Below are 55,404 nucleotides of genomic sequence, written 5' to 3' on the forward strand. Positions count from 1 at the left end.
AGATGGTTGTTTAACTCAGAATTCGGTCTTCTCAATCACATTTTTCACACAAAGATCAACTGGATCTCTGATCCGAAGATCGCAGTCTATGCGATCGCAGTGATCGGTGTATGGTCTATCATCGGCTACAATATGGTACTTTTCCTGTCAGGTCTGCAGGAAATTCCAAGAGATTATTATGAAGCAGCAAGCATTGACGGAGCAACCGGAATCAAACAGTTCTTCCACATTACAATCCCGCTGCTTTCACCGACCATCTTCTTTGTAATGGTTACCCGTGTCATCGGTGCCATGCAGGTATTCGACCTGATCTTCATGGTTATGGACAGAAACAGTCCTGCACTTTACAAAACACAGTCACTTGTTTACCTGTTCTACCAGAATTCTTTTGTACAGAATAACAAAGGTTATGGTTCAACAATCGTCGTACTTCTTCTGGTTGTAATTATGATCATGACAGTATTCCAGAATATTGCGCAGAAGAAGTGGGTTCATTATAACTAAGGAGGGATAATTATGTCAGCAAGAGATAAAGCAAACAGAGTTCTGATCCATGTTATCCTGATACTGGTATCTATTACCATGCTGGTTCCTTTCTTATGGATGATTCTGACAGCTTTCAAAACTATGACAGAGGCAACCTCTGTCAACCCGTTCGTAATCCTCCCGTCTACATGGAGATGGGACAGTTTTAGAGAAGTAAGCGCAAATATGGATTTCTTACATCTGTATATCAATACCTTACTTCTGATCCTGGGTCGTGTTGTATGTGCGGTTCTGACAGCAACACTGGCAGGCTATGCATTTGGACGTCTGAACTTCAGGGGGAAAAACCTGATGTTCTCTCTGGTCCTTTTCCAGATGATGGTTCCTGGACAGATTTTCATTATCCCACAGTACTTAATGGTAAGCAAAATGGGAATGCTCAATACCATTTTTGCCTTGGTATTTCCCGGTATTGTTACTGCATTTGGTACATTTCTCCTCAAACAGGCTTATATGGGACTTCCGAAAGATCTGGAAGAGGCAGCACGTCTTGACGGATGTAACATCGGTCAGACCTTCCTGTTCATCATGGCTCCTCTGACACGTTCTTCCATGGTGGCACTGGGAATCTTCACAGCAGTATTTGCATATAAAGACCTGATGTGGCCTCTGATCTGTAACAAGGATGTAATGCCTCTGTCAGCAGCACTTGCAAAAATGCAGGGACAGTACACCAACAATTATCCGCAGCTGATGGCAGCATCTCTGCTTGCATGTATCCCGATGATCGTACTGTATCTGATCTTCCAGAAGCAGTTCATCGAAGGTATTGCAACATCTGGTGGTAAGCTGTAATAAAATCTGAGCAGCACAGGCAGGCTTTGTTATAAAATCAGACCAGAGATTGTAGCAGGGCTTGCCTGAAACTGGATTTGATAATATTTAGAGTGTGTCTGAAAAATGCTTTCCCCAAGATGTGCGTCACAATTTGCGGGAATGATTTTTTAAACATGCTCTAGAGAAAGAAAACTGAAATATAAAATAAAAAAAGATAAATGAAAGGAAGAGGTAGATAGAAATGAAACCAGGAAGTCTCTTTGACAGAATATTTGGATTTTTAGGTCAGTTGATCGCATTAAATTTGCTGTGGATCGTGTGCTCTCTTCCGATTATCACAGCAGGGGCATCCACCACTGCATTATTTTACTGTACATTGAAGCTCCATAAAGATGGAGATATCAGAGTACTTCATGATTTTTTTAAGAGTTTTAAGCAGAATTTCAGGCAGTCCACACTGATCTGGATTCTGATGGTTGCAGCAGGAATATTTATTTATATGGAAAAAGAAGCTCTGGCAACAATGCCGGGATCCATGTCACAGATTTTTAATTATGTGATCTTTGCGGTATATATTCCTCTGGTGGCAGTTGCACTGTATGTATTTCCAACAGTTGCAGCATTTGAAAATAAAACAATGACTTTGATTACAAACGCATTTTATTTTGCGGTTAAACATATAGGTTATGCCTTAGCTGTGGCAGTGATCACAATCCTGCCAATGACAATGACACTTGTAGATGCAAAACTTTTCCCGGTATATCTGCTGATCTGGCTGATGTTTGGGTTCTCCCTGACTGCCTATGCAGATTCCTGGTTTATGTGGAAACTGTTCAAGCCCTACTTCAAAGAGGAGGAAGAGGAACATCACTACGTGGACACAGAACCTGATCAGTACGCGTTTTAACCGAAACAAACAGCGATACCTGGTTACATAAAAAATAGATAGAACATCTATAAAATAGAAAGAACAAAGAAATGAGAGGTACAGAGTATGGAATGGATCAAATATCACGAGGCAGAGAAAGTATTCGACCTGAGAACAGAGCACAGCACTTATCAGATGCAGGTAAGAGAGTATGATACTCTGGTTCATCTGTATTATGGAAGTCCGGTAGGCGATACACTGATCACAGACAGGATTGTATGTGTGGACAGAGGATTTTCAGGAAATCCTTATGAGGCAGAAAAGGACAGAACATTTTCATTAGATACCCTGCCACAGGAATATACTGCATATGGAAATGGTGATTATCGTATCAATGGCCTGGAGACAGAGCAGGCAGACGGCAGTGATACTGCAAATCTGAAATTTGAGTCCTATGAGATTACAAAAGGAAAGTACAGCCTGAAAGGGCTTCCTGCAATGTTTGCAAAGGAAGATGAGGCAGAGACACTGGAAATTGTTTTGACAGACCGTATCAGCGGACTGAAAGCACATCTTCTCTATGGTGTATTTCCTCATCTTGATGTGATCACCAGAGCGGTACGCCTGGAAAATACAGGTACAGCACCGGTTACAGTAAAAAAAGCAATGTCTATGGAAATGGACTATGAATACAGAGAACTGGATGCAGTTCATTTCTATGGCAGACACAATATGGAACGCCAGATGGAGAGAACTCACCTTGGTCATGGCAACTGGTCTGTGGGAAGTATCCGCGGCACCTCCAGCCATCATCACAATCCATTTGTGATCCTCTGTGACAGAAATACAGAGGAAACTTATGGAAACTGCTATGGATATGCACTTGCATACAGTGGAAACTTCTTATTTGAAACAGAGGTGGACCAGGTAGGACATACCCGTGTGGCAATGGGAATCCATCCATATCATTTCTCCTGGACACTGGAAAATGGAGAATGTTTTGAGACACCGGAAGTGATCATGGCATATTCAGCAGAAGGCTTCGGAAAGCTTTCCAGGATCTATCATGATGCATACAGAAGCAATCTGATCCGCAGTAAATACACAGAGCTGCCAAGACCGATCCTGGTAAATAACTGGGAAGCAACTTATTTTGATTTTGACGCAGATAAGATTTACCACATTACAGAAGAGGCAAAAAATATCGGACTGGATATGTTTGTTCTGGATGACGGATGGTTTGGAAAGAGAGACAATGACTGGTGTGCACTTGGTGACTGGGAAGTAAATGAAGAAAAGATTAAAGGCGGGCTTCCTGCACTTGCAGAGAAGATTCATGGACTTGGACTGAAATTCGGTCTGTGGGTAGAGCCGGAGATGATCTCTGAGGATAGTGATCTCTACAGAGAGCATCCAGACTGGGCACTGAAGATCCCGGGACGTGCCATGAACCGAAGCAGATATCAGTTAAATCTGGATATTACCAGAAAAGAAGTACGTGAACACATTATGAACCAGATCTTTAAGGTTCTGGATGCATGCAAGGCTGATTATGTGAAATGGGATATGAACCGAAGCGTAGATAACGTATTCTCAGCAGCTCTTCCAAAGGAACATCAGGGAGAGGTTTACCACAGATATGTGCTGGCTGTTTATGAAATGATGGAAAGCCTGGTACAGAGATATCCGGATCTTCTGTTTGAGTCCTGCTCAGGCGGAGGCGGAAGATTTGAGGCGGGAATGCTTTACTATTCTCCGCAGATCTGGTGCAGTGACAATACAGATGCTATTGACAGACTGAAAATCCAGTATGGTACCTCCTTCGGATATCCCATAAGTGCAATGGGCGCACATGTCAGCGTATGCCCGAACCATCAGTCTGGAAGAACGACTCCTTTTGAGACAAGAGGAATTGTTGCATCCGCAGGTACCTTTGGCTATGAGCTGGATCTGATGAAGATGTCCGAAGAAGAGAAAAAGACAGCCAGAGAGCAGATTCTGAAGTATAAAGAAATGGAGCATCTGGTACAGTCCGGAGACTACTATCGTCTGGTGAACCCATTCGAAAACAACAACCATGTACTTTGGCAGTTCGTATCCAAGGACAAAAAAGAGACAGTTGTATGTGGCGTAAGACTCCACAGCGAAGCTAATCCGTATATCTATCTTTTCTATCCTCAGGGACTGGATGCAGATCTGCATTACGAAGACATTGCAACCGGAAAAGTATACACAGGCGCAGCACTGATGAAAGCAGGACTGCCATTACCACTGACAACAGGTGATTACCAGCCAATCAGATTTACATTTAAGGCAGTGGAGAAATAATTACCGAATCAAATAAGTTATCTGATTCAATTGTAGGTGACTGTTTGAACATAATAAAAAGATGAAAACCAGTAATTAAGTTTATTAATAGCAGATAAGCTTAGTTACTGGCTTTTTTTGTCCTTTGCCATCTATAGATATCAATCAATAAATAATCACAAAATTTTATATGATATATCTTTATAAGATGTTGTAGAATGATGTAAAATAGTCGTAGAATTATAAAAAACGAGGCAGGTAAAGAAAAATGAAAGAGAAAATCAAAAAAATGCCGGGAAGAATCAGAAATTATTTTTGCTCACATATGAGTGCGCAGGTTACAGTAACAGTAGTATTACTTCTGATTCTGGCAGGTCTGGTCCTTCAGATTTACGTAAAAAATCAATATTTTAATTATCTGCTCAGGAATACCAGATCAATGGAAGAATCCATGATTGAAACATCGACGATTAATATTGATGCAAATCTGAAGGATATCATCAGTGCTGCATGCAATGTAGGAGTTAATGAGACATTAAGAGTTCTGGTAGAAAACACGGAAGCAGACGGAATACTTCTGGCAAAAGAAAAACTGACATTGGGCAGCAGAATGGATGATATTGCTCATCAGATTGGAAGTGTTGTATCTATTGCAATTGTATCAGATGAAGGTCTGTGGCAGGAGTATGGGGTTTATTGGTACCAGACATCTTCAAAAGGAGTATGGGAAGATGGCAATCTGGATAAACTTCAGGAAATATATGAAAAGACCATGGCACTTCAGAAAGAGAAAGCAAATGTCAGGTACTATGTAGAGACAGATCCTGCTGTTCACAGTCAGTGGCCGCAGATAAGAATGGTACATATTGCAGTTCCGCTGATTGGAAAAACTTACAGTTATTCTCATGTGAAAAATGTAGCGGTCGTATCTTTCGATATGGGAGATATTCTGGAAAAAAGTGCTTTTGACAGAGTAGCTGATAAACCTCTTTCGATTGGATATATTGCAGATGAAAATAACAGAATCATTTACCATCCAAATGAAGAGTACGATGGAATGACAGTGGAAAGTTACAGAAAAACGCTGGACAGTACCGAGAATATCAGCAGATCATTAAAATATTTTGGATGGACAGCATATATTACCACGGATCTTGGAAAAATGCGTGCACAGGTTAACCAGATGTATACCAGAAGCATTTATGTATATCTGTTTTTGTTGTGTATCTGTGGATTTTTATGGCAGTTTACAATACGAAGAGTATTAAAACCAATTGATATTATACGGGATTCTATGCGAAATATTAAACTTTCCAAGAATCTTCCGAAGATAGAAGTAAAGGGAACCAATGAGATATGGCAGTTGGCTGGTTATTATAACGAAATGGCGGAAACTCTGGAACGACAGTACAAGGAAATACGTAGATATTATCGTGAAAAGAATCTTTCTATCCGTCAGAAAAATAAGGCAGAGAAAGAAGCTCTGGAATCACAGATCAATGCACATTTTCTCTGCAATACACTGACTGCGATCAATTATAATGCGATAGATAATGAAGATTATGAGGTAGCAGATCTTCTGAAAAAGCTTTCTAATATGCTTTCATATACATTCTCAAGGAAGCTTGTGTCAGTAAGTCTGGGGCAGGAACTGAGATGGGTAGAGCAGTATCTATATCTGCAGAAGTTCAGGCTTATGGATGTGTTTGACTACGAGATTGAATTTCAGGAAGAATACGGCGAATGGCCATGCTGTAAACTGTTTATTCAGCCATTTGTGGAGAATTCTATCCTTCATGGTTTTGAAGGAAGAGAAAGCGGGGGAATGATCCGTATTACGGGTCACATTGATGGATCCAGATTCCGTCTTTGCATTGAAGATAATGGATGTGGAATGAATGAAGATACAGAGAAACTGATGCAGCAGATTCTTATGGAAAAGCATACTTTGGATTTGGCAGGAACAGGAATCGGGATTCAGAATGTAGTGACAAGACTGCGAATGTATTATGGAGAAGAACTTTCTGTAGTTTTGGAATCAGAACCTGAAAAGGGGACAAAATTTACTTTCTGGCTTCCAATACCAGAGAATCCGGAGAAAGATATAGAGTAAATAAATGTAGCAAAAAAAGTAACAGAGGAGGTCTTTATACATTGAGAATTTTAATTGCAGAAGATGAGCAGAGAACCAGACAGGGATTAGTAAGGGTTTTGCAGAGCCTGAGGGATGAGTATGAGATTGTGGCACAGGCATCTAATGGAAAAGCAGCGCTGGAAATGATTCTGGAACAGAAGCCGGATGTGGTTTTTATTGATATCAAGATGCCGTTTATGGACGGGCTTTCAGTAATAGAAGCTGCCAGAGCTCAGGGAATTAAGGCAGAATTTGTGATTGTAAGTGCATATGCAGATTTTGATTTTGCCAAGCAGTCAATTTCTCTTGGTGTAATAGAGTATCTTCTGAAACCTCTTACAAGAGATGAGGCAGAAGCAGTACTGAAGAAAATTGAGAATAAGATCAGTGGAAAAAATAGCTATTCCCGCAGAAAATCCAGAAATTTGAGAGATAAATATCCGGATGCCCACCCTATGATTCTGCAAGCTCTGGATATCATACAGAGTGGATATGCCGGAAAAATAAGCCAGAAGAAATTGGCAGAAGATCTTGGGCTGAGCCAGGAATATTTCAGTTATCTTTTTGGAAAAAATATCGGAGAAAATTTCAGCACTTTTCTAAGGGAGTATAGAATTGAACAGGCACAGTATATGTTGAGGGAAGAAATATGTGATCAGAGGGATGTTCCTTATCAGGTAGGATTTTCCGATTCTAAATACTTCAAAAAAGTCTTTCGCGAGGTGACAGGAAAGAGTCCATCTGAATATCTGTCAGAAATAAAAGAGTAAAAATATAAGAAATATATGGAAAATATCTTGAAAATCTTAAAATATTTCCTTAATCTTAAAATATTATCCGTACAAAATTCCTTTTTCCATAAAATCTTGGGTTATGCGGTGGAAATTTGAATGGTAAAATATATACAACAAAACAACAGAGAGACGACTTAAAATTGTGCAACTAACCAAAACAAAATTCAACTAAGAAGGAAAAAGGGAGGAAAAAACATGAAAAAAACATTATTTACAGCAACATTATTGGCGGCTTCGCTGATGGCGGCATCAACTGTACAGGCAGCTCCGCAGGAAGTTACAATGTGGCATTATTTTGATCAGAAGCCAGAGCAGGAAATGCTCGCAGACATGGTTGAAGAATATAATTCTTTACAGGATGACATTCACATCAATGCAACATTCGTATCCAGAACAGAGTTAATGAACCAGTACACAGTTGGAGCACTTTCAGGAGAACTTCCTGATATCGGACAGGTAGATTCACCGGATATGGAATCCTACATATCTCTCGGAGTATTCGAAGATATCACTGATGATCTAGAATCATGGGGAGAACTGGATCAGTTCTATGATGGACCATTAAGCTCCTGTAAAGACCCTGATGGAAAAGTTTACGGACTTCCACAGAATAGTAACTGTCTTGCACTTGCTTGCAATATGGATCTTCTGAAAGCAGCCGGATATGATCATATGCCGCAGAGTCTTGATGAGTTCAAGGAAATGGTTGCAGCAACAACAGATGCATCCAATGATGTATACGGATTCGCAATGTGTGCAGTATCTACAGAAGAAGGAACATTCCAGATCCTTCCATGGCTGAGATCTGTACAGAATGGAACTGGCGTTAATGTTGATAATATTACTGCTGATTCTGCTGTAAATGGATTACAGACACTTGGAGATTTTGTAGCAAACGGATACATGAGTAAAGAGTGTGTAAACTGGACACAGGCAGATGCATGGAATCAGTTCTGCGCAGGAAAAGCTGCATTTGCAGAATGTGGAACATGGCATCTGGCACAGACAGATGCAATCAACGGAGCATTTGAATATGACTTTACACTTCTTCCAACAGGCGACGAAGGAACCTCTACATCTACAATCGGTGGTGAGAACTTTGGTGTCTGCAAAGGATCAGAAAACAAAGAAGCATGTGCTAAATTCCTTGAGTGGCTCTGCTCACAGGAAAACGAAGCAAAATGGGCAGCTGTAGGCGGAAAGATTCCTACAAGACAGGATGCGACAGCTGAATACACATTTGAGCAGGATGGATTTAAGGTATTTACAGATGAAATGAATTATGCGCAGGCTCGTGGACCGCACGCTGAATGGCCATCTATTTCTGAAGCGGTTTATACAGCAACACAGTCTGTAATCGTAGACGGAACATCTGCAAAAGACGCTCTTGAAACAGCAGCAGCTAAAATTAATCCAATCGTAGAAGAAACTCCTCTTCCTGAAAGCAACTAAAACTAACAAATAGGGAAGGATGTGGCTTTAATGGCAGCAAAGTCTAGGACTATGGCGCAGCAAAAGACGAAAGAAGCATACTGTTTCATTGTACCTGCATTTATTTATATGATCCTTGTGCTGGGATACCCGATCGTTTATAACATTATTCTCAGTCTTAAGGATGTAAATGTAAAGAACCTGAAATCAGGAACTTCCGTATTTGTCGGATTACAGAACTATATTGATTTATTCCATGATCCGACATTTCTTCTGGTTCTGCGCAATACATTTATTTTTACAATAGCTTGTCTTATTTTCCAGTTTACCATCGGATTTGCATTTGCGATGTTTTTCAATCAGAAATTTAAACTCGCAGGTCCGATCAGAGGTCTGATTCTTGTCAGCTATATGATGCCAATGGCAGTAACTGGTCTTCTTGGTAAAAATATCTTTTCCAATGCAGGTCTTATCAATGACCTGCTTGGAAAAATCGGAATCAGCGGTCCGGAATGGCTGGTTAACACCAGCACAGCTCTGATTGCAGTAATTATTATGAACTGCTGGGTAGGTATTCCGTTTAATATGCTCCTTCTTGTATCAGGACTTACAAGTATTTCACCGGATGTATACGAGAGCGCATCCATGGATGGAGCAAATTGGGGACAACGTTTTCTTTTTATAACTCTTCCCCTGATGAAAGAGTCAATTCTTGCAGTACTGATGTTAGGATTTATCTATACATTCCGTGCATTTGACCTGATGTATATCATGACAGCCGGAGGTCCGTTGAATTCAACAGATGTGCTGGGAACATATTCTTATATGTTATCATTTACACAGTTTAACTTTTCAAAAGGTGCGGCAGTTGCAATGGTACTGTTTGCATGCCTGTTCCTTATTGGTCTGTTCTATCTGAAACTGTTATCAAAAGAAGAGGAGGAAGGCTGATATGGATAATATGACAGGTGCTGAAAAGGCAAAAGAGATCAGAAATTCGATATTTGCACTTCTTATTGCATTTATCTTCTTATTTCCGATTTACTGGCTGATACAGATTTCATTTAAGTCAGATGCAGAAACATTTGGAAAGGTTCTTACCTATTTTCCACATGATTTCACCTTTGAACCGTGGCTGGAAAACTTAACAGATAAAACGTTTCTGATATCTTTGAAAAACAGTTTTCTTAATGGACTTTTGACAATGGCAATTGCTCTGGTACTCGGTGTCCCGGCAGCATATGGAATGGGAAGATACAGAGTAAAAGGTGGAAATGTTTTCCTTCTTACATTTCTGATTTCACAGATGCTTCCTCCATCCCTGACATTGACCCCAATGTATCTGATTTTCAGTAAATTGGGCTTTCTTGGAAATCATCTGACAGCTCCGGTTGCGATTGCAGCCAGTTCTATACCGTTTGTAATCGTAACATTGAGACCTTATTTCAGAAGTATTCCGGTATCATTGGATGAGGCCGCAAGACTGGATGGATGCGGATCGGTAAAAGCATTTCTTATGGTTATGCTTCCGGCAGTAAAAACAGGAATTATTACTATCATGGTTATTTCATTCCTGAACGGCTGGAATGATCTGGTATATTCAATGACATTTAATGTTGCAGAGACAATGAGACCTTTGACAGCGAATATTTATAAATTCCAGAGTGCATATGGTACAAGATGGAACTGTATCATGGCTTATGGTGCAATACTGGTACTTCCGGTAATTCTGATGTTTATTTTCTTACAGAAATATATTGTAGGCGGTCTTGTCGCAGGTGCGGTAAAAGACTGATAAAATAAAGCTATTATTTATATTATAAACAAGTTCAGCGGATTAGAACAAAACAGATAAAACTGCAGTTCCAATTCGCTGAAACTCCATTAAGAATGAAAAGGAGAAGGCAGAAATGGCAAATCAGGAAGAAGTAAGAGACGTATATGGGTATTTTGAGCAAAAAGGAAATGCGCTGTGCTACCGTTATGAGGCTGAACGGGTAAGAATTGAGCCGTGGGGTGCTGACAGCCTTCGTGTACGTGCATGGAAAACCGCAGAGATGGATCAGGCAGACTGGGCATTGATCAAACCAGAGAAGGAAATCACACCGGAAATCGAAGTTCGCGAAGACGGAGCAACGATCCGTAATGGTAAGATCCGTGCAGAGATTAATCTGATCGGTAAAATTGCATTTTATAATCAGAAAGGAGAACTTTTACTGGATGAGTATGTCCGCAACAGAAAAGATATGTTCGGAAATACCTGCAGTTCTCTTGAAGTAGAAGCCAGAGAATTTAAGCCTATCACAGGTGGGGATTACAGACTGACAATGCGTTTTGTTTCCACACCGGAGGAGAAAATATATGGTATGGGCCAGTATCAGCAGCCATACCTTGATGTAAAGGGAGCTGATCTTGAACTGGCACACAGAAATTCACAGGCAAGTGTTCCGTTCATGCTTTCTAGTCTTGGATATGGATTCTTGTGGAATAATCCGGCTGTAGGACGTGTAAATTTTGGCAAAAATATTACAACATGGGAAGCATTTTCTTCCAAGAAACTGGATTATTGGATCACAGCAGGTGACACACCGGCCGAAATCGAAGAAGCTTATGCAAATGCAACAGGCAAAGTTCCGATGATGCCGGAATATGCAATGGGATTCTGGCAGTGCAAACTTCGTTATCAGACACAGGAAGAACTTCTTGAAGTAGCAAGAGAATATAAACGCCGTAACCTCCCGATTTCTGTAATAGTTGTTGACTTCTTTCACTGGCCAATGCAGGGCGAATGGAAATTTGACCCGACATACTGGCCGGATCCGGATGCAATGATCAAAGAACTGAAAGATATAGGAATTGAACTGATGGTTTCCATCTGGCCGACAGTAGATTACAGAAGCGAGAATTTCAATGAAATGAAGAGTAAAGGTCTTCTGATCCGCGTAGATTCCGGATATCCGATATCCATGGATTTTCAGGGAAATACACTTCATTACGATGCAACTAATCCGGAAGCACGTGAATATGTATGGGAAAAAGCAAAGAAGAATTATTATGATAAAGGTGTAAAAGTATTCTGGCTGGATGAAGCAGAACCGGAATATACAGTTTATGATTTCGAGAATTATCGTTATCATCTCGGACCGGATATTCAGGTTGGAAATATTTATCCTGTTATGTATGCAAAGACATTTTTTGATGGAATGAAAGCAGAAGGACAGGAGAACATTATCAATCTTCTCCGCTGCGCATGGGCCGGTTCACAGAAATATGGTGCACTGGTCTGGTCCGGAGACATCAAATCTTCCTTCCCGAGTATGAAAAATCAGGTTGCAGCAGGTCTTAATATGGGAATTGCAGGTATTCCGTGGTGGACAACAGATATCGGCGGATTTTTCGGAGCAAATATAAATGATCCGGAATTCCATGAACTTCTGGTCCGTTGGTTTGAATATGGATGCTTCTGTCCGGTTATGAGACTTCACGGATATCGCTGGCCGCTTCAGCCTCAGTATGGTACAACTGGTGGAGCTACATGTGTATCAGGAGCACCAAATGAGGTATGGAGTTACACAGATCAGGTTTGTGAGATTCTGTCAGATTATTTGAGATTAAGAGAGCGCATGCTTCCATATATTACAGAATTGATGGAGGAGGCTCATGAAAAAGGAACTCCTGTTATGCGTCCGCTGTTCTATGACTTCCCGGAAGACAAAGAAAGTTGGAATGTAGAGACAGAGTATATGTTTGGACCAAAAGTTCTGGTAAAACCGATCACAGATGCAGATGCACGTGAGACAGATGTATATCTTCCTGGTGGAGCCTCCTGGACAAATGCATGGACAGGTGAAACCTTTGAAGGTGGACAGAAAGTACATGTGGCAGCACCGATCGAGCAGATTCCATTGTTTACAAGAGATGGTTACAAACTGCCGATGAAATAAAGAAGTTTAAAGATCAGGAGGGTGTCGCAGAATTATCGAGGGATAATTTTCGACACCCTTTTAAAGAACATTTAACGGTGTCACCGCTGATCCAAATGGATGATAAAGGAGAAGAAAAAATGGGAAAAGCAGCAAATTCAAGTATTTCTCTTAAACAGATTCATGTTACAGATAATTTTTGGAATAAATATGTGCATCTGGTAAAGGATGTGATTATTCCTTATCAGTGGGATATTCTGAATGATAAACTGGAAGATGTAGAAACCAGTCATTGTATAGAAAATTTCAAAATTGCAGCAGGAGAAAAAGAGGGAGAATTTCAGGGCGCCGTATTTCAGGATACGGATGTTGCAAAATGGCTGGAAGCAGTTGGTTTTGTGTTAAATTATGAAAGAGATGAAAAGCTGGAAGAATTGGCTGATGAGACGATTGAACTGATCGGACGTGCACAGCAGCCGGATGGATATTTAAATACATATTTTACGATCAAAGAACCGGATGGACGATGGAGTAATCTTATGGAAGGTCATGAGCTTTATACAGCAGGGCATATGATCGAGGCAGCAGTAGCATACTATGAAGCAACCGGAAAACGTAGATTCCTGGAAATTGTATCAAAATTTGCAGATCTTGTCTGCCAGACTTTCGGACCGGAAGAGGGAAAAATCCATGGATATCCGGGACATCAGGAAATAGAACTGGCACTTGTAAAGCTTTACCGTGTAACACGTGAGAAAAAATATCTGGATCTGGCAAAATATTTCATAGATCTGAGAGGTACTGGCAAAAATTATTTTCTGGAGGAGGAAAAGAGACCGGGACATAAGCGTATTTTTCCGGATTTTGTAAATTATGATACCATGTATGCGCAGGCACATAAACCGGTAAGAAAACAGAGGACAGCAGAAGGACACGCTGTAAGAGCAAACTATATGTATTCTGCAATGGCAGACCTGGCATATGAATATCAGGATAAAGAATTACAGCAGGCATGCCGAAACTTGTGGGATAATATGGTGCACAAAAGAATGTATATTACAGGAAGTGTTGGATCTTCTGGATTCTTGGAACGATTTACAACAGATTATGATCTGCCAAATGACAGCAATTATTCTGAGACATGTGCTACGATTGCACTTGCTATGTTTGGAAAGAGAATTGCAGATATGGAGAAGGATGCTTCTTATATGGATGTAGTGGAACGGGCTTTATATAATACACTTTTATCAGGCATAGCTATGGATGGAAAAAGCTTTTTTTATGTAAATCCTCTGGAAGTATGGCCGGTAAGCTGTATGCCGAGAACTTCACGCGAACATGTGAAACCTGTCAGGCAGAAATGGTTTGGTGTTGCATGCTGCCCGCCAAACATTACCAGAACATTGGCATCTCTTGGACAATACATCTATTTCCAAGAAGAAAATGAAATTTACGTAAATCTGTATGTTGCAAATGAAACAGAAGTTACACTTAATGGAGTTCCGTTCAAAATTACGTTAAAAGGAAATTTCCCATGGGAAAACAAGATGACAGTTTCTGTAGATGGTGTGCAAGAAACTGAGGCGATGATCGCATTCAGGGTTCCGGCATATGCAGAGAATTTCAAAATTTTGAGAAACGGTAAAGAAGAGAATCTGACAGAAGACCATGGATATATTAAAATTTCCGGAAAAATGTATAAAGAAACATTTGAAATAAGTTTTGATGCAGAGCCAGTATTTGTTCATGCAAATCCACAGGTAAGAGTTGACAGTGCAAAAGTGGCAGTAGTAAAGGGACCTCTGGTTTACTGTGTGGAAGAAGCGGATAACGGGGAGAATCTTTCTTCTGTTATGGTTAATACTGATCAGAAGATTGAAGAAACATATGATGACGAACTTCTGGAAGGATGCAGTGTACTCCATATAACCGGCAAAAAAATTTCAGAGAAGGGTTGGAATGAAGGAATATTGTATCAGAACAGAAAAGTAGAACTGGAAGATGTTAAATTGACACTGGTACCATATTGTTATTGGGGAAATCGTGAAAATGGAGAAATGCTTGTGTGGATGAAGGAACTTTTTTATATGTAATTCGCTGATAAAATAAAGGAAAAATAAAAGGAGATCGCAGAAAAATATGTGGTCTCCTTTTGGTCTGTTCAGTATTTGCTTGATTATAGGCTGACAATTATTTTTTCTTTTTGGAATTATGCTCCGATTCCGGATTCATCCCGTCGATTATATGCTCGATCATCATCTTTTTTACATAAACATCAAAGCTTAACAGACAGATAAAGGAAAATCTTTTCAGATTCGCCTGATCTTCTTCATCTGCGTCCCCGAAAGTATCCTGTGCTGTTTTGTATTTGCGCAGAAGGTCTTTTTTCAGGGATTCAATCTGTTCCTTTTCCATGCTGAAAACTTCATTATAAATATAAGTCATATCTTTCTCAGTCATGGATTTAAAATATTTCTGCGCAATCGGTGTGAGCAGAGTCTGGATATCATTGATGGAAAGAATATTTTTGAAATAGTAAATAAAAATCAGCATCAGCACATGTTCTTTGGAATAACGTTTCTTCTCAGGCGGGGGAAGAAGTTTATTCTTTGCATAATTGTTGATCATAGTCTTGGTGAGAATCTTATCATCTGCGTAACGTTTGGAAGAAACGAGCTGCTCTTCCATAAAGGTTGTCACCTGGTCCATATATAAATCAATATTTGGGATGTCTTCCGGTTTAATATAGTCAATCCTGGATACACTTTCCAGAATGCTGTTTATCATATCTTTATCATCGATTGTCATCTTTCATCACCTCTGTTCCTTATTATATAGTTTTAAATACTACTTGTAAATGTTTTTTTCACTAATTACAAAATTTATATCCGCTTGAATTTACAGGAATCAGTTGTAGGCGAACAGATTTTTGTGTATAATCATAAAGATATATGCCTGTTCAGGCACAAAAAATATTTCGAGAGATGTAAACGGTAACCGGTACATATTTTGAATCTGAAAGATTGTTGCAGAAATCAACTTGTTGATCAGCATGGTTGTTTGTAAAATAATGTACCGTACAGGAAGAAGACAGGAGAAAATATGAGCGATATTTATAGTACATTAAATCCTCAGCAGCAGGAAGCGGTTTACCATACAGAAGGTCCACTGCTGATCCTTGCGGGAGCGGGTTCGGGAAAGACAAGAGTACTTACCCACCGCATTGCTTACCTGATAGATAAAAAGGGAATCAATCCCTGGAACATTCTGGCTATCACATTTACAAATAAAGCAGCCAGTGAGATGAGAGAACGTGTAGATAAAATAGTGGGATTTGGTTCTGAGAGCGTATGGGTTTCCACATTCCATTCTACCTGTGTGCGTATTCTGCGTCGTTATATTGACCGTCTTGGATATGATACCAGATTTGCTATTTATGACACAGAAGATCAGAAAACTCTGATGAAAGAAGTATGCAGAAAACTGAATATTGACACCAAGAAAACAAAGGAACGTTCTCTTCTGGCACAGATTTCCCATGCAAAAGATGAACTGATCACACCGGATGAGATGGAACTGAATGCAGGTGGGGACTTTGTTAAAAAGAAGGTTGCTGAGGTATATCGGGAATATCAGGCTGCTTTGCGCAGAAATAATGCGCTGGATTTTGATGATCTGATCGTAAAGACCGTAGAGCTTTTTCAGAACTGCGGAGATGTTCTGGAAAACTATCAGGAACGTTTCAGATATATCATGGTGGATGAGTATCAGGATACCAATACTGCACAGTTTAAATTTATAAGCCTGTTGGCCTCTAAATATGAAAACCTCTGTGTAGTCGGTGATGATGACCAGTCTATCTATAAATTCCGCGGTGCAAATATTGGAAATATTCTTGGATTTGAGCATGTTTTTCCAGATGCAAAAGTTATCCGTCTGGAACAGAATTACCGTTCCACAAAGAATATTCTGAATGCAGCCAATGCGGTGATTGCAAATAATACCTCACGTAAATCAAAAACACTCTGGACTGAGAATTCGGAGGGGGAACGAATCCATTTCCGCCAGTTCATGAACGGATATGAGGAAGCAGAGTATGTGGTAGGCGAGATTTCCAGAGCTCACAGAGAGAATGGTGCGAAGTATAAAGACTGTGCAGTTCTGTACAGGACCAATGCACAGTCACGACTCTTTGAAGAGAAGTGTCTTCTTGCGAATATCCCTTACAAGATTGTAGGCGGTGTGAATTTCTATGCGCGTAAAGAAATCAAAGACCTGTTATGTTATCTGAAGACAATTGACAATTCCAGAGATGATCTGGCAGTCCGCCGTATCATCAATGTACCGAAGCGTGGAATCGGAGCCACAACTCTTGGCAGAATACAGGATTATGCGGATAAAATGAGTGTGAGTTTCTATGATGCCTTGCGTGTGGCAGAGGAGGTCCCGTCTATTGGAAGAAGCCTTTCAAAGATTGATGGATTTGTAACCTTTATTCAGAGTTTAAAGAGTAAGGCAGAGTCTTATACAGTACGTGAACTTCTGGAAGAAGTGATTGAACTTACCGGATATGTGGCAGAGCTGCAGGCTGAAGATACAGATGAATCGAAGGCAAGAATCGAGAATATTGATGAACTTATTTCCAAGACAGAATCCTATCAGGAAGCAATGAAAGAACAGGGACAGACTGCCACACTTTCAGGTTTTCTCGAGGAGATTGCACTGATCGCAGACATTGACAGCGTGGATCCGGATCAGGATTATGTGCTTCTTATGACACTACATAGTGCCAAAGGTCTGGAGTTTCCGAGAGTATTTCTCGCAGGAATGGAAGATGGGATGTTTCCGTCTTATATGTCCATTATATCAGATGACAGATCTGATCTGGAAGAAGAGAGAAGGCTCTGTTATGTGGGTATCACAAGAGCTATGGAGGATCTGACGCTGACAAGTGCCAGACAGCGAATGCTCCGGGGAGAAGTACAGTATAATAAAGTATCCAGATTTGTACGTGAAATTCCGCGGGAGCTTGTGGATCTGGGACAGGAAGCTCAGGAAAAGAAGAAAAAGATTGAAGAGATGATTCAGGCAGACAGAAACCTTGCAAAAATGAAAATGGCTTTTGAGACGAAAACATTCAAGCCCAGAGAATTTAAGGTGACGAAGGCTGCTGAACTGGATTACGAAGTGGGAGACACTGTCCGCCACATTAAATTTGGTGTAGGAATTGTCAAAGACATTGTAGACGGCGGAAGAGATTATGAAGTCACTGTTGATTTTGACAAAGTGGGAATAAAGAAAATGTTCGCAGGATTTGCAAAGCTGAAAAAAATATAGTAATTTCAGAATCATGATGATGCAGGCAAGTCACGCCTGCCGTCTGTTAGCCGGGCGATTGGGGCAGGTGACTTAAGTCACCTGCGGAGGCTGCGAAAAGCAATAAGCAGTAAGGCGAACGATTTTATCCGCTTTATATATGAGACAGGAGTTCAGGAAGTTTCATAAGACTGTCAAATTCATGATCAGGGATGATTTCTGAAGTCTTCTCATGGCTGGGATTAAACCAAATCGTGCGGATTCCGGCATTGATGCCGCCCTGGATATCAGAGGTCAGGCTGTCCCCCACGATTACGGCTGTTTCCTTATGGAAATCAGGGATTCTGGAGAAGCAGCAGTCAAAGTATTCCCTGCCCGGTTTATTGTATCCCAGTTCTTCGGAGATAAAAATATCCTCAAAGTAACGGGAGATTCCGGAACTTTTAAGCCGTCCCTTCTGGACACTTAAGGTACCGTTTGTAACCAGATACATCCGGTATTGACCGTAAAGAGTTTCGAGCAATTCTTCTGCACCATCTATGAAATAGTGTCCCTGGGCCAGAAGAGTTTCATAGGTATGTGCAGCTTCTTTTGCAGGTACATCCACATTCAGCTCTGCAAAAAGAAGCCGGAATCTCCGAAGCTTTACCTGATCTCTGGTGATCTTGCCCTGTTCAAGGAGCTTCCACTGGGCGAGGTTGAGCTCACTGTAACGCTTCAGAACTGAAGGCTCGGGAGCAATGTGAAAATTTTTCAGAGTTTTTGCGATAGCTGCTCTTTCTGCCCGGTTAAAATCAAGTAATGTATTATCAAGATCAAAAAAAAGTGTTTCTACCATAAGTATTTATCCTCTCTTATCAGATCGTTGCTGTCGGCATATTTTTAAGTCAGGGGCAAAATTCATTCCAGATTGCCTGCGGCAATGGAATTTTGGTTTGTATGTCTCGGGATTTTGGCATATTCATGCCAAAACACATCGCGGGATAGTGGTGTGTAAACAGTAACCCCCTGATATCATTATAATAAAGAAATTAACAAAAGTATAGAATAAATGCAGATATCTTATGGTAAAATTACAGAAAAAGTGTTATAATAATTTCATTAAACAGCAGACGGCAGAAGTGTTAAGTGTCAGCTGATGAATTATTGAGAGGATGGTGCGATTATGAATATCAAAATTGAAGAATTATTATCAGCATTAAACAGAAAAGAAGAAGAGAAAGAAAAAAATACAGTCCTCTGGGTACTGGCAATCATTGGCGCAGTTGCAGCAGTAGCAGGTATCGCATTTGCTGTATATCATTTCTTTGCTCCGGATTATCTGGAAGATTTTGAAGAGGATTTTGACGATGACTTCGATGATTATTTCGAAGATGAAGAAGAATAATTACCTGTAATATGAAAATGAAAGAATAGCTCCGGCTTATACCGGGGCTATTTTTATGGAGGTTATTTATGAAAAAAGGCGAAATTTATGAAGGCGTGATTGAGAAAGTAGATTTTCCTAATAAGGGAATTGTGATAACAGACGGACAAAAAGTTACTGTAAAGAACGGAATGCCTGGACAGAAAGTCCGTTTTATGATCAATAAGAAGCGTTCCGGACGTGCAGAGGGAAGACTTCTGGAAGTGTTGGAGAAGTCTCCGCTTGAAACAAGAGAACCGGTCTGTAGCATTTTTCCGGAATGTGGAGGATGCATGTATCAGACCATGTCCTATGAAAACCAGCTCAAAATGAAAGAATGTCAGGTTCGCGAACTGTTGGATGGTGCATTGAACGGCACTGATTACCAGTGGGAGGGAATTCATGGAAGCCCCATTGAATTCAGATATCGAAATAAAATGGAATTCTCCTTTGGTGATGCATATAAGGATGGTCCGTTGACGCTGGGTCTGCACAAAAAAGGCAGTACCTATGATATTCTTACAGCAGATGACTGTCAACTGGTTCATGAAGATATGACGAAAATCCTGACTTGTGTGCATGAATACTTCCTGAAACGAAACGTTTCCTATTATAAAAAGATGCAGCATACAGGATATCTGCGCCATCTGCTTCTCCGCCGCGGTGTGACTACAGGAGAGATTCTGGTCCATGTGATTACCACCAGTCAGGAAGAACATGATCTGGAATCTCTGAAAGAAGAACTTCTTGCACTTCCGCTGGAGGGTAAAATTGTGGGAATCATGCATATTATCAATGATTCTCTTTCTGATGTGGTGCAGAGTGATGAGACACGTATCCTTTACGGTCAGGATTTCTTTTATGAAACGCTTCTGGGACTGCGATTTAGGATCAGTACATTTTCATTTTTTCAGCCTAATTCACTGGCTGCGGAAGTACTTTATTCTATCGTACGTGAGTATATCGGAGATACGAAGGATAAAGTAGTGTTCGACCTTTACAGCGGAACCGGAACGATCGCCCAGCTTGCAGCCTCCGTAGCGGACGAAGTGATAGGTGTGGAAATTGTGGAAGAGGCAGTAGAAGCTGCAAAGCAGAATGCAGCACTGAATAACCTGAGTAATTGCAAATTTATTGCAGGAGATGTCCTTAAAGTCCTGGATGATCTGACGGAGAAACCGGATGTGATCATTCTGGATCCGCCAAGGGATGGAATCCATCCCAAAGCATTGCCGAAGATTCTTTCTTATGGGGTAGACCATATTGTATATATTTCCTGCAAAGCGACCAGCCTGGCAAGAGATCTTCCGGCATTTCTGGCGGCAGGATATAAGCTGGAAAAAGCCTGCTGCGTTGATCAATTTTGTCAGACTGTTCACGTTGAGACGGTTGCTCTTTTGTCCCAACTGAAACAAAAGCCGGATGATTAATTAATGTCACGATTGAACTTGATGATATGGATATAACATCTGCAGAGACTAAGGCTACATATGATGAGATAAAGAAGTATGTGGCTGAACATAATGCCGGCATGAAGGTTTCCAATCTGTATATCTCACAGGTAAAGAGAAAATGCGGAATTGAGGTTGGAAAGAATTATAATTTACCTAAAAATGAAGATAGCAGGCAACCGCAGTGTCCAGGAGATAAAGAGAGTGCAATTGTGGAGGCATTGAAGCATTGTAAGATGAATAAATAAAGAGAGGTGCAGACGCTATGCCAGGTATACTCGTGGTTGAAGATGATGAAAATTTAAATCGTGGAATTACATTTTCACTGAAAAAATCCGGATATGAGGTTTTTTCAGCAGAATCAGTGAAAAAAGCGAAAAGAATTGCAAGTGATAATAATGTGGATGTTACCATTTGTGATGTGAATCTTCCGGATGGGAATGGACTGGAATTTGTAAGGTGGATGAGATGCAATTATAATACATACATTATTTGTCTTACAGCACTAGATCAGGAGATGGATCAGGTCATGGGATATGAAGCAGGGGCAGATGATTATATTACAAAGCCGTTTAGTCTTTCGGTACTTCTTTTGAAAATAGAAGCACATTTCCGCCGCAGACAGGAGAAAACGGAAGCCGGAAAGATGATTTCGGGAGATATCGTATTTATCGCAGGAGAAATGAAAGTCCTGATAAAGAGTCGTGAAATCAGTCTGACAAAAACGGAGTTGAAAATGCTGACTTTTTTTCTTCAGAATCCGAAACAGATTCTTTCAAAAACACAAATATTGGAAAATGTGTTTGATCTGGAAGGGGATTTTGTGGATGAAAATACAATCGCTGTCAATATCAGAAGACTCCGTGAGAAAATCGAAGACAATCCGGCTGCACCGGTCTATATAAAGAATATCAGAGGCCTTGGGTATATATGGAATCAGGAGGTAAGGCAGTGACAAAGAGATATCGCAAGAAGATTACAGTAGTGCTCTCCTTGGTATTACCTGTCATATTATTGTTTGCAATATTAAATTGCTTTACCACGTATGTGTTTTATGAAGATTATAAATATAAAATGAATCTTATGACAGAGATTGCTGCAAAGGAAGAATTTTCCGGGCTGGATGCTGTTTCGGAATTGCTTAAGGATAAGGATATTGAAACTAACGAACAGGGAAGGCGATTATTGGAGCAATATGGATACTGGGGGAATAAAGGGAATGCATTTTATTCGCAATTCCGGCATCAGGTTATGGTAACCGGTGCTGTAAGCACTGTGATATGCGTGCTTCTTTTGACTTTTTTACTTTATTGGAAGAAAAAAGAAGATGCGTGTCATCAGAAAATTTTAGACCAGTTGGAAGAAATTCTGATCAGATTCCGTGAAAATAAATTTGATGATTTACTGAAAACGGAAAATCATGCAGAACTGGAAAAATTGAATGACCAGCTTGAAGCAATCGGACATCATATTCAGTTGATAAAGGAAGAAGCAAGGGCAGAAAAGGAGAATACGAAAGAAATGGTTTCTGATATTTCTCACCAGTTAAAGACACCGGTTGCAGCTTTGGATACATGTTTTAGTGTGCTGATGCAGAATGACTTAAGTGCCACAGAACAGGAGGAGTTTCGTATCCGTTGTCGGAGTGCTCTGGATGGACTGGAGACATTATTGCAGTCGCTTCTTGAAATATCCAAGATGGAAACTGGACTGATTCAGATTAATAAGAAAAAACTTCCGCTTATGGATACTGTCATATCTGCTGTGAACCGTACTTATCCTAAAGCGGATGAGAAAGAAATTGAATTCGTTTTTGACTATGAAAAAGAGCTGGAAACATGCACGATTATGCAGGATAAAAGGTGGCTTGGTGAAGCTGTGATCAACGTTCTGGATAATGCGGTCAAGTACAGTCCGTGTGGTTCAAAAATATTTATCCGGTTACAAAAAAGAAACGATCTTGTAAGAATGGAAATTGAGGATCAGGGAATTGGTATTCCGCAGAATGAGTATCACAAAATTTTTCAACGATTTTACAGAGGAAGTTCCAAGGAGGTCATGGAAAAGAGTGGTACAGGAATCGGACTTTTTCTATCGAGAGAGATTATCGAAAAACACGCAGGTACAATTACGGTAACCTCCGGCAAAAAGAAAAAAGGAAGCACGTTTGTGATTCAATTACCATATGTTGGTTAAATTTTAAGTGAGCAGAAATCTTACAATTCTGTAAGATTTCTGCTCGTTTTTTGAAAGTGAAATGAAAGATTGTCCTGATACAATTTGGATGTAGGTTGAAAAATGACCAAATATATAAACAGGCAAAGAAAGCGTGCTGAAAAGGTACGCTTTACAGAATTGAAAAGGAGGCAACACATGAGTGTGATATTAGAAACCAAGCAGCTTTGTAAGTTTTATGGCGCAGGTGAGAATCAGGTCAAAGCGGTCAATCAGGTGGACATTCAGATTGAGCAGGGAGAATTTGTCGCAATTGTTGGAAAGTCAGGTTCCGGTAAAAGTACATTACTTCATATGCTTGGAGGGCTAGACACCCCGACAAAAGGCAGTGTTACTTTAGCAGGGAAAGATTTATACAGGATGAAGGAAGATGCCCTTGCTGTTTTCCGCAGAAGAAAAATCGGATTTGTTTTTCAGGCATTTAATCTGGTTTCATCTGTTAATGTCTGGGAAAATATTGTACTGCCACTGGGGCTGGATGGAAGAAAAGTGGATGAAGCGTATGTAAATGATATTATTGCAACTCTGGGGATTGAAAACCGGATTTATAATCTGCCAAATCAGTTATCCGGAGGACAGCAGCAGAGAGTAGCAATTGCAAGAGCACTGGTGAATCGTCCGGAAATTATATTTGCAGATGAGCCGACAGGAAATCTTGATTCTAAGACCAGTGATGAGGTAATCGCTCTGCTTAAGATGACAGCAAAAAAATATGGACAGACAATTGTAATGATTACCCATGATGACGAAATTGCACAGGTCGCTGATCGTATTCTGGTAATTGAGGATGGACAGGTGGTGGATTTCAGATGAAGACAATAAGCAGGATTGCATATAGCAATGACAAAAAGAACAGGACAAGAAGTATACTGATCATGATGGCAATCTGTCTGACCACGATGCTGCTTGTTATCATCAGTACTGTGGGAAATGGGGTAATTCATTTACAGAAAAGTCAGGCGGCAGGATCATATGGAAGCAATTATGGTCTGTTTGTTTCCGCAGACGGATCGCAGTTAAAAGAAGTAAACCGCCGTGCGGAAATAGATGCTACAGGCACTATGTGCACCGAAGGTATCATAAAAGGCAATGAAAAAGGCGGGTTTGTCTGCATGGATGAGACTGCAAGAAAAATGCTTCCTTATAATAAAGAATATGAGTTGAAGGAAGGAAAGTATCCGGAAAAAATGCAGGAAATTGCCGCAGGAAGAGCATTTTTTCGTGCAATGGGGTATGGTGATGTAAAGATCGGAGATACGGTTACACTGGATTACCGCGCAGGGATGCAGTCAGAATATAAGCCGGAAGAATTTGTTGTCAGCGGAATCCTATATGATCGGGATGAGTATACCATCGAGGCATCTTATGTTGCTTTCGGGTCACAGGAGTTTTATGATGAGCACGTCGCAGAGAATGACAGACAGTATAATATTTATTTTACTTTAAATGATTCTTCAAATGTATCTATGAATAATATTGATTCGGTTATAAAGCAGATTGCAGCAGCTTGTGGGATCGAAGAAAAAAACGTTATAGTCAATGATCTCTATTTGCAATGGGTCTTGCAGCCGAGTTATGAAATGATTGCGGTATGTGGGGTTTTGATTCTTGCAATTGTACTTTTCTCTGTTGTGGTCATTTATAATATTTTTCAGGTCGGTATTGCCAACAAGATACAGGAGTATGGAAAAATCAAGGCTCTGGGAGCGACAAAAAAGCAGATGAAACAACTGATCTTCAGAGAGGGTATGTTTTTGACAATTTCTTCAATACCAGTTGGATTGCTTCTTGGTTTTCTGATTGCAAAATGCGGTTTTAACTGGCTGGTAGAACAGGGAAACCTTGTATCAACCGGAACTGGCTCTATGGGAGTCCAAAATCGGCAGATGCCACTGTTTTCCCTGCCTGTTATGCTTCTATGTATTTTCGTGTCATTTTTTACCGTTGCTTTGGCGCTGCGTAAACCAATGAAAATTGTTTCACGGATTTCACCTATCGAAGCAACACGGTATTTAGAAAATGCAGAAACACAAAAAAAAGGAAAACGAAATGGCAGAAAAAATGTCACCGTGTTTTCTATGGCAATGGCAAATGTAACGGGTAATCCCAAAAGAACTATTGGTACTATCCTCACAATGGGTTTTTCTTGCGTATTGTTTGTGATTATCTCTAATTATGTGGGAAATATTGACACGGAGCATGAAGCACGTCTTTCCGTTAATCATGGACAATTTGAACTGCAGCTTGACTATTCTGCTGAGTATGATGAAAGATATCCGGAGAATAATCTGGATACGATTCTGACGGATGATCCATTGAATGATTCGCTGATTGAAGAAATCAAAAGCATTCCGGGAGTAACAGATGTCATGACGAGAGAGATTGTCTCTGTAAATCTGAACGGAACAAGATTTCCGGTTGATATTGTGAGTAAAAAGGATTTTGATTTTATGCGCCAAGAAGGGGATATTGGCTCTATGGACTATGATCAGGCGGTAAAGAATGGTGATATTTTCTTTGGCTGGTCAACGTGGATGGAACAAGATGGATATGCTCCGGGTGAATCCATTGCATTTGACTTTGAGAATGGAAGTGGAACCTATACCTATCAGGGAAAGATTGCAGGATCTTTTGTAAGTGCGGACACTTATCTTGTCATTCCGGAAGGTGTATATCGTTCCATGAATCCGAGGGGAACAGCCTATGGCTATCTGTGGGTGGACTGTGATAAAAAAGATGTGGCATCTGTAGAACAAAGTCTGAATACTTTGATTTCTAATACTTCGCATATAAAAATGGATACTTATCATGCGCAGTTACAATCTGCCGAATTTGCAAGCAGCATGATGAAGCTTGGCTGTTATCTGTTTATGGCTATTGTAGGACTCATCGGGTTTATGAATATGGCGAATACCATGATCATGAATATTACGACAAAAAAGCAGGAATATGGTATATTACAGGCTGTGGGTATGACAAATAAACAATTAAATTCATGCCTGCAGTTACAGGGACTGATGTTTACGGTTGGTACCATATGCGTAGCTTTGATCATTGGTCTGCCGCTCGGCTATGCACTTTTTTCCTATGCAAAACATAATGGAATATTTGGAATGAATATCTATCATGTTCCAATCGTACCAATTTTTATTATGATTTTTTTGGTCGGTCTGTTGCAGATTGTACTTTCCTGCGTTTTAAGCAGTAATCTGAAAAAGGAAACGCTGGTAGAAAGAATAAGGTATCAGGGATAGCAAGTAGTATGTAATGAACTAGGTCTTAACGAAGAGGAGAAATAGATAACTTCCATTTTGTATGTATGATAAATCTAAACAGTATTTTAGCAACATTTCCTGAGTGGGGGCAGAAAGTGCCCCCACTTTCACTATTTGGGGGCGAAAAGCGCCACCATATATCATAAATGATGGGTTCAAGGGAAAAATCCCTTGCTAGAGCGTGTCTGAAAAATAAAAATTGCACAAAACGCATGTTTTATTTCCCTTTTTCATGATAAAATAAAGAAAAAGGGGTGTTCACTATGTTGAGACGATATGAGTTGACTGATGAAGAATGGCTTCGCATTGAACCTTTATTACCTCCTGAAAATACTGGAAAACAAGGACGTCCGAGAAAGATGGACAGATTATATCACGAGAAATGATTGAGCAGTCCATTGACGATGGTGAAGCTTACCGCATTGTACTTGATGGCAAAAAAGTAGGCGGTGTTGTGATTAAAGTCGAGGGTGAAAAAGGCGACCTTGATCTTCTTTTCGTTGCGCCATCAGTTCATAGCAAAGGCATCGGGTATGCTGCATGGTGCGAAGTTGAGAAGTTACATCCAGAAGTGAAAGTTTGGGAAACCGTAACGCCCTATTTCGAGCAGCGGAATATCCATTTTTATGTGAACAGATGTGGTTTTCGCATCGTAGAGTTCTTTGACAAATATCACCAAGACCCCAATGATCCGGAAATGAATGCTGAAAAGCAGGACGAGCAGTTTCCGGACGGAATGTTTCGGTTTGAAAAGGTTATTCGGTAAATTTATATTTGATAAAGGAGATGGCAAATATGTGATGGTCTATTGGGGGCGGAATCATAATCTTTGCGTTAGGTATGTTTATCTTCTTAAAGCCGGGCTTAATATGGAAATTAACAGAAGAATGGAAATCTTATCGTGCAGATGAACCATCTGAGTTCTATTTGAAAGCCACAAAAATCGGTGGTGCTTTATTTGCCCTATTTGGAATTATTATAATTATGCTTCCATTTATTTTGGAGTGATAATTCCGGTTTGCAGAATAGAAAATACCCTCCCGGCCATCATGGTCGAGAGGGTTTCGTGCGTCTGTGGGATTATCTTTCAATATCAATTTTCAGTCCGGATTTTAGCTCCACGGTGAAGTGGTTCTCCCAGACGATGATTCGCTCAAGCCAGCGCTTTACCAAGGCCTCGTCGAAGGCTTCCAGGTGTGCGGGTTGCTGCTTGATAAAATCCTGCAGCTCGTTGATGCGGGCAATCTGTGCGTCTCTGGCGGCAGTGTCAACCGTACATTTTTCTCGCTGTTCCCGGAGTTTGAAGATCTCGTCGGCAATCTCATCATAGCATAATAAAACTGCTTGCCAGAAAGGCAGCTCAATGGTATTCTTTTCATAGGCAGTGGGGATGTCGATCCTGTTTGATTGTTGGTTGTGGTGACTTAACAATACTACTTGTAGGACTTGGTTTCCACTGCTTTTTTATTAAAGTGTAAAGAAAAACTGCGCCATAGCCTTGACAGGCCATCGCGCAGCGATTTTGTTCAATTGGAAGTTATGACTTTGACTTTTTCCAAATAATCAGCTTTAGGATAATACATACGACCACCACAACAGCCACCAAGGCACCATCCAACAGCAGCTCTGTGTACCACGGTGCAGACTGTATGGCATATAAATTTGGGTAGGTTTTAAAGTGCCAGAACTTATAAATTCCGAATCCAATGAAAACTCCTATTGATGAACCAATAACGATGTTTAAAAAACAATTCAACTTTCTCAGCATGGCAGTGCATCCCTTTCCAAATTCCCGATTTGTACTTATTTCTTAAACAGCTCAGAATGTGAACCAAGGCGATAAAGCATCAAAACAAGAACATCTCCACAAATCTCATAAATAAGCAGCCAGTCCGGTTCGATGTGACACTCACGCGTGCCTTTGTAGTTTCCTGTAAGGTCATGATCCCTGTATTTTGCATCCAGCGTACCGCCATTCGCCAGAATACCGATTACCTCAAACAGCTTATCAAGATTTTTATTTTGCTTTTTGGCAAGCTTCAAATCCTTTTTAAACTGATTGGTAAACTGAATGTCGTATTTCATACGTCGAGAGCTGCCTTAAGTGCATCCATACTGGAATAACGCGGAGCAGAAGGATCCTTCATCATTTTTCTGCCTTCCTCAATGGCAGTGGCTGTTGTATCATTCGGTACTTCCAGTTTTAATTCAAAAGGAATACCATGCTCACGGATAGCGGTTCTCAGGAACATGTTTACAGCAGTTGTCATATTCAGACCAAGCTCATTGAAGATTTCCTCCGCCTGGTCCTTGATTGCCTTGTCTATACGAATATTTAAATTAGTTGTTGCCATACAGAACACCTCCATTCAAGTATAGTATATTCAAATATGTGCCTAATGTCAACACATTGTCATTATATAAGATATATATGAAAAACTGAAATAAATACTTTCTCCCCCAAATTATGCCTGTTTTGTAAAAAAACTTGATATCTGTTGTCCAAGAAAGAAACCAACCTGTGGATATAATTCTTGGATTTCCTGATATTTTGCCTCAATCATTTCCGGTTCATCAGCCCAGATCTTTTCATATATTTTGAAAGCTCTTTTAAAATATGTTTTGGCTTGCGGAAGATTGGCAGTCATCAGATAAATGGTTCCAAGGGCTACCTGAAAATCTAGCAATAATGTCTGGTCAGAGTCAGTGCCAATGCTTTTTGTCTTTAACAGATCCTTTAATTCCTGAATGATTACATTCATACCTTTGTGGTAGTTATAGTTATCCATGTATGGAAATTTAACCACACAGACGATAGGAAAGTGTGGGGGATTTCGCCTGTGTCATGACACAGGCAGTGCTTGCTACTCTTGATTAGTTAAAGACTTTTAACTTTCCTGATTTTAAAATAATACCGATCAATAATATCCTGCAATGTAATGGATTTCATTTTTTCATCTACCATATTTTGAATTTCATGATAGAAGTCCCCAATAGCGAATTGAATGTTGATACCGATTCCACAATCCGGATTGGTATCTGTGTCCAGGTGAAGCAGCGGCTTATCGCCCTCTACGGCTCGGTAGATGTCATACATATTGATTTTATCTGCCGATTTTGCAAGAGCGGCATTCGCATGACCTTGTGTGTTGACAACAATGCCTGCATTTTTCAGGGTTGCCATAAGCTGTCTGACATAAGCCGGGTTTGTCTTGATACTTTCTGCGATTTTTGTGCTGGAGAGTTGTTCGTCATCTCCAAGAGCAATAAATATAAGAATATGAATGGTGTCACTAAGCTTTGTGGAATATTTCATTTGTCACCTCGAATTTTCTTCTTGCAATTTTTAAACTTACATGATAATATGACTTTAATGCTTGATGTAAATTTAATTTTAACAAGTAAAAAAATAAAAGTCAAGCAAAATAAAAAGTGTGGAATCTGATATAAAAAAGGAGATAAAGTGGTGTATGCAAAAGGAGGAACAAGTCAGTTTTCTGGCGGGAAAGGAAATGTGATGAAGATGAATGTATATCAAGAGATAAGTCAAATCATCAAAGAAGCAGATGGTATTTTGATTGGAGCCAGTAATGGTTTGTCTATCGCAGAGGGATATAATATTTTTGCAGATGACGCATGGTTTCAGAAAAATATGGGAGATTTCAGAGAAAAATACGGACTGCGTTGTGTTTTACACGGATTTTCAGTGCCAATGAAGGTAGAAGAAAAGTGGGCGTTTGTAAGCAGACTTGTTAAGGCAAAAGCTATGCAGGATGAGCCGAGTGAGATTATGAAAAACATCTATGCACTAGTAAAAGATAAAGAATATTTCGTAGTAACTTCCAATGCGGAGGATCATTTTGTGCCGGCAGGTTTTGAGGCAGACCGTGTTTTTGAAATGGAAGGGAAATTAACCCAGATGCGGTGCAAGAACAGATGTCATGATGAGGTCTATCCTAATCAAAAAGCAGTTCTCGCCATGACAGAAGAGGAAGTAAACGGAAGAGTACCCAAAGAGTTACTGCCGAAATGTCCAAAATGCGGTGGAGATATGGAAGTAAATTGGGGTGAGATGTCCTCGTTTACAGAAACGAAAAATTGGAAAGAAAAGGCTGCCCGTTATCAAGAATTTATTCAGAATTTACATGGAAAGAAGCTGGTAATTCTGGAATTTGGCATTGGTTGGAGAAATCAGATGATTAAAGCTCCTTTGATGCAGCTTGCAGCAGTAGAACCACAGGCAAGATATATCACATTTAATAAGGGCGAAATTTACATTCCAGAGGAAATCAAAGAAAAATCCATCGGTGTGGATGGTAATCTTACGGTAGCGTTAAAGGAAATCAGAAAGGGAAGGATAGACTAAGTAAGGTGGTTAAAGATATTACAGTTGTGAGATAGGAGAATGAAAAAAATGAGCTGTTATGAAAATTTGGTAATGAAAACACAAATGAACTATTCCAGACACTATAGTACCTATGCATCCGGCGGTACTGCTGTAGTGTTGAGCAAACAAAAACCACTTTCTTATGAGGAACAGATTCAGGAATTTGTTCGCAGAGTGCAGGAGGCAGAGTGTATCATAGTAGGCGGAGCATCCGGTTTATCAGCGGCTGGAGGTGGTGACTTTTATTATAGTGATACCCCTTCTTTTCGTGAGCATTTTGGAAAATTTGCAGATAAGTATGGATTCAAAGGTGCTTTTAGCGGCATGATGCATCGGTTTTCTACAAGAAATGAACACTGGGGATATGTGGCAACCTTTTTAAATGCTACACAAAATGCCCCTATCAGAGATCCATATCTGGATTTGGATAGAATCTTGCAGGGAAAGGACTTTCATATCTTAACGACTAATCAGGATACACAGTTTGTAAAGATTTATCCGGAAGAAAAGGTCAGTGAGATTCAGGGAGATCATCGTTTCTTCCAGTGTTCCCAGTGCTGTCAGGATGAAACATGGGATGCCGTACAACCTGTGGCAGATATGATTGCGGCTATGGGAGAGGGGACAATGGTGCCGGATGAACTGATTCCTCGCTGCCCTCATTGTGGTGCGGAAATGTTTCCGTGGGTAAGAGGATATGGGAATTTTCTGCAAGGGAAAAAATACGAAGAAGAATATGAGAAAATCTCAAAATACATTCAAAAGAACAAAGATAGAAAAATTCTCTTGATAGAACTTGGAGTAGGGCGCATGACACCGATGTTTATACAGGAACCGTTTTGGGAACTGACAAACAGTTTGAAAGATGCATATTATATTTCCGTAAATTCAGAATATCAGTTTTTGCCGGAATTCATTGAAGATAAGGGAATTGCTATTTTGGGAGATATAGGAACAGTGTTAAAAGATTTGCGGAAAGCAAAAGAGGAAAGTGCATTTGTATAGGATGCTTGTTCTTGATATTCCACTTGATGGAGAAACATTAGAATATTGATTGATACAAAACTGCACTCAGGGATATTGTGGGTGCAGTTTTGTATTAAAATTATTGATTACGATACAGTTTCTGATATGCAGTAGGTAATATCTGAAATATATCTCGGAAAGCCGATGTAAATTTACTTTGGTTTTTATATCCCACAGCGGCGGCAATTCCCGAAATAGATTTATCTTCCTGCAACAGCATATTCGATGCCAACTTCATACGGTATTCTTTCATGTAAGAAGCGATGGGCATTCCATAGACTGCTTTGAAAACGGATTTCAAAGTAGTGGTGTTCATCAGATACTGCTTTGACAACTCTTCAATAGTATAGTGGCGTTTTAGGATATGTTCCCGTGTACGAAAAATGGGCATTTTATTGTTATTTTGAAAAGCTGCGAGGCGTTTCAGGAAGAGCAAACTGTTGAAGTCAAAAAGTGGCTGGGAGCGTTATATTTAATTCACTTTGGCAGGGTGACATGACTGTATGGATCAAGGTTGGTTGCAGCTTCTGACTTTTATAGCCGTAATCCTTTAATATCTTTAATGCGTGATAAGATCATATTGCAACTGCAGCTGATAATGCCAGGCAGTGTATCAATGACATTGTGCAGGAAGTATTCCATTTCATCACCGGATGAAGCAACGGCATGTATATGAAGCCTGTCTCTTCCTGTGACACGGTAAATCTGTGTGACTGTATCATTTTTGTACATATATATCTGTCACCTGCGCCAGGTACTCCGGTTTTGTTTCAATTTCAAAATAGCATGATACAGCCCCACTGATTTTTTGCGGATTAATAATTGTTGTATATTCTTCGATTACGCCTCTTTTCTCCAAAGCCTGGATACGGGCTTTTACTGCCACTCTGGAAATACCGGTTTCTTCACCGATATCAGAGTAAGAGATACGTGCGTTTTCTATAAGCAGCCGGATAATCTTCTGATCCAGCTCATCTAAACCGTCCAGGTACATAAGTTCCCTCCTGTAAAATAATATAAAATAATATCCATCTGATAGCAGCTTTTTTCAATATCAAATATCATATCATTTATATTACTAAAAGTAAACAGCAGCTTGACTTATTTGCTGTAACTACATATAATTGTTGCGTAACGAAATCTTAAACTTACATTTTGAAAATACAATCGTGATTTCGGATAAAAAGCAGGAATTGATGGAGGAAAATGAGAATGTCAAAAGATGAATATTTAATCACAGATGCCCCTCTTAAAGCACTGACTGTTTTTGCAATGCCTATGATTCTGGGCAGCTTCTTTCAACAAGTATATAATATGGCTGATTCCATTATCGTAGGTCAGTTTGTGGGATCCTCTGCACTTGCGGCAGTTGGAGCCTGTGCCGCTTTGACCAATGTTTTCATCTGTGTGGCTTTGGGAGCCGGTGTAGGAGCAGGTGTACTTGTGAGCCGCTATTTTGGAGCTCAGAATTATAGCAAAATGAAAACAATTGTGTCAACATCGTTGATCAGTTTTCTGATTCTGAGTATACTTCTGGGGGTTTTTGGCTTTGTTTTTTCTCATTTTATGATGAGTTTATTACAAACACCTGCTGACATACTGGATGAAGCGGTACTGTATCTGCGTGTTTATTTTGTGGGATTTCCCTTTCTGTTTATGTACAATATCCTTTCAACGATGTTCAATTCCATCGGTGAATCGAAGATTCCGCTGGGCCTTTTGATATTTTCTTCTGTTTTGAATATTGTTATGGATCTTTGGATGGTGGCAGGTTTAGGGCTGGGTGTGTTCGGTGCCGCCCTTGCAACTCTCATTGCGCAGGGGATTTCCGCAGTGTTTTCGCTTTTGATTTTCTTTAACCGGATGCGTCGATATAAAAGCCGCTTTAACTGGTTTGACAGGCAGGAGTTACATTCCATGCTTCGTATTGCAGTACCATCGGTTCTTCAGCAATCCACAGTGTCAATTGGTATGATGATCGTACAGGCGGTTGTAAATCCCTTCGGTACACAGGCGCTGGCAGGTTATGCGGCAACCATGAGAGTAGAGAATGTTTTTTCACTGATATTTGTATCCATTGGAAATGCGGTTTCGCCCTATGTTTCCCAGAATCTTGGAGCAAAGAAAATTGAACGTATTAAAAAAGGATATCACGCTGCACTGGTGTTAGATCTGTGTTTCGCAGTCCTTGCTTTCATAGTCATTGAAACACTGCACACCCCAATTTCTTCCTTATTCCTTGGAAAAGATGGAACCGCTCTGGCATATCAGGTGTCCGGGGATTATATGAAATGGCTGGGATATTTCTTTATTTTTATGGGTATTAAGATGGCAACAGATGGAGTTCTTCGTGGACTTGGAATTATGCGGCCGTTTCTCATTGCCAATATGGTAAACCTTGCCATTCGGCTGTCAGTTGCCTTGATTTTTGCACCGCGTTATGGAATTGCATTTGTCTGGCTTGCTGTACCGGCCGGATGGCTTGCGAATTTTCTGATCTCCTATGGGGCACTTAGAAAATCATGGCCGGTTGATGAAGGAGTTTCATTCCGGTAAATTTCTCTTAAGTTTTGATGGGAAGCTGGATTTGTATGTTAAGAGGTATATTTTCGTTACTGTTCACTGGCAATATCCTGCGAAGCGTGTTGCTGTGAACAGTAACATATTTTCTTATAGACATGATATAGTATGAGTGCTATAATAAAAATAATTTTTTATGGCATTTATTGGCAAACCGGTTGAAAAGCCGGGGCGCAAAGCCAGAAGGAGCTAAAGTCAGATTGAAATCTGGCCATGCCAGCCGGTTGCATCATGCCTCAGTAATAAAAAAAGGTAAATGTTAAATGGGCATTATGGAAAAAGTTCCTGTAAAATTTTTTACAAGGAACTTTTTTTTGTCTTCAAGCGGATATTCGCAACCTCCGCAGGGGACTTACCTGATTCGGTTAAATTTGATGGAAAATAGAGAAGAACAGCAGGAATGGAGAAAAGATGAAAGGAAAAAGAGTGATTGCAGGCATTCTGCTTGTGGGAATTTTAGCAACTGCCCTGGCAGGGTGCAAAAATGCAGATGTTACTAAAAAAGAAAGAGAAAAGCCCGTTATCACCCTGGGCAGTGACAGTTATCCGCCATACAATTATCTGAATGAAGATGGAATCCCCACAGGAATTGATGTGGAACTGGCTACAGAAGCTTTCAGAAGAATGGGGTATCAGGTGGATGTTGTCCAGATCAACTGGGAGAAGAAAAAAGAACTGGTAGAAAGCGGAGAGATCGATTGTATTATGGGCTGTTTTTCCATGGAAGGACGCCTTGACGATTACCGCTGGGCAGGACCCTACATAGCAAGCCGCCAGGTAGTTGCTGTAAATGAGAGCAGTGATATCTATAAACTAAGTGATCTGGAGGGAAAGAACCTTGCCGTCCAGTCCACAACCAAACCGGAAGGCATCTTTCTGAACCGGACAGATGAAAGGATCCCCAAACTGGGCAATCTGATCAGTCTTGGGCACAGGGAACTAATCTATACCTTTCTGGGAAAAGGATATGTAGATGCAGTTGCTGCACATGAGGAATCCATTGTCCAGTACATGAAGGATTATGATGCAAGCTTCCGTATCCTGGAAGATCCGCTGATGGTGGTCGGGATAGGTGTTGCTTTTGCAAAAGAGGATGACAGAGGAATTTGTGAGCAGATGGATCAGACGCTGGAAGAAATGCGTCAGGATGGCACATCCCTGAAAATCATTAAAAAATATCTGGATGATCCCCAGAAGTATCTGGAGGTGGATGATCTTGGATATTAGGAGAAGAATAAAAGTAAAGCGATTCTGGATATTCGGCATTCTGCTTGGAATCTGTGTGACTGCAGCTTCCCTGTATTACTTTTTTCAGGCAGAGAAAAAGGAAGCAGAGAACAGGATGGTGAAAACTGTAAACTATGTCAAAGTGCAGTGTTCCACCTACACCCATTATAATGAAGCTTCGGAATCTAAAAGTCTCCTCCGTGCCATTGAAAGCGCCAGACAGATGAGTACGAATATCGACATGGAAACAGAAAACGGCGGCCGGCTAAGCCAGGAGTTTCTGAAAGAAAATCTGCAGACCCTCTGGGTGGATGGTATCCTTGTGCTGGATGCAGAGGGAAAGACAGTCTGCAAATACAGCATGGATGAGGCTCTGACCAATGAGATCACAGATTATCTGCAAAAAGACATTATCATGGATTTTACCGGATATGAAGAAAGATCTTATTCGGAACGGATTGACCGAGAAGACGGATCACGTATCGACATTGCAGCCTGTGCCAGAAAAGATGTACCAGGTATGGTTGCAATTTATTATTACACATCTCCGGAATTTGTCAGAAATTATACCCTGACAATACAGAACCTTTTAAATGGCTATAGCACTCAGAAAGATGGAACGATTATTGTTGCAGATAAGGGAACCATCGTTGCTAGCAACGATGAAAGCCTGCTGGGACAGGATACTGCCGGCAACCAGGTTGTCCAGGCAATGAAAGAGCATACAGACAGTCAGCATATTTTTCATTTAAAAAATGAAGGAACCGGAGGTTACGGAATCATGCTGAAGCAGCGGGATTATTATATTTATGCCTATCTTCCGGATACGGAAGTATTCCGTAACCTGCCACTAAGTGTAACAGCTGTCGTTTTTCTTTATTTACTCATATTCGGTATATTCTGCTTCTGGGGTTACAGAGCGGATCTGGCACACCGGAAACAGGAACAGGAAAAAGATGAAAAATATAAAGCAGAACTTCTGAGAGCAGCAAAAAAAGCAGAAGCAGCCAATGAGGCAAAAACCGAGTTTCTGCAGAGAATGAGCCATGATATCCGGACACCGATCAATGGAATCTGCGGCATGATCAATGTGGCAGACCATTATGCAGACAATATGGAGAAACAGACGGAATGCAGGGCAAAGATCAAAAAGACATCCCATCTGCTGCTGGAACTGATAAACGAGGTTCTGGACATGAGCAAGCTGGAGTCAGATGAAGTGGTTCTGGAAGAAATCCCATTTAATCTGAACAGTATTTTTGAGGAAATACTGGGTGTGATCGAACATATGGCTGCGGAGCAGAATATCCGGATCATTTGGGAAGAGAAAGAAGTTACACACTGGAATCTTATTGGAAGTCCGGTGCATGTGAAACGGATTCTGATGAATATTTTGTCTAATGCGGTGAAATATAACAAAGAAAACGGATATGTCTATATCAGCTGTCGGGAAATCCCATCGAAACAGACAGCAATGACCACATTGGAATTTGTCTGCAGAGACACCGGAATTGGAATGACAGAGGCATTCCAGAAACGCATTTTTGAACCATTTGCACAGGAACATGCAGGAAGTCGCACAAAATTTGCCGGAACAGGACTGGGAATGCCAATTACAAAAAAACTGGTGGAGAAAATGGGCGGAACCATTTCCTTTGAAAGTAAAGAAGGCACAGGGACTACATTTGTGATCCGGATTCCATTCCAGATTGATGCAGATATGAAGGACAGGACTGAAACGGAAGAAAAAACAGAAACTTCTATCCAGGGGCTCCATGTTCTTCTGACAGAGGATAATGAGCTGAATATGGAGATTGCAGAATTTGTGCTTCAGAATGAAGGCGCTGTGGTGACAAAAGCATGGAATGGACAGAAGGCTGTTGACATATTCAGAAAAAGCAGACCTGGAGAATTTGATGTTATTCTTATGGATATTATGATGCCTGTCATGAATGGATATGAAGCAGCAAAGATGATCCGCTCTCTGGACAGAGAGGATGCAAAAGTGATACCGATCATTGCCATGACAGCAAACGCGTTCACTGAGGACAAAATGAGAGCAAAGGAAGCAGGAATGGATGAACATATTGCCAAGCCTGTTGATGGAAAGTTATTAGTAAAAGCGATCAATGAGTTAGTAAAACATAATCAGGAGAAGTTATAATGAAAAAGAAAAAATGGAATAAGATACTTGCTGTGCTTTTGGCGATGGTGACAGCCGTATCACTTCTGTCTGGCTGCGGCGGGAAAAGTGCGGAAAAAGAAGATGCAGAAACCATCACAGTGTATTTATGGAGCACAAAGCTGTATGAAAAATATGCGCCATACATCCAGGAACAGCTTCCGGATATCAACGTTGAATTTGTAGTAGGCAATAATGATCTGGATTTCTATCGTTTTCTGAATGAAAACGGCGGATTGCCGGATATTATAACCTGCTGCAGGTTTTCCCTCCATGATGCAAGCCCCCTGAAGGACAGTCTGATGGATCTTTCCACAACCAATGCTGCAGGTGCTGTCTATGATACCTACCTTAACAATTTCAAAAATCAGGATGGCAGTGTAAACTGGCTTCCTGTGTGTGCAGATGCCCATGGCTTTGTAGTGAACAAAGATCTTTTTGAAAAGTATGATATTCCTCTTCCAACGGATTATGAAAGCTTCGTTTCTGCCTGCCAGGCATTTGATGAGGTGGGTATCCGTGGGTTTACTGCAGACTATTACTATGATTATACCTGTATGGAAACACTGCAGGGTCTGTCTGCATCAGAGCTGTCTTCTGTGGATGGACGTAAGTGGCGTACCATCTACAGTGACCCGGACAATACAAAGAGAGAAGGTCTGGACAGTACCGTCTGGCCGGAGGCTTTTGAATGTATGGAGCAGTTTATTCAGGATACAGGGCTGAGCCAGGATGATCTGGATATGAATTATGATGATGTGGTTGAGATGTACAAAAGTGGTAAGCTTGCCATGTATTTCGGCAGTTCTGCCGGTGTAAAAATGTTCCAGGATCAGGGCATTAACACAACATTCCTGCCATTCTTTCAGCAGAACGGCGAAAAGTGGCTGATGACTACACCATATTTCCAGATAGCTTTAAACCGTGACCTGACAAAGGATGAAACACGTCGGCAGAAAGCAATGAAGGTACTGAACACAATGCTTTCAGAGGATGCGCAGAACCGGATCATTTATGATGGGCAGGATCTGTTAAGCTATAGCCAGGATGTGGATTTCCGGCTTACGGAATATCTGAAGGATGTGAAACCTGTGATCGAAGAAAACCATATGTATATCCGTATTGCGTCAAATGACTTTTTTTCCATTTCCAGGGATGTGGTGTCTAAGATGATCTCAGGAGAATATAATGCAGAGCAGGCTTATCAGTCATTTAATTCCCAGCTTCTTGAAGAAAAATCCACTTCTGAGGATATTGTGTTGGATTCAAAGAAAACTTATTCCAATCGTTTCCATACCAGCGGAGGCAATGAAGCCTATTCTGTTATGGCAAACACTTTGCGCGGTATTTATGGGACGGATGTGCTGATTGCAACAGGAAACAGCTTTACAGGAAATGTACTGAAGGCCGGTTATACAGAAAAAATGGCAGGCAACATGATTATGCCAAACGAGCTTTCCGCTTACAGCAGTGAGATGAGCGGGGCAGAACTGAAGGAAACGGTCAGAAACTTCGTAGAAGGCTACCAGGGAGGCTTTATCCCCTTTAACCGTGGCTCTCTGCCTGTGTTCAGTGGTATTTCTGTAGAAATCAGGGAAACGGATAATGGTTATACATTGAGTAAAGTTTCAAAGAATGGAAAACAGATTCAGGACAAGGATACTTTTACTGTGACCTGCCTTGCAGCACCACAATATATGGAAGCTTATCCGGCAGAGGAAAATATTGTATTTGATGGAGGGGATACCTCTGTGGAAGATACCTGGACAACATATGTTTCAGATGGTAATGCCATTCTTGCAGAGCCTGAAGACTACATTACTCTGAGGTGAGAAGAATGGATGTTAAGAATCATAATACAAACAGAAAGAAACGGGTTGTGAGAAAACGATGGAATGCAGCAGTTCTTATTGCCCTATTTGTTGGAATCCTTTTGACTGTTTTCCAATATTTGGGGTTTGTATCGAAGACTGTTTATGAGGAAAGTGTTTCTCACCTGACAGAAATTTTTCATCAGTCTGATAATATGCTAAGTGAGCTGACAAATAAGAATCTGACTTATCTCCATATATGGGGGGAATATTTGCAGAACACTTCCGATGAAAGTGAAATTCGTGAGTATATAGAGAAAGCACAGGAAGATGCAGGCTTTTTAGATTTTTATTTCCTGTCAGCGGACGGGAACTATAAGATGGCAACAGGTGAAACCGGGTATCTGGGATTGCAGGAAAATATTGAAGATGAGATCCGGCAGGGAAATGATGTGATAACCAATGCAACGGTTCCCGGAAAATCCCAGCTCCTTGTTTTTGCTACTCCCAGGCCTCATGGAAGTTATCAGGGCTTTGAATATGATGCCATTGCCATTGCCTATGAAAACTCTGATATCGTAAATGTGCTGAATATTTCTGCTTTCAATGGAAATGCCCAGAGTTATGTGGTTCATCCGGATGGCCGTGTTGTTGTGGATCATTCTTCTGAGGCATGGGGAGAGGTGTATAATTTCTTTGGGATTCTGAGAGAACATTCCAATATGTCTGAAAAAGAGATCCTTAAACTTTCAGAAGAGTTTAAGGAAGGACATACAGATGCAATGCTGATAAATCTGGATGGAGAGGATTACTATCTGGTCTATGAGAAATCCAAACCTCAGGACTGGATCTTTCTGGGACTTGTCCAGGCTGATATCGTCAATGCAAGTATGAATGTTCTGCAGCGTAGCACTGTGCTGCTTGTAAGTGCAGTAGCGGTGTGTATTGCCGGTCTTTTTATTGGAATTATTCTCCGGAAAAACAGGGTAAACCTGAAGAGAAAGGATACGGAGATCCTGTACAGGGACGAATTGTTTCAAAAGCTGTCAATGAATGTAGATGACGTTTTCCTGATGCTGGATGCAAAAACATATCAGGCAGATTACGTCAGTCCCAATGTGGAAAAACTGCTGGGAATTACAGTAGAACAGATTCGTAAAGATATTTGTGTCCTTGGGAAACTGCATCCCGGGGACGTTGAAGATCCGGAGAAGAAGTATCTGGAAGAAATCCAGGTTCATGAGCAGCAGGAATGGGATCTTGAATATGTTCATCAGAAAACAGGAGAACACCGCTGGTTTCATAACGTTGCAATGGGCAGCGAGGTAAACGGAAAAAAGAAATATATCCTGGTTCTGTCAGATCGTACCTCTGATAGAAAAATGAATCAGGCCCTTTCTGAGGCGGTCCGCGCTGCGGAGACTGCAAACAAGGCAAAGAGCACCTTCCTTTCCAATATGTCTCATGATATCCGTACACCAATGAATGCGATCATTGGTTTTACTACACTGGCTGTAAGCAACATTGATGATAAAGAAAGGGTTCGGGATTATCTGGGTAAGATTCTTTCCTCCAGTAATCATCTGCTCTCACTGATCAATGATATCCTGGATATGAGCCGTATTGAGAGCGGGAAAATCCATCTGGAAGAGACGGAAGTCAGTCTGTCAGAGGTTCTTCATGATCTGAAAACCATTATCAGCGGACAAATCCATGCGAAACAGTTAGAGCTTTACATGGATGTCATGGATGTTACCAATGAGGATGTTTATTGTGACAAGACCAGGCTGAATCAGGTACTGCTGAATCTTTTGTCCAATGCGATCAAGTTTACTCCTGCAGGCGGAACCGTTTCTGTCCGGCTGAGAGAGTATCCGGGTACACAGAGAGGCTGTGAACTGTACGAAATCCGGGTAAAGGATAACGGAATCGGCATGAGTCAGAAATTTGTACAGAAGATCTTTTCTCCTTTTGAGAGAGAGCGGACTTCCACTGTAAGCAGGACTCAGGGTACAGGACTGGGTATGGCTATCACCAAGAACATCGTGGATATGATGGGCGGAACCATTGAGGTTCAGACAGAACAGGGCAAAGGTACTGAATTTATTATCCGTCTGCCATTGCGGATTCAGCCTGAGAACCACCGTATAGAGAAAATCGCAGAGCTGGAAGGTCTGAAAGCATTGGTAGTAGACGATGATTTCAATACCTGTGACAGTGTGACTAAGATGCTTGTGAAGGTTGGAATGCGTTCGGAATGGACACTTTCCGGTAAGGAGGCTGTTCTCCGTGCACGGCAGTCTGTGGAAATGGGGGATGCATTCCATGCTTATATTATTGACTGGCGTCTGCCTGATATGAACGGCATTGAAGTTACCCGTCAGATTCGCAGTCTTGGTGATGATACGCCGATCATTATCCTGACTGCTTACGACTGGTCAGATATTGAAGTGGAAGCCAGGGCAGCAGGGGTGACTGCGTTCTGTGCCAAGCCTATGTTTATGTCAGATATCAGAGAGACTCTGATGGCTGCAATCGGCCAGAAGCAGGCCGGGGCAGAGGATAATATTCTTCCGGCAGCAGATTCAGATTTCAGAGGCAGGCAAATACTGCTTGTGGAAGATAATGAACTGAACAGAGAAATTGCAGTAGCACTCCTTAGTGAATATGGTTTTCAGGTTGATACAGCGGAAGATGGAGCAGAGGCTGTGGAGAAGGTTAAGAATTCAAGACCAGGTGATTATGATCTGGTGCTTATGGATGTGCAGATGCCTGTAATGAACGGATATGAGGCTACTGAGCAGATCCGTTCACTGGATGATCGGGCACTGGCGGGAATTACGATCCTTGCCATGACTGCCAATGCTTTTGACGAAGACAGAAAGAAAGCACTGGCATGTGGTATGAATGGATTTCTATCCAAACCAATTGTTATAGAGGAACTGATCAGTACATTACAAAACAGTCTGGGGTAAGTTTTCTGTTTGAACTGTGATAATGGGATATGAAAAGTGGTTTGATGAAAGCAAGGAGGAGCAACGAATGATTTGTGGAATGACGTATTTTCAGATATGTCTGTATTTTCTTATTTATTCTTTTGGCGGCTGGGTTGTTGAAGTTATTTTTCATGCAGTAGCCTTGGGAAAGGTCATAAACAGAGGTTTTCTGAATGGACCGGTCTGCCCGGTATATGGATTTGGGGTGCTTTCTGTTTTTGCTTTGCTCAATACAATTCAGGGCAGCGGGCGTCAGATGAGTGATGGAATGATTTTTGTGTTTGGAATTGTTCTGGCAACTGCGGTGGAACTGGTTGCAGGCTGGCTGCTGGATGTGTGTTTCCACGCAAGATGGTGGGATTATTCAGATAAACCCTTCAATTTTCATGGCTACATTTGCCTGGAGTTTTCTCTGATCTGGGGACTGGCTATCGTTATGGTAGTAAAAGTTTTCCAGAAGTATGTAGAGGCACATGCGTTACATACACCTGCAACCTGGGAATGGATTGTGATAGCAGTTTTGTATGCTGTGTATCTGACAGATTTTATTGTGACGGTAGCAGTGATCCAGGGACTGAATAAAAAGCTTACCAGACTGGATAAGGTTCGCTCAGATCTGAGAATTGTAAGTGATAAACTGAGTGATACACTGGCTACGACTACGATTGGCACAGCGCAGAAAGTGGGAGAAGGAAAGGTTCAGGCAACTCTTGCAGCAGCAGAACTGCGTGATGCAACTGCCGCACAGCGAGAAAAATCTATCGAAATGCTTCGTATAAAAAGAGCGGAGCTTCAGGCTCAGTTTGAGGAACTGTCCAGTTCTATTACCAATCATACCGTTGTCGGTCAGGGGCGTATCATCAAGGCATTTCCGAAGATGCAGCACAGAGACTATTCCGAACTGATTCAGGAGCTGAAAAAGAAATTAAAATAGATTAAAATGCAGAGGGAGGCTTCAGGTGAACAGACAGGCAGTACAAACCTTAAAGACTTATTTTGGATATGATACATTCAGAGAAGGGCAGGAGAGTGTTGTGGAGTCCATTCTGGAACACCGGGATGTGCTTGCAATCATGCCGACAGGAGCTGGAAAATCCATCTGTTATCAGGTACCGGCACTGATGCTGTCAGGAATTACGATTGTAATTTCTCCTCTGATCTCACTGATGCAGGATCAGGTAAAGGCTTTGAATGAAGCGGGAATACATGCCGCATTTATCAATTCTTCACTGTCGGAAAGTCAGATTAGCAAGGCGTTGTACCTGGCAGCAGGAGGAAGATACAAAATTATTTATGTTGCACCGGAACGTCTGGAAAATTATGAGTTTCTGGAATTTGCCAGACAGGTGGAGATTTCCATGGTGACAGTGGATGAGGCACATTGTATTTCACAGTGGGGACAGGATTTCAGACCAAGCTATGTCAAAATCGTAGACTTTGTAAAAAATCTTCCCGGTCGTCCGATCGTCAGTGCTTTTACCGCAACTGCAACAGAGGAAGTAAAGAACGACATTCTCTGTACTTTAAAGCTGGAAGATCCGAAAGTAGTGATCACCGGGTTTGACAGAAAGAATTTATATTACAGCGTGGAAAATATCCGGCGAAAAGACGATTTTGTGATGGATTACATAGACAGACATCCAACAGAGAGCGGGATTATTTACTGCTCTACAAGAAAAAATGTGGACAATCTTTTTGAACTGCTTTTCCAAAAAGGAGTTGCTGTTACCAGATATCATGCAGGACTGAATAATGAAACCAGAAAAAAGAATCAGGATGATTTCATTTACGACAGAACCCCTGTTATTATTGCAACAAATGCATTTGGAATGGGGATTGATAAATCCAATGTGAGATATGTGATCCATTACAATATGCCGCAGAGTATGGAGAATTATTATCAGGAGGCAGGACGTGCAGGGCGTGACGGAGAGAATTCCCAGTGCGTTCTATTGTTTTCTGCACAGGATGTTATAATCGACCGAATGCTTCTGGATAACAAAGATTTTTCCGATGTGGATGAAGAGGATGAATTTCTCATTCGTCAGCGGGATATACGAAGGCTTCAGATCATGGAAGGATATTGTAAAACAACAGGATGTCTGCGAAATTATATTCTGGAGTATTTCGGTGAAAAGACCTTCGGTCCCTGTGATAATTGTGGAAATTGCCACAGAGAATACCATGAGACAGATATGACCAGAGAGGCGAAGTGGGTAGTGAACTGTGTAGCTGAGACGAGAGGAAGGTATGGACTGACAATTGTGCTTGGTACTTTGCTGGGGGCTAAGAGAGCCCGGTTGAGGGAGCTTGGAGCAGATAAGTATAAATCTTATGGAGCATTGAATGATCACAGTGAGGCAGAACTCAGGGCACTGATCAGCCAGATGACTGAGATGGGATATCTCTATCAGACACAGGAACGTTACAGTGTGCTGAAACTGGGCGATATTTCTCCGCTAAGAGATGAAAATACTCACGTGATCATGCGTACTTACGAGGAAAAAGAACCGGATAAAAAGAAAAAGCCCCAGAAATCTGTCAGAAAACGCAGTACAGATGCGCTTACGGCAGCAGGTTACGATTTATTTGAAGCTCTGCGGAAACTTCGTCTGGAAATTGCAAAAGAGGAAGCCATGCCTCCATATATCGTGTTCAGTGATAAGACGCTGATAGATATGTGCATCAAATGTCCATCAAATGAAGAAGAAATGCTGGAGGTTTCCGGTGTGGGCGAGAATAAGCTAAAGAAATACGGTCAGAGATTTCTGGAAGAGATACAGAAGTTCTGCCTGGAACGTCCGAATGCGGTTTTGAGTATGTCGGAAGATGAAAATGGTAATCCCTGAGAACAAAGGTTGGAAAACAGATGAATATAGAAAAATATACGGAAGAATTAATCACATTGAGACATTACTTTCATCAACATCCGGAGCTGGCACTTCAGGAAGTGGAGACGTCTGCATATATCCGGAAATATCTGGAGAAACTGGGATATGAGATTGTGCCGATAGAACCTACAGGATTGATCGCGGAACTTCCATCTCTGAGAAACAGGGAGAAACTGGTTGTACTCAGGGCGGAGATGGATGCATTGCCCATACAGGAGCAGACAAATCTACCATATGCATCAGTAAATCAGGGATGTATGCATGCCTGCGGTCACGATATGATCCTGGCAGCAGCACTGATCCTTGCAAAAATTGTGGCAGAAGAGCAAAGAATGCAGGAAAATTTTCCGGTCAGGCTCCGGTTCCTTTTTGAACCTGCAGAGGAGATTGGTGAAGGTGCAAAAAGAATGCTTCAGGCCGGAGCATTAGAGAATCCGAAAGCAGATGCATTTCTGATGTTTCATTACGCAGCGGACATGACATTTGGAATGGCAGTGCATCAGGGACAGGCATCTTCCATGATCAACAGTATGCAGATTCATGTTCATGGAAAATCCAGTCACTGGTGTGAAGCGGATAAGGGGATTGATGCAATTTATGCAGCTGCTCAAGTGATAAGTGCCATTCATGATCTGAATGAAAGTTTTGGAAAACAGCATCCGGATGCAGGAAAATATATTGTGGGTACGGGTACAATCCATGGCGGTGAATATACGAATATTATTGCAGACCATGTGGTATTAAACGGAAATATACGCGCAGTTCATGAAGAAACTTACACGGCACTTGAGCACGAGCTGGAGAGAAATCTGCAGGAAATTGAAAAGCAGACTGGCACACAGATCCGTATGGAATTTCCCAAAAATCCGGTATATGCGTTTGCCAATGATGAGGAACTTACAGAGACAGCAAAGGTAGTGGGTGCAGAAGTATTCGGAGATAAATTTGTTCTGGAAGGAGAAGATGAGTTGTTTCTTTCCGGTGACAACGCATACAGATATTTTAGAGAAACCAGAGGACTTTTCACAGTATTTCTTGCGGGAATACCAGGAGAGAATCATCCTCTGCATCATCCGAAATTTCAATTGGATGAGAGGATACTGCCGTACAGCGTGGAAGCATTGTATAAGATTATAACTACATTATGAGTATTGCTATTTTGGAAAATAGTGAATTGTGATGTGGTTCAGCAGAGCGTGAAATTCTACTGAACTGGATCAATGTATTATTTACGCAGATTGCTATGGAAGGAACGTCAGCAGGATGGATAATTTGTATCTGTTCTGCTGTTTTTTGAGTATACTCGTAATAATTTCAGAGAATACTGTAAATTAACCCAATTAAGTAAGCCCTGCTTCAATTGAGGATATCCACCTGACTCTATAAAAAATCTCATAAATAAATGAAAAAAATTACCAAAAGGACTTGAAAATTGGATTAAAATAGTATAATATAAAAACATAAACAAAATAAGAATGCATAGCAACTATAACTTATTAACGTTGAGTGACAGCAGATTGCTGAATAGTAACGGACAGACGATATACTATAAAGAAAGAATTGAGGGCAGAAATATGAAGATTACAGATACCATTAAATATGTCGGAGTGAATGACCATCAGGTAGATTTGTTTGAGGGACAGTATGCAGTGCCAAACGGAATGGCATATAATTCCTATGTGATTCTGGATGACAAGGTTGCAGTTATGGATACTGTAGATGCCAATTTCAAACATGAATGGCTGGATAATCTTGAACAGGCACTGGGCGGACGTAAGCCGGACTATCTGATCGTTCAGCATATGGAGCCTGACCATGCAGCAAATGTAGCGAACTTTCTGGAAGTATATCCCGGCACTACAGTAGTAGCCAATGCGAAGACATTTGTAATGATCAAAAATTTCTTCGGACTGGATCTGGAAGGGCAGAAACTGGAAGTAGAGAATGGTTCTACACTGAGTCTGGGAAATCATAATCTTACTTTTGTATTTGCGCCAATGGTACATTGGCCGGAGGTTATGGTGACTTATGACAGCACAGATAAAGTTCTTTTTTCAGCAGATGGATTTGGTAAGTTCGGTGCTCTGGATGTGGAAGAAAACTGGGATGATGAAGCAAGAAGATACTTTATCGGTATTGTTGGTAAATATGGCGCACAGGTACAGAGACTTCTGAAAGTAGCAGCTACTCTGGATATTCAGATCATCTGTCCGTTACATGGTCCGGTACTTACAGAAAATCTGGGACATTATATCAGCCTCTATGATACCTGGTCCTCTTACACACCGGAGGAAGAAGGAATCGTAGTTGTATATACTTCTGTATACGGACATACCAAAGAAGCAGTCAATCAGTTTGTGGAGAAATTAAAGAGTAAGGGATGTCCGAAAGTAGTTGTTTATGATCTGGCAAGAGATGATATGTCTCAGGCACTCAGTGATGCATTCCGTTACAGTAAGCTGGTACTGGCAACAACTACCTATAATGCAGGAATCTATCCGTTTATGAATGACTTTATTACCCGTCTGGCAGAGCATAATTTCCAGAACCGCACAGTGGGCCTTATTGAAAACGGTTCCTGGGCACCTCTGGCAGCAAAAGTAATGAAAAATATGCTTTCTGAATGCAAGAAGATCAACTGGCTGGACACCACAGTGAAGATTATGTCCGCAGTAAATCAGGAAAACAGAGATCAGATGGAAGCGATGGCTTCCGAGCTTTGTAAGGAATATATTGCAAAGAATGATGAACTGGCAAATAAAAATGATATGACAGCATTATTCCGTATTGGTTATGGTCTATATGTAGTGACATCAAATGACGGTAAAAAGGATAACGGACTGATCGTCAATACAGTTACCCAGCTGACAGACTCTCCGTTCCGCGTTGCAGTTAATATCAATAAGACAAATTATTCTCACCATGTTATCAAGCAGACAGGGGTGATGAATGTAAACTGTCTCTCTGTAGAAGCTCCGTTCTCTGTATTTGAACAGTTTGGTTTCCAGAGTGGAAGAAGCGTGGATAAATTTGCGGGACAGAAGGTGAATCGTTCTGATAACGGACTGATATTCCTGGACAAATATATCAACGCATTTATGTCCCTGAAAGTAGAGCAGTATGTAGATCTGGGAACTCACGGAATGTTCATCTGCAGTGTGACAGAAGCTCGCGTGGTAAGTGACCAGGAGACAATGAGCTACACCTATTATCAGAAAAATGTAAAACCGAAACCTGAAACAGAAGGTAAGAAAGGATTTGTATGTAAAGTCTGCGGATATATCTACGAAGGCGATGAACTTCCGGAAGATTATATCTGCCCACTGTGTAAACATGGAGCTGTAGACTTCGAGCCGATTGGATGAAAGATTTCTCTTGTTAAACTGCTAAAGAGTGACATTCTGTCATGTGAATATTTGTCGAGATTTCAGAGTGATCTGATTGATAAAATAAAAAATAGAGATTGTCAGTGGTTAAATCGCTGACAATCTCTATTTTTGCTCCAGTATTAATAGAAACATTATGGAATGTAAAGAAATTTTGATAGACGAATTCAATAACAATATGTTACACTTTATGAAAGTTAGAGTTTAATATATCAAATATAAAGGGAAGTGTGTCTATTGAAACAAATTAAAAAGAAACTTCCAATAGGAATAGAAAATTTTGCAAAGCTTCAGGCGGAAGATTTCTACTATGTAGACAAAACGATGCTTATCAAAGAACTTCTGGATAATTGGGCGGAGGTGAATCTGTTTACACGTCCGAGAAGATTTGGTAAAACACTGAATATGAGTATGCTGAAAGCATTCTTTGAATTAAACAGTGATAAGAATTGCTTTAGAGACACAAGAATTTCCAGAGAAGTTTATCTTTGCGAACAATACATGGGAAAGTTCCCTGTGATTTTTATTTCCCTGAAGAGTATCAGCGCGCAAACTTATGAAAAAGCCTGTGATATGGCAATACAGATTGTAAATGGTGAGGCGCGTAGATTCCAGTATTTATTGGACAGTGAACGTTTGACGGAATATGATAAGGATGCGTTCAAATCATTGCTTCTGCCGGATATGAAGGAATCTGTTCTGTGCAGCAGTCTGAGGATTCTGTCAGAACTTCTGGAGAAACATCATGGTCAGAAAGTTATCTTATTGATTGATGAATATGATGTGCCTCTGGCGAAAGCATTTGAATTGGGATATTACAATTCAATGACTCTGCTGATCCGTAACTTGTTTGAAAATGCATTAAAAACAAATGACAGTCTGAAGTTTGCTGTGCTTACAGGCTGCATGCGTATCTCAAAGGAGAGTATTTTTACAGGATTAAATAATCTGAAAGTTTTGTCAGTGGCAGATGTACAGTTTGATGAATATTTTGGATTTACGGACAGTGATGTAAAGAATATATTGGAATATTATGAACTTTCTGAGCATTATGATGAAATAAAAATGTGGTATGACGGATATCGGTTTGGAAATGTAGAGGTTTACTGTCCCTGGGATGTGATAAATTATTGTGATGAATTGCGTATAAACAATATGGCGCAGCCACAGAATTACTGGTCTAATACTAGCAGTAATGAAGCGGTGAAACGCTTTATTCAGGAGACTGATAAGGGAACGGTCAGAAAGGAAATTGAGAAACTGATAGCAGGAGAAACAATTGTAAAGGAGATTCATCAGGAACTGACATATCAGGATATGTATGCTTCGATTGAAAACCTGTGGAGTGTTCTTTTTACTACGGGATATCTCACACAGACCGGAAGAAAAGATGCAAATACGTTCATGCTTACCATTCCTAATATGGAAATACGTAATATTTTTCTGACACAGATTATGGAATATTTTAAGAAAACTGTTTCTGAGAATGGAGAAGCACTTGAAAAATTCTGTAATGCACTAAAAAATGGAAATTCCGAAGTGGTGGAACAAAGTTTGAACAATTATCTGAAAAGGACCATCAGTATTCGGGATACCTTTGTAAAAAAACAGATGAAAGAGAATTTTTATCATGGGATTTTACTTGGAATTCTTGGATTTCAGCAGAACTGGAGTGTGTCATCAAATAAAGAATCGGGTGATGGATACAGTGATATTTTGATAGAAACAGAAGATCAGGAAACTGGAATTATTATAGAAATAAAATATGCCGAAACAGGGAATCTGGAAGCTGTCAGTGAAGACGCATTAAAACAGATAGAAGACAGACGATACGAGGAGCAACTGCTGGAAGAGGGAGTAGAGCATATTTTGAAGTACGGTATTGCATTTTACAAAAAGAAATGCAAAGTAATAGTAGTCAAATAAAGGAATTCCAGAGCATCCTCCTGACAAGAGGTATACTCTGGAATCATGTTTTTGAAGGCTTGATTTATATAAGATTATTCCATCTCGTACAAAGAGGAGAATATTTTTAATGATCTTCCATGGATGTGCCAAGAATTTCCAGAGTATCAATATCCTTTGAGAGATATTCCAGGTATAACTGACCAAGACTACTTAAAGGTATTTGAGCAATAGTCAGGTAACCAATATGAAGCAGTCCGATATCATTTTCCAGAGACTTTGCGATAATATTTCCCATCCCCTTATGAAATGCATCTGCGTTACTGTTAGGAAGATCCGGACCAATACTGAAACAGTCTGTTTTTCGAACAAGAGCAATCTTTGTGCAGCGGTCACTGACATGGACATTTTTATTTAAAAGCTTGTAAAACAGCGGTTCTTCTGAAAAATGGGAAGTTTCCAATTCCTGGTCGTAAGTGACGAAAGGATATTTTTCCAGATCCTTTATAGAAAGGACAGGAAGAGAAGCCAGAGGATGACCAAAACGGAGAAACACATAATTTTTGACACTTTTGATTTCATGAAATTCAATATCATAAGAAGAAAATAAAGTCTGCATACTGCGCATATGAGGTTCGTGGATTGCTACAACTCCCAGTTCACTTTTTCTTCCGGATACGTCATGGATAACAGAATTAGTGTCGCATTCACGGATTGCAATATCATAGGTTGGAGAGTTAATTTCGGTTAAAAAGCTAGTAAAGGCCCGCACTGCAAATGGAAGATGCTGACAGGATACTGAAAAACGCATAGGCAGTGATTTCCTGGCATGGTAGCGCTGCTCAAGATACTGAGACTGTTCTACAATTTCTTTGGCATATTTAATAAAGTCTTCTCCATCGTAGGTAAGGGAAACGCCACGATTTGTCCGTTTAAAAATAGTAATCCCCAGATCAGATTCCAGCTCTTTTACAGCAGCAGAAAGTGTAGACTGAGAAACAAAAAGATTTTTTGCTGCTTTAGAAAATGAATGACTGTTGGAAATTTCCAGCATATATTTCAGATTTTGTAATGTCATAGATAAAAACTTCCTTTCTGTGAATTATGCTATCAGAAAAATTGATTGCTGGCAATAGAAATTATATAAATTAAAGTAAGAAATGTTTCTTGTAATCGATTAATCTGCATGATATAGTAGAACAGACAATTAAAGCAGAATATTTTATGGAATCCGGTCAAATGCCGGAGCGGTGCCGCCACTGTAGGATGGAGCATTCATAAGAATACACTGGAATTTCCGGGAAGTATATGAATGTGAAGAAGTCAAGCCAGGATACTTGGATATTTTGCCGGAACCCCGATTTAACGAGTCATTAAAAAGGGAGTGCAGCAGGTAAGTTTTTTGCGCCCTTTTTTGTGATGAAAAGGGTGTTTTTTATTTTACAGATAAGGAGATAAGGAATGAAAAAAAGATCAAAGTTTCTTGCCATGCTGCTTTCGACAGCAGTAGCTGTTTCCTCACTTACAGGAATCAGCGTATTTGCAGCTGACAAAACAGGAGAAGAGGAAACCAGAACAGTTGTAGACGCCACCGGAGCAGAAGTAGAAGTGCCTGCACATCCGAAGAGAATTGCAGTTCCAGCAATGGTTCTGCCAAATATAGTTTATGCATTACAGGGAAATGCAGAGAATATAGTATCTATTCCACCGGCAGCATATTCAGGATGGGAAATGTCTATTTTAAAAGATCTGGCTCCGGAACTGGAAGATGTAGATACTACAATGGTGAATGATGACTTTTCAGTAAATGTAGAGGCACTTGCAGATGCAGATATAGATTTAGTACTGAACTGGGATTCAGAGACTGACCAGGCAGAGCAGTTAAAGGCATTGGGAATTCCATGTGTGCTTGTATCTTCTGCAAAAGATATGGACGGTCTGAAAAATCTGGTTACTATGCTGGGAGATGCATTAAACTGTGAGGATCGCGCAAAACAGGCAACAGACTGGTATGATGAAACTATGGACTATTTCGACAGCAAGGCAGATGAGGTTGCTGCTTTATCAGAGGATGAAATGCCAAGAGTTCTTCATTTCCAGAGAGTACATGAGATGACCTGTTTTACAGGTGGGATTAATACTTATATTACAACACTTGAAGGTGGACAGAATTTCACACTTCCTGAAGACATTACAGAACCTTCAATGGAATCAATCCTGGAATATGATCCGGAGATTATTTTTATCAGTAATTTCGATGATGTAACTCCGGAAGATTTCTATGAGAACAAACTGGAAGGACAGGATTGGAGTAACGTGAGCGCTGTTAAAAATCATAAGGTTTATAAAGTTCCATGTGGATTATACCGTTGGGCTCCGCCGAATACATTTGAAAAACCACTTTATATGAAATGGACAGCATCCATTGTACAGCCGGAGATTTTCTCTGATTATGATATCAGAACAGAAATCAGCGATTTCTATAAAGATTATTATGGATATGAGCTCAGTGATGAGCAGTTGGACAGCCTTCTGAGACTGGATTTAAATGAATAAACAGAAAAGAGACAATTACATTGAAGGATAACAAAAAACATAAGAAAGCAGAGTATGGAATACTGATTACCGGACTGATTATACTGTTGGCAGCTACATGTGTCATTGCGTTGTGTGCAGGTCAGTACAGTGTTTCTGTTCCGGAAGTGATCAAGATACTTGCATCCCGATTTGTAAATGTGACAAAGACATGGAGCAACACGGCAGAAGGCGTAGTATTTACACTACGCCTTCCGCGTATGATAGGAGCAGTGTTGGTTGGTAGTGCATTATCCTTATCAGGAGCTGCTTATCAGGGAGTGTTTAAGAATCCGCTGGTTGCACCGGATCTCCTGGGTGTTTCTTCTGGTGCATGTGTAGGTGCATCAGTGGCAATTTTGTTACATTTAAATTCATTTGGTGTGCAGGCAATGGCATTTGTGGCGGGGATTTTGGCGGTTGGACTTACTTTATTTATTCCGCGCCTGATAAAGAATACGAATATGACGATGTTGGTATTGTCAGGAATTATTGTCAAAGGAATCATGGATTCTGTAATGGGAATCATTAAATATGTTGCAGATCCGGAGACAGAACTGCAGTCTATTACTTACTGGCAGCTGGGCAGTCTGACGAAGGTATTGCCAAGAGATTTGTTTACTGTAGGGCCGGTGATCATTGCAGCATCTGTAATTATTTTTCTTCTCAGATGGAGGATAAATATTCTTTCTCTGGGAGACAGAGAAGCAAAAACGCTGGGCGTTTCAGTTACAGTTGTTCGAAATTTTATTATAATCTGTGCGACATTACTGACTGCATCTGCAGTATGTATCAGTGGAACGATTGGATGGATCGGACTTGTGATTCCACATTTTGCACGAATGCTCACAGGTCCGGATAATACGAAAGCGATTCCTGCCAGTATTTTAATAGGAGCTATTTTTATGGTAGCAATTGATACTCTGGCAAGAGCTTTGACAAGTGTAGAACTTCCGCTGAGTATCCTGACCGGAATTATTGGTGCACCATTTTATATTATTATACTTGCCAGACAAAGGATGAAATTATCATGATATTAGACGTACAGGATTTATCATTTCGATATAGTAAAAATGCGAAACCTATTTTTCATAATGTAAATCTCCAGATGGAAAAGGGAGAAATTCTCACAATTCTTGGCGCCAATGGTGCAGGAAAATCAACGCTTTTAAATTGTCTGGCAAATATTTTGGAACCTTATTCCGGAAAGATTCTGGTAAATGGAGCCTCTATTCATGATATGAGTCTGAAAAAAGCTGCACAGCTGATTGGTTATGTACCGCAGAACCATGCTCCGGTATATGACTATTCAGTGAGAGATTTTATAGTAATGGGAAGGGCTCCGCATCTGGGAATGCTGGAAAAGCCATCGGAAAATGACTATGCGATCGTGGATGAAGTTATACGGGAACTGGGAATTGAAAAGCTTGCTGATAAAGCATATACACAGATCAGCGGCGGAGAACGACAGCAGGCACTGATCGGACGTGCTATTGCACAGCAGCCGGAGATTATTATGTTTGATGAACCGACCAATCATCTTGATTATGGAAATCAGCTCCGTATGGTCCATAAGATAAAAAATCTTTCTAAGAAAGACTATACGGTTATTATGACAACCCATATGCCAGATCATGCAATGATGATAGGCGGAAAAACAGCTATTCTTGGCAGGGATGGAACATTGAAAGTAGGAAAGACAGAAGAAATTATTACAGAAAAGAAACTTGAGGAACTTTATCAGGTAAAAACCCGAATTGTATATATTCCAGAAGTTGGAAGAAAGGTTTGTGTGGTAGCAGAACAATGAAAACCAGAAGAGTTGCTTTTTATGGTAAAGGTGGGATTGGGAAATCAACGATTGCTTCTAATGTATCTGCATTACTGGCTATGCAGGGGAAAAAGGTTCTGCATATAGGATGTGACCCCAAGGCAGATTCTACCAGACTTTTGTGTAAAGAACGGGATCAAACAATT

47 protein-coding genes, 1 pseudogene and 2 riboswitches are annotated in these 55,404 nt (G+C 40.6%); of the genes and pseudogenes, 37 read left to right on the forward strand and 11 right to left on the reverse strand.

What is annotated here, in order from left to right:
* Positions 1-504, forward strand: a 504-nt coding sequence (locus AC075L_RS09035; protein ID WP_476387551.1) for a carbohydrate ABC transporter permease, incomplete at its 5' end; no start/stop codon positions are given.
* A 12-nt stretch (positions 505-516) separates the two neighbouring features.
* A complete protein-coding gene (locus AC075L_RS09040; RefSeq protein ID WP_008706570.1) occupies positions 517-1,341 on the forward strand; it encodes a carbohydrate ABC transporter permease in 825 nt (274 codons plus the stop codon).
* A 29-nt stretch (positions 1,342-1,370) separates the two neighbouring features.
* On the opposite strand, the gene AC075L_RS09045 is transcribed toward AC075L_RS09040, so the two are convergent.
* Positions 1,371-1,487 carry a DUF6783 domain-containing protein gene (locus AC075L_RS09045; RefSeq protein WP_368183790.1) on the reverse strand — a complete coding sequence of 39 codons (117 nt, stop codon included), beginning with the start codon at positions 1,485-1,487 and terminating at the stop codon, positions 1,371-1,373.
* Positions 1,488-1,564: 77 nt separating this feature from the next.
* Here AC075L_RS09045 and AC075L_RS09050 point away from each other — a divergent pair, with 77 nt between their 5' ends.
* From AC075L_RS09050 to AC075L_RS09090, 9 genes are all read left to right on the forward strand, one after another.
* Entirely contained in the window at positions 1,565-2,230 is a 666-nt protein-coding gene (locus tag AC075L_RS09050) for a DUF624 domain-containing protein (protein WP_177968652.1), read from the forward strand.
* An 87-nt stretch (positions 2,231-2,317) separates the two neighbouring features.
* Positions 2,318-4,519 carry an alpha-galactosidase gene (locus AC075L_RS09055; protein WP_177968651.1) on the forward strand — a complete coding sequence of 734 codons (2,202 nt, stop codon included), beginning with the start codon at positions 2,318-2,320 and terminating at the stop codon, positions 4,517-4,519.
* A gap of 247 nt (positions 4,520-4,766) precedes the next feature.
* The gene (locus tag AC075L_RS09060) at positions 4,767-6,611 is read left to right on the forward strand and encodes a sensor histidine kinase (protein ID WP_025578107.1); all 1,845 of its coding nucleotides are present in this window, start codon (positions 4,767-4,769) and stop codon (positions 6,609-6,611) included.
* Between the two features lie 41 nt (positions 6,612-6,652).
* Positions 6,653-7,402: a response regulator transcription factor gene (locus AC075L_RS09065; protein ID WP_055149581.1), complete on the forward strand. Its 750-nt coding sequence runs from the start codon at positions 6,653-6,655 to the stop codon at positions 7,400-7,402.
* A gap of 219 nt (positions 7,403-7,621) precedes the next feature.
* Positions 7,622-8,878: an ABC transporter substrate-binding protein gene (locus AC075L_RS09070; RefSeq protein ID WP_055149583.1), complete on the forward strand. Its 1,257-nt coding sequence runs from the start codon at positions 7,622-7,624 to the stop codon at positions 8,876-8,878.
* A gap of 30 nt (positions 8,879-8,908) precedes the next feature.
* Positions 8,909-9,808, forward strand: a complete 900-nt coding sequence (locus tag AC075L_RS09075) for a carbohydrate ABC transporter permease (RefSeq protein ID WP_025578113.1) — start codon at positions 8,909-8,911, stop codon at positions 9,806-9,808.
* Between the two features lies 1 nt (position 9,809).
* Positions 9,810-10,652 (forward strand): carbohydrate ABC transporter permease, encoded by an 843-nt coding sequence (locus AC075L_RS09080; RefSeq protein ID WP_055149585.1) that lies wholly within the window; start codon positions 9,810-9,812, stop codon positions 10,650-10,652.
* Between the two features lie 115 nt (positions 10,653-10,767).
* A complete protein-coding gene (locus tag AC075L_RS09085) occupies positions 10,768-12,801 on the forward strand; it encodes a glycoside hydrolase family 31 protein (RefSeq protein ID WP_476387552.1) in 2,034 nt (677 codons plus the stop codon).
* A 119-nt stretch (positions 12,802-12,920) separates the two neighbouring features.
* A complete protein-coding gene (locus AC075L_RS09090) occupies positions 12,921-14,873 on the forward strand; it encodes a glycoside hydrolase family 127 protein (RefSeq protein WP_243104603.1) in 1,953 nt (650 codons plus the stop codon).
* A gap of 97 nt (positions 14,874-14,970) precedes the next feature.
* Here the strand turns inward: AC075L_RS09090 and AC075L_RS09095 are convergent, their stop codons facing one another.
* Positions 14,971-15,588: a DUF1836 domain-containing protein gene (locus AC075L_RS09095; protein WP_026649969.1), complete on the reverse strand. Its 618-nt coding sequence runs from the start codon at positions 15,586-15,588 to the stop codon at positions 14,971-14,973.
* Between the two features lie 294 nt (positions 15,589-15,882).
* Between AC075L_RS09095 and pcrA the strand changes: the two genes are divergently transcribed.
* Positions 15,883-18,117, forward strand: coding sequence for a DNA helicase PcrA (pcrA, locus tag AC075L_RS09100; RefSeq protein ID WP_118614982.1), 2,235 nt, complete (start codon positions 15,883-15,885; stop codon positions 18,115-18,117).
* A gap of 133 nt (positions 18,118-18,250) precedes the next feature.
* On the opposite strand, the gene AC075L_RS09105 is transcribed toward pcrA, so the two are convergent.
* Complete coding sequence (locus tag AC075L_RS09105; protein WP_118614985.1) at positions 18,251-18,934, reverse strand: YjjG family noncanonical pyrimidine nucleotidase; 684 nt, start codon at positions 18,932-18,934, stop codon at positions 18,251-18,253.
* A gap of 327 nt (positions 18,935-19,261) precedes the next feature.
* On the opposite strand from AC075L_RS09105, the gene AC075L_RS09110 reads away from it, so the two are divergent.
* The 9 genes from AC075L_RS09110 to AC075L_RS09150 all read left to right on the forward strand — a co-directional run bounded on the left by AC075L_RS09110 (position 19,262) and on the right by AC075L_RS09150 (position 27,470).
* A complete protein-coding gene (locus AC075L_RS09110; RefSeq protein ID WP_008706577.1) occupies positions 19,262-19,483 on the forward strand; it encodes a hypothetical protein in 222 nt (73 codons plus the stop codon).
* 68 nt (positions 19,484-19,551) lie between these two features.
* Complete coding sequence (gene rlmD / locus AC075L_RS09115) at positions 19,552-20,931, forward strand: 23S rRNA (uracil(1939)-C(5))-methyltransferase RlmD (RefSeq protein ID WP_476387553.1); 1,380 nt, start codon at positions 19,552-19,554, stop codon at positions 20,929-20,931.
* Positions 20,932-20,957: 26 nt separating this feature from the next.
* Entirely contained in the window at positions 20,958-21,200 is a 243-nt protein-coding gene (locus AC075L_RS09120; RefSeq protein ID WP_349080802.1) for a tRNA (uracil-5-)-methyltransferase, read from the forward strand.
* Positions 21,201-21,217: 17 nt separating this feature from the next.
* On the forward strand, positions 21,218-21,907 hold the full coding sequence (locus AC075L_RS09125; protein WP_008120506.1) for a response regulator transcription factor: 690 nt from the start codon (positions 21,218-21,220) through the stop codon (positions 21,905-21,907).
* The gene (locus tag AC075L_RS09130) at positions 21,883-23,148 is read left to right on the forward strand and encodes a sensor histidine kinase (protein ID WP_008706583.1); all 1,266 of its coding nucleotides are present in this window, start codon (positions 21,883-21,885) and stop codon (positions 23,146-23,148) included. Before AC075L_RS09125 ends, AC075L_RS09130 begins: the two co-directional genes overlap by 25 nt.
* Positions 23,149-23,325: 177 nt before the next feature.
* Positions 23,326-24,000, forward strand: a complete 675-nt coding sequence (locus tag AC075L_RS09135) for an ABC transporter ATP-binding protein (protein WP_006426335.1) — start codon at positions 23,326-23,328, stop codon at positions 23,998-24,000.
* A complete protein-coding gene (locus tag AC075L_RS09140; protein ID WP_055199532.1) occupies positions 23,997-26,441 on the forward strand; it encodes an ABC transporter permease in 2,445 nt (814 codons plus the stop codon). The genes AC075L_RS09135 and AC075L_RS09140 overlap by 4 nt, the downstream gene beginning before the upstream one ends.
* Before the next feature lie 403 nt (positions 26,442-26,844).
* The gene (locus AC075L_RS09145) at positions 26,845-27,228 is read left to right on the forward strand and encodes a GNAT family N-acetyltransferase (RefSeq protein ID WP_118565992.1); all 384 of its coding nucleotides are present in this window, start codon (positions 26,845-26,847) and stop codon (positions 27,226-27,228) included.
* A gap of 59 nt (positions 27,229-27,287) precedes the next feature.
* Positions 27,288-27,470, forward strand: a complete 183-nt coding sequence (locus tag AC075L_RS09150) for a DUF6199 family natural product biosynthesis protein (protein ID WP_330598872.1) — start codon at positions 27,288-27,290, stop codon at positions 27,468-27,470.
* A 72-nt stretch (positions 27,471-27,542) separates the two neighbouring features.
* Here the strand turns inward: AC075L_RS09150 and AC075L_RS09155 are convergent, their stop codons facing one another.
* From AC075L_RS09155 to AC075L_RS09175, 5 genes are all read right to left on the reverse strand, one after another.
* A complete protein-coding gene (locus tag AC075L_RS09155) occupies positions 27,543-27,893 on the reverse strand; it encodes a hypothetical protein (protein WP_226824580.1) in 351 nt (116 codons plus the stop codon).
* Positions 27,894-28,265: 372 nt separating this feature from the next.
* On the reverse strand, positions 28,266-28,547 hold the full coding sequence (locus AC075L_RS09160) for a type II toxin-antitoxin system YafQ family toxin (protein ID WP_055199533.1): 282 nt from the start codon (positions 28,545-28,547) through the stop codon (positions 28,266-28,268).
* Positions 28,544-28,816 carry a type II toxin-antitoxin system RelB/DinJ family antitoxin gene (locus tag AC075L_RS09165; RefSeq protein WP_055199534.1) on the reverse strand — a complete coding sequence of 91 codons (273 nt, stop codon included), beginning with the start codon at positions 28,814-28,816 and terminating at the stop codon, positions 28,544-28,546. Before AC075L_RS09165 ends, AC075L_RS09160 begins: the two co-directional genes overlap by 4 nt.
* Before the next feature lie 111 nt (positions 28,817-28,927).
* The gene (locus tag AC075L_RS09170; RefSeq protein ID WP_070102108.1) at positions 28,928-29,251 is read right to left on the reverse strand and encodes a hypothetical protein; all 324 of its coding nucleotides are present in this window, start codon (positions 29,249-29,251) and stop codon (positions 28,928-28,930) included.
* An 89-nt stretch (positions 29,252-29,340) separates the two neighbouring features.
* Entirely contained in the window at positions 29,341-29,778 is a 438-nt protein-coding gene (locus AC075L_RS09175) for an Rrf2 family transcriptional regulator (protein WP_055052657.1), read from the reverse strand.
* 150 nt (positions 29,779-29,928) lie between these two features.
* Between AC075L_RS09175 and AC075L_RS09180 the strand changes: the two genes are divergently transcribed.
* Complete coding sequence (locus AC075L_RS09180) at positions 29,929-30,828, forward strand: SIR2 family NAD-dependent protein deacylase (RefSeq protein WP_226839682.1); 900 nt, start codon at positions 29,929-29,931, stop codon at positions 30,826-30,828.
* A 48-nt stretch (positions 30,829-30,876) separates the two neighbouring features.
* Positions 30,877-31,854, forward strand: coding sequence for an SIR2 family NAD-dependent protein deacylase (locus AC075L_RS09185; RefSeq protein ID WP_226839681.1), 978 nt, complete (start codon positions 30,877-30,879; stop codon positions 31,852-31,854).
* 100 nt (positions 31,855-31,954) lie between these two features.
* On the opposite strand, the gene AC075L_RS09190 is transcribed toward AC075L_RS09185, so the two are convergent.
* Complete coding sequence (locus AC075L_RS09190) at positions 31,955-32,266, reverse strand: helix-turn-helix domain-containing protein (protein WP_082433126.1); 312 nt, start codon at positions 32,264-32,266, stop codon at positions 31,955-31,957.
* A gap of 143 nt (positions 32,267-32,409) precedes the next feature.
* A pseudogene (locus AC075L_RS09195) lies at positions 32,410-32,869 on the reverse strand (Lrp/AsnC family transcriptional regulator).
* A 218-nt stretch (positions 32,870-33,087) separates the two neighbouring features.
* On the opposite strand from AC075L_RS09195, the gene AC075L_RS09200 reads away from it, so the two are divergent.
* The 10 genes from AC075L_RS09200 to AC075L_RS09245 all read left to right on the forward strand — a co-directional run bounded on the left by AC075L_RS09200 (position 33,088) and on the right by AC075L_RS09245 (position 50,874).
* Positions 33,088-34,431: an MATE family efflux transporter gene (locus AC075L_RS09200; RefSeq protein WP_025580637.1), complete on the forward strand. Its 1,344-nt coding sequence runs from the start codon at positions 33,088-33,090 to the stop codon at positions 34,429-34,431.
* Between the two features lie 162 nt (positions 34,432-34,593).
* Positions 34,594-34,687: riboswitch (cyclic di-GMP riboswitch) on the forward strand.
* A 179-nt stretch (positions 34,688-34,866) separates the two neighbouring features.
* Positions 34,867-35,682, forward strand: coding sequence for a substrate-binding periplasmic protein (locus tag AC075L_RS09205; RefSeq protein ID WP_022380200.1), 816 nt, complete (start codon positions 34,867-34,869; stop codon positions 35,680-35,682).
* A complete protein-coding gene (locus tag AC075L_RS09210; RefSeq protein WP_476387554.1) occupies positions 35,666-37,846 on the forward strand; it encodes an ATP-binding response regulator in 2,181 nt (726 codons plus the stop codon). Before AC075L_RS09205 ends, AC075L_RS09210 begins: the two co-directional genes overlap by 17 nt.
* On the forward strand, positions 37,846-39,696 hold the full coding sequence (locus AC075L_RS09215; protein ID WP_161233861.1) for an ABC transporter substrate-binding protein: 1,851 nt from the start codon (positions 37,846-37,848) through the stop codon (positions 39,694-39,696). Before AC075L_RS09210 ends, AC075L_RS09215 begins: the two co-directional genes overlap by 1 nt.
* 5 nt (positions 39,697-39,701) lie before the next feature.
* On the forward strand, positions 39,702-42,650 hold the full coding sequence (locus AC075L_RS09220; protein WP_118565997.1) for a hybrid sensor histidine kinase/response regulator: 2,949 nt from the start codon (positions 39,702-39,704) through the stop codon (positions 42,648-42,650).
* A gap of 67 nt (positions 42,651-42,717) precedes the next feature.
* Positions 42,718-43,605: a putative ABC transporter permease gene (locus tag AC075L_RS09225; protein WP_008706845.1), complete on the forward strand. Its 888-nt coding sequence runs from the start codon at positions 42,718-42,720 to the stop codon at positions 43,603-43,605.
* A 25-nt stretch (positions 43,606-43,630) separates the two neighbouring features.
* Positions 43,631-45,520 carry a DNA helicase RecQ gene (recQ, locus tag AC075L_RS09230; RefSeq protein WP_008706843.1) on the forward strand — a complete coding sequence of 630 codons (1,890 nt, stop codon included), beginning with the start codon at positions 43,631-43,633 and terminating at the stop codon, positions 45,518-45,520.
* A gap of 20 nt (positions 45,521-45,540) precedes the next feature.
* A complete protein-coding gene (locus AC075L_RS09235; protein ID WP_118565998.1) occupies positions 45,541-46,710 on the forward strand; it encodes a M20 metallopeptidase family protein in 1,170 nt (389 codons plus the stop codon).
* Positions 46,711-47,136: 426 nt separating this feature from the next.
* Entirely contained in the window at positions 47,137-48,927 is a 1,791-nt protein-coding gene (locus tag AC075L_RS09240; protein WP_008706841.1) for a flavin reductase, read from the forward strand.
* A gap of 258 nt (positions 48,928-49,185) precedes the next feature.
* The gene (locus AC075L_RS09245) at positions 49,186-50,874 is read left to right on the forward strand and encodes an AAA family ATPase (RefSeq protein WP_118341557.1); all 1,689 of its coding nucleotides are present in this window, start codon (positions 49,186-49,188) and stop codon (positions 50,872-50,874) included.
* A 106-nt stretch (positions 50,875-50,980) separates the two neighbouring features.
* On the opposite strand, the gene AC075L_RS09250 is transcribed toward AC075L_RS09245, so the two are convergent.
* Positions 50,981-51,931, reverse strand: a complete 951-nt coding sequence (locus AC075L_RS09250; protein ID WP_118341558.1) for a LysR family transcriptional regulator — start codon at positions 51,929-51,931, stop codon at positions 50,981-50,983.
* 148 nt (positions 51,932-52,079) lie between these two features.
* Positions 52,080-52,190, forward strand: a riboswitch (cobalamin riboswitch).
* Between the two features lie 124 nt (positions 52,191-52,314).
* Between AC075L_RS09250 and AC075L_RS09255 the strand changes: the two genes are divergently transcribed.
* The 4 genes from AC075L_RS09255 to AC075L_RS09270 all read left to right on the forward strand — a co-directional run.
* Positions 52,315-53,409 (forward strand): ABC transporter substrate-binding protein, encoded by a 1,095-nt coding sequence (locus AC075L_RS09255; protein ID WP_118341559.1) that lies wholly within the window; start codon positions 52,315-52,317, stop codon positions 53,407-53,409.
* A 20-nt stretch (positions 53,410-53,429) separates the two neighbouring features.
* Positions 53,430-54,461, forward strand: coding sequence for a FecCD family ABC transporter permease (locus tag AC075L_RS09260; protein ID WP_118341560.1), 1,032 nt, complete (start codon positions 53,430-53,432; stop codon positions 54,459-54,461).
* Entirely contained in the window at positions 54,458-55,237 is a 780-nt protein-coding gene (locus AC075L_RS09265; protein WP_062808015.1) for an ABC transporter ATP-binding protein, read from the forward strand. The genes AC075L_RS09260 and AC075L_RS09265 overlap by 4 nt, the downstream gene beginning before the upstream one ends.
* A partial coding sequence (locus AC075L_RS09270) for an AAA family ATPase (protein ID WP_476387555.1) occupies positions 55,234-55,404 on the forward strand: 171 nt, incomplete at its 3' end. The genes AC075L_RS09265 and AC075L_RS09270, both read left to right, overlap by 4 nt.

It is taken from the genome of Blautia sp. ZXY-1-B12, assembly GCF_056339915.1.

What these genes read in the sequence shown, in the direction of transcription:
- AC075L_RS09185 (WP_226839681.1), top strand. Translation starts at nt 30,877, where the DNA reads ATGAGCTGTTATGAAAATTTGGTAATGAAAACACAAATGAACTATTCC.
- AC075L_RS09210 (WP_476387554.1), top strand. Translation starts at nt 35,666, where the DNA reads ATGATCTTGGATATTAGGAGAAGAATAAAAGTAAAGCGATTCTGGATA.
- AC075L_RS09130 (WP_008706583.1), top strand. Translation starts at nt 21,883, where the DNA reads ATGGAATCAGGAGGTAAGGCAGTGACAAAGAGATATCGCAAGAAGATT.
- AC075L_RS09225 (WP_008706845.1), top strand. Translation starts at nt 42,718, where the DNA reads ATGATTTGTGGAATGACGTATTTTCAGATATGTCTGTATTTTCTTATT.
- AC075L_RS09085 (WP_476387552.1), top strand. Translation starts at nt 10,768, where the DNA reads ATGGCAAATCAGGAAGAAGTAAGAGACGTATATGGGTATTTTGAGCAA.
- AC075L_RS09220 (WP_118565997.1), top strand. Translation starts at nt 39,702, where the DNA reads ATGGATGTTAAGAATCATAATACAAACAGAAAGAAACGGGTTGTGAGA.
- AC075L_RS09070 (WP_055149583.1), top strand. Translation starts at nt 7,622, where the DNA reads ATGAAAAAAACATTATTTACAGCAACATTATTGGCGGCTTCGCTGATG.
- AC075L_RS09235 (WP_118565998.1), top strand. Translation starts at nt 45,541, where the DNA reads ATGAATATAGAAAAATATACGGAAGAATTAATCACATTGAGACATTAC.
- AC075L_RS09175 (WP_055052657.1), bottom strand. Translation starts at nt 29,778, where the DNA reads ATGAAATATTCCACAAAGCTTAGTGACACCATTCATATTCTTATATTT.
- AC075L_RS09215 (WP_161233861.1), top strand. Translation starts at nt 37,846, where the DNA reads ATGAAAAAGAAAAAATGGAATAAGATACTTGCTGTGCTTTTGGCGATG.
- AC075L_RS09140 (WP_055199532.1), top strand. Translation starts at nt 23,997, where the DNA reads ATGAAGACAATAAGCAGGATTGCATATAGCAATGACAAAAAGAACAGG.
- AC075L_RS09120 (WP_349080802.1), top strand. Translation starts at nt 20,958, where the DNA reads ATGGATATAACATCTGCAGAGACTAAGGCTACATATGATGAGATAAAG.
- AC075L_RS09135 (WP_006426335.1), top strand. Translation starts at nt 23,326, where the DNA reads ATGAGTGTGATATTAGAAACCAAGCAGCTTTGTAAGTTTTATGGCGCA.
- pcrA (WP_118614982.1), top strand. Translation starts at nt 15,883, where the DNA reads ATGAGCGATATTTATAGTACATTAAATCCTCAGCAGCAGGAAGCGGTT.
- AC075L_RS09040 (WP_008706570.1), top strand. Translation starts at nt 517, where the DNA reads ATGTCAGCAAGAGATAAAGCAAACAGAGTTCTGATCCATGTTATCCTG.
- AC075L_RS09165 (WP_055199534.1), bottom strand. Translation starts at nt 28,816, where the DNA reads ATGGCAACAACTAATTTAAATATTCGTATAGACAAGGCAATCAAGGAC.
- AC075L_RS09060 (WP_025578107.1), top strand. Translation starts at nt 4,767, where the DNA reads ATGAAAGAGAAAATCAAAAAAATGCCGGGAAGAATCAGAAATTATTTT.
- AC075L_RS09110 (WP_008706577.1), top strand. Translation starts at nt 19,262, where the DNA reads ATGAATATCAAAATTGAAGAATTATTATCAGCATTAAACAGAAAAGAA.
- AC075L_RS09255 (WP_118341559.1), top strand. Translation starts at nt 52,315, where the DNA reads ATGAAAAAAAGATCAAAGTTTCTTGCCATGCTGCTTTCGACAGCAGTA.
- AC075L_RS09125 (WP_008120506.1), top strand. Translation starts at nt 21,218, where the DNA reads ATGCCAGGTATACTCGTGGTTGAAGATGATGAAAATTTAAATCGTGGA.
- AC075L_RS09240 (WP_008706841.1), top strand. Translation starts at nt 47,137, where the DNA reads ATGAAGATTACAGATACCATTAAATATGTCGGAGTGAATGACCATCAG.
- rlmD (WP_476387553.1), top strand. Translation starts at nt 19,552, where the DNA reads ATGAAAAAAGGCGAAATTTATGAAGGCGTGATTGAGAAAGTAGATTTT.
- AC075L_RS09170 (WP_070102108.1), bottom strand. Translation starts at nt 29,251, where the DNA reads ATGGATAACTATAACTACCACAAAGGTATGAATGTAATCATTCAGGAA.
- AC075L_RS09055 (WP_177968651.1), top strand. Translation starts at nt 2,318, where the DNA reads ATGGAATGGATCAAATATCACGAGGCAGAGAAAGTATTCGACCTGAGA.
- AC075L_RS09160 (WP_055199533.1), bottom strand. Translation starts at nt 28,547, where the DNA reads ATGAAATACGACATTCAGTTTACCAATCAGTTTAAAAAGGATTTGAAG.
- AC075L_RS09145 (WP_118565992.1), top strand. Translation starts at nt 26,845, where the DNA reads ATGATTGAGCAGTCCATTGACGATGGTGAAGCTTACCGCATTGTACTT.
- AC075L_RS09075 (WP_025578113.1), top strand. Translation starts at nt 8,909, where the DNA reads ATGGCAGCAAAGTCTAGGACTATGGCGCAGCAAAAGACGAAAGAAGCA.
- AC075L_RS09090 (WP_243104603.1), top strand. Translation starts at nt 12,921, where the DNA reads ATGGGAAAAGCAGCAAATTCAAGTATTTCTCTTAAACAGATTCATGTT.
- AC075L_RS09190 (WP_082433126.1), bottom strand. Translation starts at nt 32,266, where the DNA reads ATGCCCATTTTTCGTACACGGGAACATATCCTAAAACGCCACTATACT.
- AC075L_RS09050 (WP_177968652.1), top strand. Translation starts at nt 1,565, where the DNA reads ATGAAACCAGGAAGTCTCTTTGACAGAATATTTGGATTTTTAGGTCAG.
- AC075L_RS09265 (WP_062808015.1), top strand. Translation starts at nt 54,458, where the DNA reads ATGATATTAGACGTACAGGATTTATCATTTCGATATAGTAAAAATGCG.
- AC075L_RS09105 (WP_118614985.1), bottom strand. Translation starts at nt 18,934, where the DNA reads ATGGTAGAAACACTTTTTTTTGATCTTGATAATACATTACTTGATTTT.
- AC075L_RS09205 (WP_022380200.1), top strand. Translation starts at nt 34,867, where the DNA reads ATGAAAGGAAAAAGAGTGATTGCAGGCATTCTGCTTGTGGGAATTTTA.
- AC075L_RS09080 (WP_055149585.1), top strand. Translation starts at nt 9,810, where the DNA reads ATGGATAATATGACAGGTGCTGAAAAGGCAAAAGAGATCAGAAATTCG.
- AC075L_RS09250 (WP_118341558.1), bottom strand. Translation starts at nt 51,931, where the DNA reads ATGACATTACAAAATCTGAAATATATGCTGGAAATTTCCAACAGTCAT.
- AC075L_RS09095 (WP_026649969.1), bottom strand. Translation starts at nt 15,588, where the DNA reads ATGACAATCGATGATAAAGATATGATAAACAGCATTCTGGAAAGTGTA.
- AC075L_RS09200 (WP_025580637.1), top strand. Translation starts at nt 33,088, where the DNA reads ATGTCAAAAGATGAATATTTAATCACAGATGCCCCTCTTAAAGCACTG.